Genomic DNA, 57,671 nt, shown 5'->3' on the forward strand with positions numbered 1-57,671 from the left:
GAAACCGGTGTTGCCGTTCCTCACGTCAACGGCTCTGTCGGCGTCAACAAAACCGATAACGCTTCTTCTACCGCCACAGGCGCGAATGTAGCGGCCGGCAACGATATTAAAATCAATGCCAACAACGGCGACGTCAACCTGCACGGTACCAACTTGGTATCCAACAACTCCGTTGAAGTAGAAGGCAACAAAGTCAATACTTCCGGCGCGATCAGCAGCGTTAACGAAAAAAATCTGACCGTCAATGTCAACGGCAGCTACGCTTCAGGCAAACCAAACGGCGGCATCAACGCCAAAGGTAAAAACGACGCCAACGTAACCAATACGGCAAATGTCATCCAAAGCGACAATGTCGTTATTACTACCGGCTCTCCAACCGGTTTGAGCGTCAACAATACGGCCATCAACGGTAATAATGTTGTGCACTACTATGACAACACTAAAGCTTCTGCGGCGAACCGTTATACCTATCGTCCTCGCCAACCAAGCTACGCCAAACGCCGTTTGCGTTACTAAGATGCGCTATTGAAGTCATTTGAATAGCCATTAAGACATGCCGTCTGAAAACAGAAAGTTTTCAGACGGCATTTTTATCATTGATGCAAAACCACACACTATCTCTGTTATGATAATGCCTCGCTAATATTATTCCGTTCCAACCATGTCTTCCGCCCTTCCTTTTGACGCGCTCACCCTTTCCATCGACGGCACCAACCTCATCGAAGCCTCCGCCGGTACGGGTAAAACCTACGGCATTGCCGCGCTCTTTACCCGACTGATTGTTTTAGAAAAAAAAGACATCGAGAAAATTCTGGTCGTTACCTTTACCAAAGCGGCAACGGCAGAACTGAAAACCCGTTTGCGCGCGCGTTTGGACGAAGTGTTGCAGGTTTTGAACGAAATCCAAACCTTGGACGGCAAGCCGGAACATATTTCAGACGGCCTGAACAAATATTACGAAAAAGAGAAAAAATCCCCCGATGACTTTCTCAATCGCTTGATTCCTTTGGCTTTAGGCGAGCAAGACGGACAGGAAAGCTGCCATCGCCTGATTCTCCGCCTCAAAGCAGCACTGAGCCAGTTTGACAACGCCTCGATTTACACCATCCACGGCTTCTGTCAGCGCGTCTTGCGCGATTACGCGTTTTTGTGCGGCGCGCCTTTGGATGTCGAGCTGTCGGACGACTCGCGCGAGAGGCTGCTGATTCCTGCGCAAGACTTTTGGCGGCAGAAAGTGGCAACCGATGCCACATTGGCACAATTGGTTTTTGACCGGAAATGCACGCCCGAAGAAATGCTTGCCGAAATTAAAAGCTACACCGGCCGCCCCTATCTGAAATTCAGACGGCCTGAAGGCGATTTGCAAGAAGCTCAAGCCAAGCTTCAAGAAACATGGCAAAAAATTTGCGTCCAGTTGGAAGACTTGGAAAAAGCGTTTTGGGCAATTTTTCCCAAACTGAACGGCCAGACCTACAAAAGAAATACCTTTGAAAATGTTTTTGCCGATTTAAAAACAAACGCCGAATCCAACCGTCTGCCCCGCCTGAACAAAAAAACGCTGGAAAAATTAAACCATTTCAGTGTCGACACACTCAACAGCAAACTGAAAAAAGAATATAAAGCCGATGCCGATGCTCCGGAAATTATTCAGCTGCAAGCCTTGGCCAATCTCGGTCGTGATTTGCAGGCAATGGAAAGCGCGGAAGAAGCGGTCTTTATCTGCCTGCAACTCGACCTCCTTTCCTACATCAACCAATCTATTGCCGAACAAAAAAAATCACGCCGCGAGCGCGTGTTTGACGATTTGCTACTGGACGTCCATCAGGCATTGACCACCAATGAACACGGCAACGCATTGGCAAAAGCGGCGGCGGCAAACTGGGAAATCGCGCTGATTGACGAATTCCAAGATACCGACCCATTGCAGTACGAAATTTTCCGCCAAATTTTTATCGAACAAGGCTGCCCGCTGTTTCTCGTTGGCGACCCCAAACAGGCGATTTACAGCTTTCGCGGTGCGGACATTTACGCCTATCTGCAAGCCGCGCAAGATGCGGACAGGCATTACACCCTCGCCGTCAACTACCGCAGCCATGCCAAGCTGATCAACGGCATCAGCGCCTTGTTCAAACAAAAAAAACACCCCTTCGTGTTGGAAAACATCGATTACAGCGAGGTCTCCGCCAGCCGCGCCGAAAGCCGGCTGTCGCCACACCGCCCCGCCATCCAAGTGCGCTGGCTCAATACGGACGATCAAACCGGCAAAGAGATTTTGCGCAGCCGAGCCGCCGAATATTGCGCCGATGAAATTGCCTTTGCGCTCAATGAAGCAGCCGAAGGCCGTCTGAATTTCAAAGGCCGCGCGTTGGAATCCGGCGACATTGCCGTCTTGGTGCGTACCAACAACGAAGCGGCGATGATTGCCGGTAAACTGAAACAGCGCCGTATCCAAAGCGTGTTGCTGTCGCGCCAGTCCGTTTTCGATTCCGCCGAGGCAGACTCGCTGTCCGCGCTGATCGGCTTTTGGCTCAACCCAAGGCAGACCGACTGGCTGCGCTTTGTCTTGACCGGCGTTTTGTTCGGCTATACCGCCAAAGAGATTTACGAACTCAACCACAACGAACATCAGCTGCTGAAATGGCTGGAGTCGTCAGCCGAGGCCATGGAAAAATGGCGGAAAGGCGGCATTTTTGCCGCCGTGCATCAGTTTGCCGCCCGACATGACATCGAAACACGCCTGCTCAAGGGCGGCAACGAACGCAGCCTGACCAACTACTACCAAATTTTGGAGCTTTTGGCCGAAGAAGACAGCCAAAGCCGCAACCCTGCCGCCCTGCATAAATGGTTAAACGAACAAATCAGCCGCGCGCGCAGCGGCCATTTCCCGTCAGACGCGCAAACCATCCGTCTTGAAAGCGACGAAAAATTGGTCAAAATCGTTACCATGCACGCGTCGAAAGGTTTGCAATACCCTTTGGTTTACTGCCCCTTCGCGTGGGATACCAAAGACAATTCCAAAGAAAACTGGAAAATCCTACATACGGACAACCACGAAACCGAGCTGCTGGCCAAATCGCAAACCTCGGAAGCGGAACTAAGCCATCTGGCCGACGAAAAGACAGCGGAAGATTTACGCCTGCTTTATGTCGCCCTTACCCGCGCCGAAGAACAGCTCAACATCTACGCTGCCGCCAACAAAAACTGTACGCCGAACAATCCTTTTGCCTATCTGCTCGAAGGTTTGCCAGAGGCCGGCCGCGAAAGCGTCAGCCAAAGCTATCAAAGCGCGACAGATGTTGTAGAAATGCTCAAAACCAACTGGCAACGCTTTATCAAAAATGCACCCGAAAATACGGAATTCACCTTTACGGAAGAAGCCCCGCCAGAAACCATCTATCAATACAGCCGCCAACAAGACCAAGCTTTGAATGCACAGAGCATTAAACGCCGCAATTTTGACTTTATCCGCCACACCAGCTTTACCGGTTTGAGCCGGCACACCAAGTCAAGCGACGAGCAACACGAGCCTTTGCAACCTGCCATCGACCCGGCAGAAAGTGCAGACCGTGCCATGCCGTCTGAAAACCTGCCGTCCCCGCTTTCAGACGGCCTCGATATCCATCATTTCCCCCGCGGCACCAATGCCGGCGTATGTTTGCATGAAATGCTGGAAAAACTCGACTTCGCCGCCTCTGCCGAGAGCCAATCCGAAATGATTGCCGAAGTTTTACAACGCCACAGCTTTGAAGACAAATGGCTGCCGACGGTAAGTACCATGCTCGACACCTGCCGCCTGACGCCTTTAATCGGCGAGAGCCTGTCGCAGATTCCGCCGAGCCGACGCCTGCCCGAAATGGGGTTCACCCTGTACATGGACGATTTCAAACTGGACGACTTACGCCGTTGGTTTGCCTCAAGCGAAGCAAACCTGCCACCCGAATGCGTCCAAGCCGCGCAACTGCTTGATTTCCATGATTTACAAGGCTATTTGAACGGCTTTATCGATATGGTTTGCCAAGATTCAGACGGCCATGTCGTTTTAATCGACTACAAATCCAACCATTTGGGCAACGATGCAAGCGCGTACACGCAACAGGCGATGAACGAAGCCGTGGCACATCATCACTACTACCTGCAAGCCCTGATCTACGCCGTTGCCATCGCGCGCTACTATGCCCTGCGCGGCAAGCCCTTGCCCAAAATCACCATCCGCTACCTCTTCCTGCGCGGCATGGACGGCTCGGATCGAGGCATTTGGAAATGGGACATCGATACCGCCCTGCTTTCCACTTTTGTCGAGCGAAAAACAAATGCTTGATAAATCAGCTTGTTAAGCCGTCAAAAAGGCCGTCTGAAACGTTTTCAGACGGCCTTTGATTATTTGTGCAAACCGCATTCCTTACTGTCTTTGCTTTCCCACCACCATCGTCCGGCGCGGATATTTTCGCCCAGCTTGACCGGACGCGTGCAGGGTTCGCACCCGATGCTGGGATAGCCCTGATGATACAGCGCATTGAGCGGAACTTGGTGCTCGTGCGCATATGCCCAAACATCCTGCTCTTCCCAATCGAAAATAGGATTGAATTTGGCGATGTTGCGGCCTGTATCCTGCTCTTCAAAATTCAATTCGCTGCGCGTTTCGGACTGGCTGCGGCGTTGTCCGGTCAGCCATGCGGGGGCGTTGTGCAAAGCGCGGTTGAGCGGTTCGATTTTGCGGATATGGCAGCAACGGCGGCGCAACTCGACGCTGTCGTACATGGCGGTCGTGCCGAATTCAGCTTCAAATTCATCGGCGGTTTGCCGGTTGGGATAAAACACTTCCAATTCGGTTTGATAACGCGCATTGGTTTCGGCAATCAGCGCGGCGGTTTCGGGATTGAGTTTGCCCGTATTGAGCGTAATGATGCGGATGGGCAGTTTAAGACGGCAAACGGCATCGGTAATAACCATATCTTCAACCGCAAGGCTGGATGCGAACACGGCTTGCGGATAGCGCGCGGCAATGTCTTGCAAACGGCGCTCCAAAGCAGCCACCAACTCAGGCAGGCGGCGGCGTTCGGCATCATTGGTTTCGGGAATTTTCCAAAATTGAGGACGGAATAAAGACATGGCTGGTTGTTCCTAATAATTTTCAGACGGCCTGTTGAAACGGCTGTCGATATGGTTATGGAACGATATTGTCCTGCGCCCTATCTTCAAACGGAAAGAATGCTTTTCTATTTCTTTATAACCAAAGCGTCTGCTGCTGGTTTTTCGGCAGCAAATGACTCACGCCGATGCCGATCAGGCGGAAGGCGTCTTCGCGTTGCGGCGGTATGCGTTGCAGCAAAGTATGCGCCGCCTGAAGCAGCGAGGCACTGTCGGGAAGGACGGAAGAATACGTCAGCGAACGCGTGATAATGCGGAAATCGTGGGTTTTGAGTTTGAGGGTAACGCCTTTGGCTTCGACGTTTTTGCGTTCGATTTGTCGCCAGAGATCTTCGGCAAGGTGCGGCAAATGGCTTGAAGCCTGCGCCAGAGACAAATCTTCGGGCAAAGTGATTTCGGTTGAGATTTGCAGGCGTTCGCGTTCGGCTTTGACCGGCCGCTCGTCGATACCGCGTGCCAAATCATAAAGGCGGTAGCCGTAGCGGCCGAAATGGTTTAAAAGTTCGCCGCGCTCAAAACGGCGCAAATCGCCGGCAGTCTGCATACCGAGGGCGTTCATCTTTTTCAGCGTAACTTTGCCGACACCGGGAATCTTACCCAACGGCAGGCTCTCCAAAAACGCCATGATTTTGGGCGGCGGCAGCACAAACTGTCCGTTTGGCTTGCGCCAGTCGGACGCGATTTTAGCCAAAAACTTATTGGGCGCGATGCCTGCGGAAGCAGTCAAACCGGTTTCTTCAAAAATTTCGGCGCGAATGCGTTTGGCCACCTCGCTGGCGTACGGGATATTTTTAAAATTTTGAGTAACATCCAAATAAGCTTCGTCCAAAGACAAAGGCTCGATCAAATCGGTATAACGCCGAAACACGGCATGAATCTGCGCCGACACTTGGCGGTACAAATCGAAATGCGGCGGTACAAACACCGCCTGCGGACACAGCCTTTTCGCCGTCGCTACCGACATGGCCGAGTGCAAACCGAATTTGCGCGCTTCATAAGAAGCGGCACAAATGACCGACCGCGTACCGTCCCACGCCACAACGACGGGCAGCCCTTTCAAGTGCGGCTGCTCGCGCAGTTCTACCGAGGCGTAGAATGCGTCCATATCGATATGGATGATTTTGCGTTGGGACATGGGAAAAGGTGGATAAGGAAAAGGCTTATTGTAACAAAAGGCCGTCTGAAATTTCAGACGGCCTCTATGTTCAAACCTTATTTTTTACCGGAAAGCTGATCAAACAATCCGCCGTCGGCAAAGAATTTTTTCATGATGTCCGACCAAGCGCCGAACTTCTCATTCGGATTAAAGGTTTCAATATCGGGGAAATCGGCTTTGTGTTTCGCCAATACTTCGGCATTGCGCGGACGCAGGTAAAGATTGGCGGCCAACTCTTGAGCCGGTTCACTCCAGAGGTTTTGCAGATAGGCTTCGGCAGCGGCTCGTGTGCCTTTTTTGTCGACCACACTGTCCACGACGGCAACCGGCGCTTCGGAAAGAATGGTGTAGCTTGGATAGACGATTTCAAATTGGTCTTGGGTCAGCTTTTTGCTGACGTAGTTGGCCTCATTTTCAAAGGTAACCAAGACATCTCCGATATGGCGTTGGCTGAAGGTCGTCGTTGCCGCGCGGCCGCCGTTTTCAAACACAGGCGTGTTTTTCAACAATGCGGCCACAAAGTCTTTGGTTTTGCCTTCATCGCCGTTGTTGACTTTCAAGCCGTAGCCGTACGCACCTAAAAAGGCGTAGCGGCCGTTACCAGTGGTTTTCGGATTGGCCAAAACGATTTGCACGCCGTCTTTAGCCAAATCGCCCCAGTCTTGGATGTGTTTCGGATTACCTTTGCGTACCAAGAAAACGACGTTGCTGGTATAAGGCACGGCATTGTCCGGCAGGCGCGTGTTCCAATCGTCTTTAATCAGGCCTTTTTTCACCAAAAGCTCGATATCGGAAGTCTGGTTCATGGTCACTACATCAGCAGCCAAACCGTTGGCGACAGCCAAAGCCTGCTTGCTGGAGCCGCCGTGCGACTGTTGGACTTCAACCGTCTGTCCGCCGTTTTTTGCGGCAAACTCTTTGACAAATAACGGATTGTATTCTTTATAAAAATCGCGGGCGACATCGTAGGAAACATTCAGCAATTTGACTTCGCCCCCCTTACCTCCGGCAGCTTGAGAAGCATTGTCGGCGGATTGTTCGGCTTTTGGCGAGCACGCGCTCAAAGCCAGCGCGGCGGTCAATGCGGCAAAAGAAAGCGTACGGATATTCATGGTCGGCTCCTGTTAAAAATATGGGAGCACTTTATCGGGATTGGATGCAAACTGGAAATAATGTTTGCTTTCACGTTTATCAGTTTTGGTTATATACAATCCGGGCGGAAATCGGGAAAAAATGCCCACCCAGATAAACATCACAATAAACTATATATAAATTAATTAGATAAAGATTAAAGTTGCTATTTATACAGGATAAACATACGTTGCAAACAGCATTACCCAATACGTCAGGCCGTCTGAAAACCCAATATAAATAATTATTTATAATTAAAAAATATAGTTCTTATTATTTACAAAAAATGCAAATAAGAGTAATGTTTCTACTCGCCAAAATACAAGGCCTTTCATTCAACAACAAAATGGAGTGTAGAAACTATGAAACAGTGGATGCTTTTAGGATTGCTGGGATTGGGCGCAGCGGCGCAGGCGCACGATGTTTGGGTGGCCGCACCGGCACATCAGCCTGCCGGTAAAATCCTGCATGCGGATTTGGGTTACAGCCACGACTTCCCCAATGTCGAAAAAATCGCCGACGACCGCGTGCATATTTTCAAACCGCTGCAATTGACCGACAGCTCAAAGAAAACCGTTGATTTGGTGAATAAGGGCGAAAACTATCAATACGTTTCCAAAGCCGCCCTGCCCGCAGGCTCCTACTGGGTCAGCGCAACCTACAAACCGACTTTCTGGTCGAAAAACCAAGACGGCTGGAAACAGCAAACCTTGAAACAGCTGGCCGGTGCCACCTATTGCGAACAATCGCAAATGTTCGGCAAGAGTTTCGTCCACGTGGGCAACGGCGCAGTCGATGAAGCGGTATTGACCCGCCCTATCGGCCAAGAGCTGGAACTGGTTCCGCTGAAAAATCCGAACGCAGTCAAAGCCGGCGGTATTTTGCCGGTCAAAGTCCTGTACAAAGGCGAGCCTTTGGTTAAAGCCACTGTTACCGCCAGCTCCGACACTTTGGCCGAAATGGACTTGGAATCAACCCATGACCACCGCGAGCCTCAAGGCTTCTCCGGCAAAACCGATAAAAACGGCGTGGTCAATGTGATTACGCTGATTGACGGTTTGTGGAAAATCAAAGTGGTGAACGAGACCGATTACAGCGATAAAAGCGTATGTCAGAAAGACAATACTTACGCAACGCTGATTGTGCCTGTCGGTACCAAACGCGCGGCTGCACGCCATGCCCACCATCATCAACATTAACAACCATTAAAAAAAGGCCGTCTGAACTTTCAGACGGCCTTTATTTATTCTAATTCATAACCCAAATTTCTAAAAAAACGGGATAATGTTTCCAACTCATCACCATTTAATTGGGCAAAACGGACACGGTTGCAGCCGGTCAAAGCCACACTGCCCGTCCAGTGCGCCCCAAAGACGCGCTCTAAAGGGACATTCCTCATTCGATTGATAAACGGTACTTCTGAAGAAAATTGTGTCGCAATATTCGGAGGCGCGAATTTCAGACCCAAGTCCTGCAATCTATAACGGTGTTGCGCCGTCAAAAACATATCCTCGTGGTGCAGCCGCACCAGCCATTCCATACCGGCCATTTTCCCGTCTTTCGGCGGCAAAGGCGGCCGGATTTCTACATTTAGGCCCAGTTGCCGAGGCATGGTTAAAAGCCGCTTGCTGCGCAGGCTGAAACCGCCGTTCTGCGGCTCGTCCAAATTCGGGGAAGTCTGAATCAGATGCTGTTTGGCCAAATATTGGTCGGTCCCCTTCAGGAAAAACTGCCCGTCGGCTTCGGTTTCCAACAAAATCGGCAAAGGTGCGCCGATGTAGTCATATTCCCGATAGGCATCCTGCCAGTTTTGACCGTTCAACACCCAGCCGTCATTTTGAACAATCAAACAATAATCGGTTTCGATGTAATACATCAGTTGGTACAAAACAAACAGATTGTATTCCAGATAACCGAATGGCCGGCAAGGCTGATGCAGGATATTTTCCGGCAAACCTTGCGGACGGCTCGGGCTGATCAGCAATCCGCTGCTTCCGGGCAATTCGGCGCAACTGCGGGCAACGGCGTACATCGTGCCCTCGGTATAAGAATCTGCGCCGGTAATACCCACCACGGTAATGTCAGCAAAACTCATTATATGTTTCCCCTGTTTCAGACGGCCTTTGCCTTGTTTACGACACCTTGTTGCAGATTTCTTTCAAACGGTACAAGGCATCCAAGGCTTCGCGCGGCGTGAGGTTGTCGGGCTGGATTTGCGCCAACGCTTCGGCCAATTCATTGGTCTGCAAATTATCAATAGGCTCAACTTCTTGTGCTTTCCCTTCCTCATCTTCCCTATTTTCAGACGGCATGGCGCTGAAAATATCCAACTGCGGACGGTTGGCGGCGGCTTGGTTTTCCAAATCGTTTAAATGCTTTTGAGCCGCTTTCAAAGCACGGTTGGGCAGGCCGGCGAGTTTGGCGACGGCGATACCGTAGCTTTTGCTGGCGGGGCCGGGTTCGATGTGGTGGAGGAAGACGATGTCTTGTCCTTGTTCGAGCGCGGAGAGGTGCATATTGACTGCCGTTGCGTGGGCTTCAGGCAGGCGGGTCAGCTCGAAATAGTGGGTGGCAAAGAGGCTGAAGGATTTGTTTTTTTGCAGCAGGTGTTCGGCGATGGCGTGCGCAAGGGCGAGGCCGTCAAAGGTGGAGGTGCCGCGACCGACTTCGTCCATGAGGACGAGGGATTGGTCGGTGGCGTGGTGGAGGATGTAGGCGGTTTCGCTCATTTCGACCATGAAGGTAGAGCGGTTGGAGGCGAGGTCGTCGGAGGCGCCGATACGGGTGAAGATTTGGTCGATGGGGCCGATTTGAGCTGAATCGGCAGGGACGAAGCTGCCGGTGTGCGCCATGAGGACGATGTGGGCGACTTGGCGCATGTAGGTGGATTTGCCGCCCATGTTGGGGCCGGTCAGGAGCATGAGGCGGTGTTTGTGGTCGAGGCGGGTGTGGTTGGCGGTGAAGTGGCGCACTTGTTGCTCGACGACGGGATGGCGGCCGTTTTCGATATGGATAATGGGGTAGTCGGCGAACTCAGGACAAACGAAGCCGCGTTCGGCGGCGGTGGCGGCGAAGGTGGAGAGTACGTCCAGCGCAGCGGCGGCTTTTGCTGCTTTTTGAAGCTGTGGAAGGGTCGTCTGAATGTCTTTGAGCAGGGCTTCAAACAGGCGTTTCTCCAATGCCAATGCCTGCTCTTGCGCGGTCAGGACTTTGTCTTCGAAGGTTTTGAGTTCGGGGGTGATGAAGCGTTCGGCGTTTTTGAGGGTCTGGCGGCGTTGGTAGTCGGCGGGGGCTTGTTCGGCCTGGACTTTGGATAGCTCGATGTAGAAGCCGTGGACGCGGTTGAACTCGACTTTGAGGGTGGAAAGGCCGGTGAGTTCGCGTTCGCGCGCTTCGAGGTCGAGCAGGAATTCGTCGCCGTGGTTTTGGATGTGGCGTAACTCGTCGAGTTCTGCGCAATAGCCTTGGTTGATGACGCCGCCGTCTTTGAGCCAGACGGCGGGTTCGGGCATCACGGCGGCTTTGAGGGTTTCGGCGACGGGCAGGGTTTCGGGGAAAACGGCTTTGAGGGTTTCTAAGAGACTGTTGCCCTCGGCGGACAGTTCGATTTCGGACAGGGCAAACAGGCTGTCGCGCAGGGCGGCGAGGTCGCGCGGGCGGGCGTTGCCGACGGCGATGCGGGCGGCGATGCGTTCGATGTCCGCGATGTTTTTCAGACGGCCTTGCAGGGTTTCGTATTGCGAACCCAGCGCGGCAACGGCTTCTTGGCGGGCGCGGATGTGGGCGCGGCTGCGTAAGGGGTGGTGCAGCCAGAGTGCCAAGAGGCGGCTGCCCATGTGGGTGGCGCAGCCGTCGAGTATGGAAAACAGGGTCGGCGATTTTTTGCCGGAGAGGGTTTGCGTGATTTCGAGATTGCGGCGCGTGGCGGCGTCCATGCCGATATATTGGCTGTCGGTTTCGAGCGAAATGCCGTCGAGGTGTTGCGGCATCAGGTTTTGCGTCAGGCGGATGTAGTTCAACAACGCGCCCGCCGCGCCGACGGCGGCTTCGTGTTCTTTGCCGTCCAAACCGAAGCCGTGCAGGTCTTGGCAGCCGAAGTATTCGGTCAACAATTTCGCGCCGGCGTCGGCGGCAAACTGCCATGAGTTCAGGCGCGTGATGTTGGCAGAGGTTGCCTGAAAACCGTCAGGCAGGCTTTTGCCTTCGGGCAACAGGATTTCCGCCGCCTGCAAACGCGCCAGCTCGTCGGCGAGTTTGTCCGCCGTCGTCAGCTTGGTTTTGAATTCGCCGCTTTGCAAAGAAGCCCATGCAATGGCAACGTTTTTCTTGTCTGCATTTACCGCCACAATGCGGTTGGTTTCCTTGTCTTCCAAAAACGCCGCGTCGGTCAGCGTGCCGGGCGTTACGATGCGCACGACTTTGCGCTCCACCGGCCCTTTGCCCGCACCGACTTCGCCCACCTGCTCGCACACCGCCACGCTTTTGCCCATCTTTACCAGTCGCGCCAGATACTGCTCCGCCGCGTGAAACGGCACGCCCGCCATCTTAATCGGCACGCCGTCCATCTGCCCGCGCGTGGTCAGGGTGATGTCCAGCAGCTTCGCCGCTTCCACCGCATCATCCAAAAACAACTCGTAGAAGTCGCCCATACGGTAAAACACCAGCTTGTCGGCGTGTTGCGATTTGATGGCGAGATACTGCTGCATCATCGGGGAAACGGTGGGTTTGGACATGGAAAAGCCTTAGAAATGCAAAAGCGTTATTGTAACAAAAGGCCGTCTGAAAAACAGGTTTCAGACGGCCTTTAACAGCAGCTTGGTTTTAAGCCAAAGCCACTTCCAAATTATCAATCAGGCGCGTGGTACCCAAACGGGCGGCGGCAAGCACCACCAATTCTTTATCGCCGACATGAGCTACTGCCAAGCTGTGTGCATGGCGGATTTCAACGTAATCAACCACCCAGCCGGCGTCGGTCAAACGGCGGATACATTCGGCCTCGAGTTGGGCGTAATCCAGATTGCCGTTTTTCAAGGCGGTGGCAATGTTTTGCAACTCTTGATAGAGGCGGGGCGCTTCTGCACGCTCTGCTTCGCTCAAATATTGGTTGCGGCTGGAAAGTGCCAGGCCGTCTGAAGCGCGGCCGGTATCGACCGGGACGATTTCGATATTGAAATTCAAGTCTTCGACAAAGCCTTTGATAATCGCCAGCTGCTGATAGTCTTTTTTGCCGAAACAGGCGGTATCGGGTTGAACAATGTTGAACAACTTGGTCACAACGGTCGCAACGCCGCGGAAATGGCCCGGACGGAATTTGCCGCACAATTCATTTTGCAGGTGCGGAGGCTCGACATTGAAACGCTGTTCCACATTCGGATACAGCTCTTTTTCATCAGGCGCAAACACGACGGCAACGCCCTCGCCTGCCAATTTGTCGGCATCTTGCTGCAAAGTACGCGGATATTTGTCGAAATCCTCGCCTTGTCCGAATTGCAGGCGGTTGACAAAAATACTGACCACAACGTTATCGGCACGTTTTTTCGCTTCGCGCACCAGCGCAAGATGGCCTTCGTGCAGATTGCCCATGGTCGGTACAAATGCCACTTTTCCGGCAGTTTTGCGCCACTCGCGCAATTCTTTAATCGTATGAATAATTTGCATGGTTTGAAAAATCCTTTATCTTTTCCGCCGTTTCATCAACGGAAATCACGCGCCGATTATACGCTTTTATTCATCAAAAAGGCCGTCTGAAATAAGTTTCAGACGGCCTGGAGTTTATTTTATCCGGCAAACGTATGTTCGACAGATGGGAACGTTTTTGCTTTGACTTCATTCACATAGGCTTTGACCGCAGCTTGAACGCTGTCTTTGCCCTGCATAAAGTTTTTCACGAATTTTGCGGTTTTACCGGGGAAAATGCCGAGCATATCGTGCATCACCAAAACCTGACCGTCGCAATCCACGCCTGCGCCAATACCGATGGTCGGGCAAGAAACTGTCTCGGTTACTTTTTTCGCCAACTCTGCAGGAACGCATTCCATCAATACGATTGCCGCACCTGCCGCATCATGCGCTTTAGCGTCGTTGAGCAACGCTTCCGCCTTGTCGCCTCGGCCTTGAACTTTATAGCCGCCGAATGCAAACACGGATTGCGGGGTCAGGCCGATGTGGGCGCAAACAGGAATACCGCGCATTTGCAGAAATTCAGTGGTCTCCGCCATCCAGACACCGCCTTCGAGCTTGACCATATGCGCACCGGCCGCCATCAACTCTGCCGCTGCTGCAAATGCCTGCTCTTTGCTCTGCTGATACGCGCCAAACGGCAAGTCGCTGACAATCATGGCATTTTTAGTGCCGCGAGCCACACATTCAGTGTGGTAGCACATATCCTGCAAGCTCACCGGCAAAGTGGACTGACGACCTTGCACCGCCATACCCAAAGAATCGCCGACCAGCAATACATCCACGCCGGCATTGTCCATCAGCGCGGCAAAGCTGGATTCATAAGCGGTCAGCATAGCGATTTTCTCGCCCTCTGCTTTCATTTTTTGCAAAGTGTTTACGGTAATCATGGTGTTTTGTGTGTTCCGCCCGACGGGCAGCCCTTTGTTGTAATGGAAACGCGGTATTATAAGGTCTGCTTTTAAAATATCAAAGCATAAGCAAAAAGCCCGACTGCTTTCACAATCGGGCTTTTAATTGGTGCCGGCACCAAGAGTCGAACTCGGGACCCCCTGATTACAAGTCAGGTGCTCTACCAACTGAGCTATACCGGCTTACTGAAATGCCTTGCAGCACCATCAGTCTTTAACTGGTGCCGGCACCAAGAGTCGAACTCGGGACCCCCTGATTACAAGTCAGGTGCTCTACCAACTGAGCTATACCGGCAAGGAAGTCGGCATTATGCCGATAAGTTCCCATCTTGGCAAGCATTTTCAAACAAAGTTACTCACGAAATTATAAAAACCAATGATTTTAAAGAAAATTAAATACACACCTTATCTTTCCATCCAACACGCAAAAAGGCCGTCTGAAAACCGCCCCAGCGCAAAACATCATGGTTTCTGTTAAAATAACGCCTTCTACATCTTTCCATCTTTGCCCATGCCGCCCCGCCATCCTTACCGCCGCCTGCGCCCTGCCAAATCCCATCTGCCCGAAGTCGGCATTTCCGAAGAAGGCAATATCCGTTCCCTGCACTTGGGCAGCGACACCATCCAAAGCTCCATGAATGTCGATCATCCGTCCGAGCTGGTGTTGTCGTACAGCCGCGCCATGATGGGTTGGCTGCTGTTTGCAGAAACCCCGCCCAAACACATCACCCAAATCGGCTTGGGCGGCGGCTCGTTTGCCCGTTGGATAGACAGCTACCTGCCCGATACCAAGCAAACCGCCATTGACATCAATCCGCAAGTCATCGCCGTGGCGCGCAGCCTGTTTGAATTGCCGCACGAAGGTGAAAATTTTGAAATTATCGAGGCAGATGGCGCAGAATATATTAAAGTGTTCCGCCACAATACCGATGTAATTTTGGTAGATGGTTTTGACGGCGAACAGATTATCGATGCTTTGGTGGAAGAGCCCTTCTTCCAAGACTGCCGCAATGCCCTCTCCCCCGACGGCGTATTTGTCACCAACTGGTGGAGCGGTGACCAGCGTTATCAACGCTTTGTCGAACGCCTGCTCAACTCCTTTGACGGCCGCGTGCTCGAGCTGCCTGCCGAAAGCCACGGCAACGTTGCAGTCATGGCGTTCCAAAGTAACCCTAAAGAACAAAATCTCGACAACCTGAAAAAACGCGCCGAAAAATTAAGCGAAAAATACGGCTTGGACTTCAAACGGATGCTTGCCAATTTGAAAGCCAACAATCAAAACAACGGCAAGAATTTTTATCTATAAACCGTTTCAGGCCGTCTAAAAAAACAAACAAGGACACACTCATGCTCAAACCCGACATCATTCAAATCCCCGGTCCGGCCGGTTTGCTGGAAACCATCTACCTGCCAAGCACACAAGAATCCGCCCGCGGCGTTGCCGTCATCAACCACCCCAATCCCCTGCAAGGCGGCACCAACACCAACAAAGTCATCCAAACCGCCGCCAAAGCCCTCAGCCAACTCGGCTTCCATTGCTACCTGCCCAATTTGCGCGGCGTAGGCAATAGCGAAGGCGAGCACGACTACGGCCGCGGCGAAACGCAAGACTGCATTGCCGTTATAGACTACGCCCGTGCGCAACATCCTGACGCGCCGCAATTCGTCCTAGCCGGTTTCTCATTCGGCGGCTACGTTTCCACCTTTGCCGCACAAGCGCGCACGCCTGATTTACTGTTGCTGATGGGCGCCGCCGTCCATCACTACACCGACCGCCCGGAACCATCCAACGTTCCCGATGTCGCCAAAACATTGATGATTCATGGCGCAGAAGACGAAGTCGTCGAAATCAACAAAGCCCTGACATGGGCAGAACCACAAGGCCTGCCTGTTGTAACCATTGCCGGTTCGTCCCACTTCTTCCACGGCAAACTCATCGTTTTGCGCGATACGATTACACGGTTTGCACCGGCTTTATTAGGTTAAAATCCGGCTGCAAAATAAAACAAGGCCGTCTGAAAGCTTTTTCAGACGGCCTTGTTTGTATGAAACCTTATTATCTAAATATCAGGCTCAAGTATTCAGAAATCCATCAAGGATTTTCTGCTTAACATATCAATTCTGAGTCAACCAATACTGCAAACCAATCAAAGTCTTACCATCTTTGATTTCATCGTTTGCCAATGCATTGCGCACCTCTTCCTTGCTCATCAGGACGGTTTCTGTAATTTCATCCTCATCGTTGCTTAACTCGCTGCCCAAACGCACGCCTTGCGCTTGGTAGAGATACATTTTTTCATCGCAAAAACCGACTGCGGTGTAAAAGGTGTACAACAGTTTGACACTGTCGGCGACATATGGCGTTTCTTCCGCCAACTCACGCAAAGCGCATTCGGCAGGATCTTCATCCGCCACATCCAATTTACCCGCCGGCAATTCCAACGTCGCCTGATCGGCGGCATAACGCCATTGGCGCACCAAAACAACTTTACCGTCTTCCGTTTCCGCCAATACACACGCAGCACCCGGATGACGGATCACAACCCGTTGGCTTTCGTTGCCGTTAGGCAGGCGCACCCGATCGCGGCTGATGGTAACAAAAGAACCTTCGTAGATTGGCTCGCTGCTTAATTTAGTTTCTTTCAAATCCATTTTTTACCTCATTTCCAAATTATTAAATATCAAAGGCCGTCTGAAATTTTACAGAAATAAACTCAGAGGATGCCTTTTCTAATAGTTACCGCTGATGTCGTTGTTGCAAACGCTCCGTATGTGTTCGCAGCTTTTCACTATTTGCTTGGTAGTCACTTGAAGACAATACAGCAACTATTGCCTCTACCTCATGAGGAAGCAATAAGGCCGTCTGAAAATTCTTAATATAAGCCGCCGCCTGCCTAATACGGCAAACATTTGGTGGCATTTTCGATTTCAACTCACAATCACCTAAGAAAACTACCATTGAATGAAACTTCTCATCAGGAAATTGCAATAGTTCTGACAATGCTTTGATATGAGCATAATTCTGACGCAACGGGTTTTGGAAATAATGTTTCTGTTTATAGATGATTTGCGTCCATTTAGATTGCTTTTCACTACCAAAAATCCAACCTGTGTAATTTTTAGTTTCTATCACAAATATCCCAAAAATTGAGACATAAATATGATCAATTTGTGTCGTACCATCTCGAGATGGAATAATTAAATCGTGAAACTCAAAATAAGTTTTCTCATCTAAATTTTTTCCAATTACAGAACGAACTGCTATTTCCCCCATGCTTCCCTTTATTTTAGGATTTCTCAACAGTGCTTTGAATAAAAGCAAAGGAATAATGATTAGAAAAATCCAAAATAAACCTGACATACTTCCCAATATTTGTTCAATCATGACGTTTTCTTTTTTATTTAAAACTAAAAATTTATATATTTATGGTTTATTCCCGAGTGCGTTCAATTTCAATACCGACCTGCGCTACATCGGGCAAGATACCCGGTTTCACAATACGGACGCGCACTTTGGCCGCACCAAAATCATTTAAAATCAATTGGGCGATATGTTCCACCAAAGTTTCCAGCAGTAAAAAATCCTGTTCGGCAAGGCTGCGGCGTACAACTTCGCATACTTCGCCATAATGAATGGTGTCTCCGATATCGTCGCTCGTGCCGGTACGCTCGGGAACGCTGATTTCCAAATCCAAAATCAAAGTCTGTTTACGCTCGCGCTCCCAATCATATACGCCGATTAAAGTATCGGCCTTCATGCCGTACAAAAAGATTTTATCCATTTACCTGTCCGTTTTTTTGATAGAATAACCGTTCCCATTTTAAGTAAAGCACCCAAAATGTTCAATGTACTCGCCATTATTGCCGCCTATCTTATCGGCTCCCTGTCTTTTGCCGTCATCGTATCAAAATATTACGGCATGGACGATCCGCGCACTTACGGCTCCGGCAATCCCGGTGCCACCAACGTCTTGCGCAGCGGTAAGAAAAAAGCGGCCGCACTGACCCTGCTCGGCGATGCAGTAAAAGGCTTGGTTGCCGTCATCTTGGCGCGCTGCCTGCAAAATGCTTTAGAATTGTCTGATGCAACAATAGCCCTGGTCGCCATTGCAGCATTGGTCGGTCATATGTGGCCAATATTTTTCAATTTTAAAGGCGGCAAAGGCGTAGCCACCGCATTGGGCGTCTTGCTCGCCCTCTCCCCCGCAACCGCCCTGCTCTGCGCCTTGATTTGGCTGGTCATGGCGTTCGGTTTCAAAGTTTCCTCCCTCGCCGCACTGGTTGCCACCGTCTGCGCACCCATCTTCGCCTTCTTCATGATGCCGCACGCCTCTTGGGCATGGGCAACCGTATTCATTGCCGCATTGGTGTTGTACCGCCATAAAAGCAATATTCAAAACCTGATTCAAGGCAAAGAAAGCAAAATCGGGGATAAAGCCGGTAAATCTTAAAAGCGTAGCTACCATGCATAAAAGGCCGTCTGAAGTCTATTTTTCAGACGGCCTTTTGTAGTTTCATTCGCATTATTCACGCGTAATCAGTCAATCTTAATATACTCCACCGACAAAATCTCTATAACCTCCTGTCCTTCCGGCGTATTCAAGACAACTTCGTCGCCTTCGCGCGCTTTAATCAGGCTGCGTGCCAAAGGGGAAATCCATGAGATTTTGTTTTTAGCGGTATCGATTTCATCTACGCCGACGATTTTGACGGTTTGTTCTCGACCGTCTCCGCGCAGTAAGCCAACGGTTGCACCGAAGAAAATCTGGTCCGTGGCTTCGCGCGCTTCTGGATCGACGACGACGGCGGCTTCCAAGCGTTTGGTTAGGAAGCGGATACGGCGGTCGATTTCGCGCATGCGGCGTTTGCCGTAAAGATAGTCGCCGTTTTCGCTACGGTCGCCATTGCTTGCCGCCCAGTTAACGATTTGGACGATTTCCGGGCGTTCTTTGTTGACCAGGTGATAAAGTTCGTCTTTCAATGCCTGCCAGCCGGTAGGCGTGATGTAATTTTTGGTTTCGGTACTCATGATGTGTTTAAAACATAATTAAAGGCCGTCTGAACGTTAATTTTCAGACGGCCTTTATTGTAAGTCAATTTACTTTATTCTTCATCATCGCTATCGCTGATACTGATGCTGTGTTCCATTTTGCTTGGATGTACTTTTAAGCCGCCGCAACCTGATTTTTCGGCGGAGAGGCGGTTTAGATATGCTTCATCGATATCGCCGGTTTGATAAACACCGTTGAAGCATGAAGAATCAAAGGATTCGATTTTGGGATTGAGCGCTTTGACTACTGCTTCCAAGTCTTCTAAATTTTGGAAGACGATACCGTCCGCGCCAATTTCGGCTGCGATTTCTGCCGCGCTGCGGCCGTTTGCAATCAGTTCTTCACGGGTCGGCATATCGATGCCGTACACATTCGGATAGCGTACTTCGGGAGCGGCAGAAGCGATATAGACTTTGCGTGCGCCTGCCGCGCGTACCATTTCAACGATTTCACGGCTGGTCGTACCGCGTACGATGGAATCATCCACCAATAAAACGCTCTTGCCGTTAAACTCGGTTTCCATCGGGCTGAGTTTTTGGCGTACTGATTTTTTGCGTGTTGCCTGGCCGGGCATAATAAAGGTGCGGCCGATGTAGCGGTTTTTAATCAGACCTTCGCGGTAAGGTTTTTCGAGATGGACGGCAAGCTCCATCGCGCTGGGTCGGCTGGTATCGGGAATAGGCATAACAACATCTATATCGTCGACAGGCAGCTCGCGTTTGATTTTTTCTGCCAAAGATACGCCCATATCCATACGGGACTGATAAACGGAAACGCCATCGATGACGGAGTCCGGGCGGGCAAAATAAACATATTCGAAAAGACAAGGGCTTAATTTGGCTTTATCGCTGCATTGACGGGAAATAATCGTGCCGTCAAAACCAATAAATACGGCTTCGCCCGGCTGGATATCGCGTTCCAAATCATAGGCAAGCGCATTGAAGGCAACGGATTCGGAGGCAACGGCATAAGATTTTTTACCGGATTCGTCAATTTGCGAACCCAAAACCAACGGACGGATGCCGAAAGGATCTCGGAAAGCCAGCATACCGTATCCTGCAATCATGGCTACTACGCCGTATGCGCCGCGCACCAAACGGTGCACCTCGGAAACGGCGTTGAAAATATTGTCGATGGTGAGTTGGTAAGGAACTGTATTTTTAGAGACTTCGCGGCGCAATTCATGCGCGAATACATTGAGTAATACTTCGGAATCGGAGCTGGTATTAACATGGCGCAGGTGTTTGTTGCACACATTCTCATACAGCTCTTCGGTATTGGTCAGATTACCATTATGTGCCAAAACAATGCCAAACGGAGAGCTGACATAGAAAGGCTGGGCCTCTGCACTGCTGCCTGCATTGCCGGCAGTCGGGTAGCGGACATGTGCGATGCCGGCATTACCTACCAAGTCGCGCATGTTTCGGGTACGGAACACTTCACGTACCATGCCTTTGCCTTTGTGCATATGAAACGTGCTGCCCTCTGCAGTCACAATGCCTGCCGCATCCTGACCACGATGCTGCAGCATCTGCAGACCGTCATACAGCAGCTGATTGACCGGCTCATGACTGACCAAACCTAATACACCACACATATCGACACTCTCCGAGTTTTAGGGTTAAATGGGTAAGGCGTCATTATAAAATAATTTAGAGGAGTTTGCCCAAATTGTTGACAATATAATGCTACCTTCAGACAAATAAAAAACGGTTTCAAACGACCTTCAGGCCGTCTGAAACCGTTAACATTAATCATCCGCTTCCTCATGCATATCTTCTTTTCTCGGCAGATACGGCATTGCGGCATCGGCAAGCGATTCAAAATACGGAATCGTATGGGAACTTTGCCACTCTTCCGTCTTCGGCAAATCGGTATGCGAAAAAACCATCACAGCCAGTGTTACCAAAATCACACCTTTCACTGCACCGAATACGCCGCCAAGCAAACGGTTGATGCTTCCCAGACCAACGGCAGACACCAAACTGCTTAACAGCGACCGTGCCAGTTTTTGCAACAGCCACGCCAGAAAAAACACAGCGGCAAAACCCATGGCAACCGCCAAAGCATGCGGCTCAACCGATTTAAAAACCACATCGGCAAACGGCACGGCAAGCATTCTGGCTGCAATAAACGATCCCACCCATGCCACCATCGCCCCTGCTTCGGCAATAATCCCCCGTGTCAGCGAGATAATGATGCAGATGACGATGACGGCGGCAGCCAACAAATCGGCAACAGGCAAATTACTCACTGGTTACCTGACCGGCAATGCCATGTACTCGCAATTTGTTCAAATCACGCTCGGCATCGCGTGCATTTTTATAACTGGCTGATTTCACGCGATACACCTTACCTTTATCGGTCATGACTTCAGTAATGGTCGAATCGATGCCTGCCGCTTTCATTTTACGTTGCAGACTTTGTGCGCGTTCTTTTTCAGCATAACCAGCCTGAATAGCGGCTTTTTTCGCAGGCTTGGCTTCTGCTGTTTCTTTTTCAGCTTTAGGCTTAGCTTTTTCAGACGGCTTCTCGGCAGTTTTTACCTTATCTGCTTTTTCAGCTTTGGCAGTTTCCGGTTTAGCCTTTTCATTTTTTGGTTTTTCAACTTTGGCTTCTGCTTTCTTAGCAGGTTCGGCCTTGTCTTTTACGCTGTCTTTGCTGTTTTTGGAAGATTTACGCTCGGCAATGGCTTTCTCTGCCTTTTCCAATTGAGCTAATTTATTACGCTCAGCAGCGGCTTCACGCTCTGCTTTTTCAGCACGCGCTTGAAGTGCGCGTTTTTTAGCGGCCAATGCGTTTTCTTTTTCATCCGCTTCCTGTTGGGCTTGTGCCTTGCGTGCCGCAGCACGTTGTTCTGCCTGGCGTTGGCGGCGTTCTTCGGCTCGGCGTTCAGCAGCTTCGCGTTTGGCAGCCTCGGCGCGTTGAATACGCTCGGACTCTTCCAAACCTTTAATATTGCCGTCATCCAAAGTATCGTTGATCAAAACCAACGGCTCGCCGACATCTTCGGGAGCGGATTCACGGCTCGGCTTCAGCACTTCGACCGGCGCATTATCTTCTTCATCGCCGGCATTTTGAGGTTTGCTTTGCGCTTCGGCATCCGCATGGCGGGCTGCTTCTTCAGCCATCGCAACATCCTCTTTATTCGGCTCTAGGACAACAGCCTTGCTGGGCTCATCAGCCGTTTTGACTTGAGTCTGACCGACAGGGGCTTCTTTAAACGGTGAATTTTTATCGTCGCCGGAAGTCAGTGCCAGACCGAACAGCATACCCGATGCCACCACCAAGCCGGAAGCCAAGACCAAGCGACGGCGGTTACGACGTTTGAGTTGTTCGTAACCGTCTAAATCGTATCCGTTTGGAGTTTCTTTTTGTTTATTGTCGGACATGATAATTTCCTCGTTAGTGTTCTTTCAAAACAGCCATTACATCGGCAACAGTATGGAATGAGCCGAAAACAACGATTCTATCATTTTCGGTTGCTTTCGCCAAAGCAGCGCGGTAGGCTGCAGCGACGGTTTCAAAAACATTTACATTGTCGATGCCGTGTTCTGCCAATTTGGCCTGCAAAGCCTCCACCGTCATGCCGCGCGGTACATCTAAAGGCGCGATATTCCACTCGTCAAACTGGTCTTTAACGATTTCCAGCACGCCGTCAATATCTTTGTCAGACAACATACTGAATACGGCGGTCCGTTTTTGGGCAAAGGCAAGGTTAATCAGGCTGCGGCGCAAAGCACGGGCTGCGTGCGGATTGTGGCCGACATCCAAAACCACCAGCGGACGGCCGGGCAAGACTTGGAAACGTCCAGGATTCTCAACCAACAGCAAACCGCGTTTAATCGCGCCGATGTCAACGGGCAGCTGATTGTTCAGACACTCTAAAACAGTCAGTGCACACGCGGCATTGGACAACTGATAGGCACCACGCAAAGCAGGAAACGGCAAGGAATTGCGGTTACGGCTTTGGCCGTCTGAAAATTGCGGATGAAAGCGGTAGTTCCACTGTACACTTTCCATTGACGCAAAATCAAAATCTCGCTGAACCATCAACAGTTTTGCGCCAATTTCTTCTGCGTGTTTGACCAATGATTCAGGCGCAGGGTTTTGACCGCACACGGCCGGTTTTCCGCTACGGAACACCCCGGCTTTTTCAAAACCGACCTGCTCGACGGTATCGCCCAAAAATGCCTGATGATCCAAATCCACGCTGGTAACGACCGAACAGTCTCCATCGAATACATTCACAGCATCCAACCGTCCGCCCAAACCGACTTCCAAAATCATGACATCCACATTTTCACGCATGAAAATATCGACGGCAGCCAAAGCATTAAACTCAAAATACGTCAGCGAAATTTCACCGCGTGCCGCTTCGATACGCTCAAATGAGGAAACAATCAGGTCGTCTGAAACCGGCTGAGTGTTGATGGCGATTCGTTCGTTGTAACGCAGAAGGTGCGGACTGGTCAGCGTGCCGACTTTGAAACCGGCTTCTTTATAAATATGCGACAAATAAGCGCATACGGAACCTTTGCCATTGGTACCCGCCACCACGACAACAGGACACTGCGGCACCAAATTCATGCGTTTTTTCACTTCTCCCACACGCTCCAAACCCATATCAATCAGGCCGGAACTATGGGCAGTCTCCAAATGAGAAAGCCAGTCTTGTAATGTTTTCATTGTATTGATCGCTTCAAAAGGCCGTCTGAAACGGCCGTTTAATCCATATCTGCCGCAAGTTCTGCTTTGTCTTCTTTTTCCCGACACCAGCGCGCCCATACTTTCAGACGGCGGTAGGCATCACGGTCGGCCATATCGGGCAAGATGCAGTGTTTGACCATTTTTTCGTCAACATTCCATTGCAAAAACAAAGCATAAACCGTCAACATACTGCTGTCTTGCAAAACCGCGCTTCTTCCCTCTTCCTCGCCATTCAAGTAAACCGTCGCACGGTATTGGCGGTCTATAATGATTTTTCTGACCGCATTTCGAGTCTGAAAATTAACGCTGCGCCAAGCATAGGCAAAACTGCCGGCCAACGCCGCCAAACCCAGCCACATCATCCAGCCGTAAAACTCGGCAAGGCATAAGGCCAACGCCGAAAGGTGTAAGAAGACAATCAGAATTTTCAAAGAACGCGAGGGCTTTAAGGCCGTCTGAAAACTTCGCACGGCTTTACATCATATTGTCGAAAACAGGCGTAATGTTCAATTCCGCCTCTTCCATATCCAAAACCATATCGTGGATTTCGGTATCGAAAAATTCCCAAAAAGCCTTCAGGCTCATGTCTTGCGGCCATTTGCTTTTATCGATGTCCCAGCCGGCCAATTCGGCTTCAAAAATCTGCTGGTAGCGTTCGTCAAAATAAGAAATGACGGATTCGGGTTCGTCAAATTGCGGCACCAGGAATACGGAGCAGTTGGTGCGCAATTGCTCGACGGTCAGGTCAGGCATATTTTCATCGGCGGATTTCAGCCATTCCAAAAAACGGGCGGTCGGCTTCAGCACAACAGCAGTACGGTCAACAAAATACATTATTTTCAACTTTCAAAATCATTCAAACCGATCATGCCGTCTGAAATTTCAGACGGCCTAAGTTTAATGTGTCATCACCTGTTGCAGGAACTGTTTGGCACGCTCGTGTTTCGGATTGGTAAAAAACTCTTCCGGCGTTTCGTCTTCCAGAATCTGGCCTTTATCGACAAAAATCACACGATCGGCGACTTCGCGTGCAAAACCCATTTCATGGGTTACACACATCATCGTCATGCCGCTTTCCGCCAAGTCTTTCATCACTTTTAATACTTCGCCGACCATTTCAGGGTCAAGCGCGGAAGTCGGCTCGTCAAACAACATCACGCGCGGCTCCATCGCCAAACCGCGTGCAATCGCCACACGCTGCTGCTGACCGCCGGAAAGCTGGCCGGGCAGCGCGTCTTTTTTATGCGCCAAGCCGACGCGTTCCAAAAGCTCCATTGCTTTCTTTTCCGCCTCTTCACGGCTTTGGTTTTTTACTTTCATCGGAGAAAGAATAATGTTCTCCAAGACAGTCAAATGCGGATACAGATTGAACCCTTGGAACACAAAACCTACTTCTTCACGCACTTTGTTCAAATCGGTTTTCGGATCAGCAACATTGATGCCGTCCACCCAAATCTCGCCGCTTTCAATGCGCTCAAGTTGGTTTACCGTACGAATCAGCGTCGATTTGCCACTGCCTGAAGGGCCGCATACAACGACCACTTCGCCTTGTTTGACTTCCAGATTCACGCCGTTGATAACGTGCAAATCTTTAAAATGTTTGTGTACATTTTTGAATTTAATCATTATTTCTTTCCAAACTGCCAAAATTTTCGGGGCCTGAGTTGCGCTTGTCGCTGCCAAAGTAAAGGAATGGCCGTTTCCAGCCAAAAGCGGCAACTGACTATGCCGCCTGAGATTTCGCCTTGATTGTACCGATTGACTTTAAATTGCTCTTCTCTATCGAGACGATGCCCGGTCAATACCCAAACTGCGCCGATAATTGCCGCTTCAAAACGGTGCCGCTCAGGCGGCATATTCTTACCTGAAAAATACTGCGCCAACTCGCACCACAAATATGAATCACCCAGAACCCCCCCATTGAATAGGAGGTTGCTTAAAAATTGCCATCACTGTTTCAGACGGCCTTTTGAACCAGATAATTGCTCAATTCCACATATTTCTCAGCGGCAATGTGTTCTGCCCTGTCCTGCGGATTGATACCGACTGCCTGCAAATCATCATCGTCGGCAAGTTCCTTCAAATTATTGCGTATGGTTTTGCGGCGCTGATGGAAAGCCAGTTTCACCAGTTTGGCGAAGTGTTCAAAATCTTCCGCTTTACCGATGCGGTGTTTCACCGGAATCATGCGCACAACGGCCGAATCTACTTTCGGCGCAGGATCAAAGGACTCGGGCGGTACTTCAATCAACATTTCCATATCGAAGAAATATTGCAGCATCACGCCCAGACGACCATAGTCGTTGGTTTTCGGCTGCGCCACCATGCGTTCGACCACTTCTTTTTGCAGCATAAAGTGCATATCGATCACATCGTCCGCCACTTCGCTTAATCGGAACAAAAGCGGCGTGGAAATATTGTACGGCAGGTTGCCGACAATTTTTTTCTTGCCTTCAATGCTGTTGAAATCAAACTGCAATACATCGCCTTCGTGTATCACCAATTTATCTGCAAACGGCAAGGTTTTCAGACGGCGTACGATGTCGCGGTCGATTTCGCAGACATGCAGGCAGTTGAGTTTTTTCGCCAAAGGCTCGGTAATGGCTGCCAAGCCCGGGCCGATTTCAATCACGATATCATCGGGCTGCGGTCTGACCGCGTTGACAATATCGCTAATAATCCGCGTATCCTGCAAAAAATTCTGCCCGAAGCGTTTCCGGGCCTTATGTTCTTTCATATCTTTCTTCAAGCAAGCTGTTTAAGGCAGTATTGTAACTGAAACAAGCGTTTTTGTCGGCACGCTTTCAGACGGCATTTGCCTAATTTTAAGCAAACGGCGGCGCTTCCAAACCCAAAGATTTCAGTAGTTGCGCGGTCTCATAAACCGGCAACCCCATCACGCCGGTGAAACTGCCCTGCAAATGCTCGACAAATACGCCGCCCAAGCCCTGAATCCCATACGCACCGGCTTTGTCCATCGGCTCGCCGCTGGCAACATAGGCTGCGACTTCCTCAGCCGTCAACGTTTTAAATCGCACTTCGCTCGTCTGCACCACATCATGACACACGCCTTGCCAGTAAACGCATACAGCCGTCAGCACCTGATGCGTCCGTCCGGACAAGCGTTCCAGCATATCGACCGCATCCGCCTCGGATTCCGGCTTACCCAAAATAGCCGCACCATCCGCCACCGTCGTATCCGCCGTCAATACAGCAAACTCAGGCTCTTCGTCATGAGCTGCAAACCATTGCGCCACCGCCGCCTGATTTTTCTCGCAGGCCATACGGCGCACATACTCTACCGCGGCTTCGCCTTCTTTAGGGGTTTCATCAATATCCGCAGGAAGGCGGTGTACCGTGAAACCCAAATTCTCCAAAATCTCACGACGGCGCGGGCTGCCCGAAGCCAGATAAATTGCGTTCATTGGATTGGTTTTCCTTATTTTGAAATTTTATGCTGACCAGACAGGCGGACATAATGTGCAGCCGAATACGTCAAAAATGCCTTTTCCTCATCCGTCAGCGGACGCACTTGTCTCACAGGCGAGCCGACGTATAAAAAACCGCTTTCCAATCGCTTGCGCGGCGGCACCAAACTGCCCGCGCCTATCATCACATCATCTTCGACAACCGTATCGTCCAAAATAATCGACCCCATGCCCACCAACACACGATTCCCAATTCGGCAGCCATGCAGCATGACCTTATGCCCAATCGTCACATCATCGCCGATAATCAAAGGCGAACCGTCAGGCTTCGCCGCATTCTTATGCGACACGTGCAAAACACTGCCGTCCTGCACATTGCTGCGCTTGCCGATAGAAATGCTGTTCACATCGCCACGCAATACGGCATAAGGCCAAACGGATACATCTTCCGCCAGCGACACTTCGCCAATCACAACCGAAGTCTCATCTATAAAACAAGACTTATCAACCGACGGCACATAATCCAGAAACGCACGAATAGGGTTTGCCATTTCCAATATCCTTTTCTCAAAACCAAAACTGATCAGGCCGTCTGAAACACGGCGTAAAACGATTTTATACTACAACCATACTAAATCAAGCCAAAAAATCATCAAAAGGCCGTCTGAAACAGCTTTCAGACGGCCTTTCATCATAAACCCTTTATCTTGGCCCACCACTATTTATCATTAGCGCCTCATCCATCTTTTATGGAATAATCGTCTTCATTTGATTGATGGAGAAGCCGATGGAGACACGTTCGGGAAATTATGCAGCGCCCCTATTGGTCGTCGGCTGCGTCGTCTTCGGCTTGGGCAGTTTGATCGTCAAATTTGTCGATGTCGGCTCTTACGCCATCGCATTCTGGCGTTTGCTGATTGCCGCCCCCATATTCTTCCTGCTCGGGCGTTTTTTCAGACAAAAAATACCCACGAAAAGAAAAACGGTTGGCTACGCAATCTTATCCGGCGTTTTCCTCGCATTCGACCTCGCCCTTTGGCACGAAAGCATTCACGCCGTAGGCCCCGGCATTTCCACCTTGCTCAACAGCCTGCAGATTTTCTTTTTAGCCGCCATCGGCTTCTTCTTTTATTCAGAACGTCTAAGCACCTTACAAATTTTAAGTTTGATATTAGCCACCATAGGCGTAGCCTTAATCGGCAGCCCAGAGTTCGGTCATAACGACAACGCCGCATGGGGATTTGTCAGCGGCGTAGTATCCGGCGCCATGCTGGCCCTGTCTATGGTCTTCGTACGCAAAACCCATGAGCAGGAAAAAGTAGGTTTGTTTCCGCTGATGATGATTTTAAGCTTCGGTGGCGCAATGGCGCTGGTCATCCCATCGCTGCTATTCGATGCCACCCATCTTTACCCCAAAACTTTAAACGATGCGATTCTAGTCTCCATCTACGGCATCGTTATGCAATGCTTCGCTTGGGCATTGATTGCTTACGCCATCCCGCTTTTATCCTTGTCACTGACCGGCCTACTACTGCTCTCCGAACCAGTCGCCGCCATGTTGATCGATTATTTCTGGTTGGATAAACCGATTAATATCGTCCAATGGGGTGGCACCACTTTGACTTTATTGGCAATTTATTTAGGTTCGTTAAAAGACAAAAAATAGATACAAAAAAGGCCGTCTGAAAAATTTCAGACGGCCTTTTAGTCTGTTTATTGCTTATTGGATACTGGTACCGATACGGCTGAGTTCGCCCAAATTCATCCAAACAAAGAAGGCTTTACCGACAATCAACTTGTCATCGACAAATCCCCAGTAACGAGAATCGGCACTGTTGTCGCGGTTGTCACCCATCGCGAAATAACGGCCTTCTGGGACTTTACAGATAAAGCCATTGCCGTCTTCTGCGTATTCGCAATTTTCCAAACCACTTTTTTCAAGCGAGTAATTGCTTTCAGGCATCACTTCGGAGGTGTATTTGTTCAATACGGCAATAGATACGGAAGGCTGACCGGCCTCCTTGACCACGTCAAAATTTTTGCCGTTCAAGGCCGTCTGAAAACGCTCAAGCGTATGAATCATAGACGGATCGGTATCATCTGCGTATTGATAATTACCATTTGGTTTTTCGGAAATAATTTCACCGTTAACAGTCAAAACCTTATCACGGTATTCCACAACGTCGCCCGGAATACCGACGATACGTTTGATGTAATTCATCTCAGGCTGGAGCGGGTAATTGAACACCACGACATCGCCTCGGGCAATGTTGCCGACTGGAATAACGACCTTATTCAAAATCGGCAGGCGGATACCGTAAGAAAATTTGTTCACCAAGATAAAATCGCCTTTGACCAAGCCAGGACGCATGGAACTGGACGGAATTTGGAATGGCTCGGCAATAAAGCTGCGCAACACAAAGATAACCAAGATGATGGGGAAAAAGCCGCCCATGTAGTCGGTAAAATGCGCATTGTCTTCGCCGGTCTCGCTTTTTTTCAGACGGCCTTTATGGATTGCCCAAACAATACCGGTAAACACGACAAACACCAGCAATACGGCGGTAAAGCTCATAAATTCGGACAAAATACCAAATACGCCGACCATGCACAGGAGATAACTCCATTGCAGGCCGGAGCTCCATTCGCCGTTTTCCTGACGCTCTTTGCTGCTTTTGAAGTTAAGGAACAAGCCGGCCAACAGCACAACGATTGCGCCTAAAGTCAGATTTATACTCATTATTTATCACTCACTTGCAGAATCGCCAAGAATGCGCTTTGCGGAATTTCCACGTTGCCCACTTGTTTCATGCGGCGCTTACCTGCTTTTTGTTTTTCGAGAAGTTTTTTCTTACGCGTAATATCGCCGCCGTAACATTTCGCCAAAACGTTTTTACGCAGGGCTTTGACGTTTTCGCGGGCGATAATCTGGCTGCCAATGGCGGCTTGGACGGCGATATCGAACATTTGGCGCGGAATCAGTTCGCGCATTTTTGATGCCAGTTCGCGGCCTCGGTGAACCGCGCTTTGACGGTGCACAATCAGGCTCAAGGCATCGACTTTTTCGCCGTTGACCATGATGTCGAGCTTAATCAAATCAGACGGCTGGAACTCTTTGAAATGGTAGTCCAACGAGGCATAGCCGCGCGAAGTGGATTTGAGTTTGTCGAAAAAGTCCATCACGACTTCGTTCATCGGCAAATCATAAGTCAGCATGACTTGACGGCCCATGTACTGCATATTGACCTGCACGCCGCGCTTTTGGTTACACAAAGTCATGACGTTGCCGACATACTCCTGCGGCACAAGAATGGTCGCGGTAATAATCGGCTCGAGAATGGTTTCGATGCTGCCGATGTCGGGCAGTTTGGAAGGGTTTTCAACTTCGATTTTTTCGCCGCTTTTCAACACGACTTCGTAAACCACCGTCGGCGCGGTGGTAATCAAATCCATGTCAAACTCGCGCTCCAAGCGTTCCTGCACGATTTCCAAGTGCAGCAGGCCCAAGAAACCGCAGCGGAAGCCGAAACCCAATGCCTGAGAAACTTCAGGCTCGAATTTCAATGAAGCATCGTTCAGCTGCAATTTTTCCAAAGCATCGCGCAAGGCTTCGTAGTCGTGACTTTCCACAGGATAGAGACCCGCGAATACTTGGCTTTGTACTTCTTGGAAACCGGGCAGCGGCTCAGAGGCAGGGTTGGCAACCAAAGTAACCGTATCGCCGACTTTCGCCTGTCCCAATTCTTTCACGCCGGTAATCAAAAAGCCCACTTCGCCGGCTTTGAGTTCTTGTTTTTGAACCGATTTCGGTGTGAATACGCCCAACTGCTCGACCTGAGTTTCCGCCTTGGTGCTCATAAAGCGTACTTTGTCTTTCAGCTTGATGGTGCCGTTTTTCACACGGATCAGCATGACCACGCCGACGTAGTTGTCAAACCATGAATCGACAATAACCGCTTGCAACGGCGCATTTTCATCACCGGTCGGCGCAGGGATTTTGGCAACGATTTCTTCCAAAACGTCTTCCACGCCGATGCCGCTTTTGGCAGAACATTGCACCGCGCCGACGGCATCGATGCCGATGATGTCTTCGATTTCCTGTTCCACGCGTTCGGGGTCGGCGGCGGGCAGGTCGATTTTGTTCAAAACGGGCACGACTTCCACGCCCAAATCAATCGCGGTATAGCAGTTCGCCACGGTTTGCGCTTCTACGCCTTGAGACGCGTCAACGACCAAAAGCGCACCTTCGCAGGCAGACAGCGAACGGGAGACTTCGTAAGAGAAGTCGACGTGTCCCGGAGTATCAATCAGATTGAGCTGATACACCTGCCCGTCGCGTGCTTTATAGTTGAGCGCGGCGGTTTGCGCTTTAATGGTAATGCCGCGCTCTTTTTCGATGTCCATGGAGTCGAGCACCTGCGTACTCATTTCGCGCAAATCCAAACCGCCGCAGTATTGGATAAAACGGTCAGCAAGCGTCGATTTGCCGTGGTCGATGTGGGCAATGATGGAGAAATTCCGTATGTTTTTCATATTGTTATTAAGATAAATGCAATTAAAGGCTGAAAGGCCGTCTGAAAAAACAGGGATTCGGTTTTCAGACGGCCTTAGAATAAGGTTGAATCGTTCCGTATTCTAACGGAAATTCAACGCTTCTGCATGATTTTATAGCGATTTGACAATCTCGGTCACCATCTTCGCCGAGCTGACGGCCGCCGTTTTCAAAAACTCTTCAAAGCTGATGTCCGCTTTCTCATCTGCCGAATCGGATACCGCGCGAATAATCACAAAAGGCACTTCCAACTGGTGACAGGTCTGCGCAATTGCCGCAGCTTCCATTTCCACTGCTTTGACTTCTGGGAAATGACTGCGGATTTCCGCAACACCTTCGCTGCTGTGTACAAAACGGTCGCCACTGACAATTAAACCTTGCGTTACGGCCGCACCTTCAAACACTTGCGCCGCCTTTTCTGCTTGGCGAATCAAGTTTGCATCCGATGCGAACACGGCAGGAAGTTGCGGCACTTGCCCCCGAACATAACCAAAAGCCGTTACGTCAACATCATGATGCGCCACAGTTTCGCCAATAACCACATCGCCAACCTTCAGGCCCTTACCCAAACCGCCTGCGCTGCCGGTATTGATGACGCAATCCGGGGTAAACTGATGAATGACCCAAGACGTCGAAACCGCCGCATTGACCTTACCGATACCGCTCAAAACCAAAACCGTGCGTTTTCCGGCCAATTCGCCTTCATAAGCCGAAAATTTACCGAAGGACACATGCTTGACATTGTTCATGCTTTCACGCAAAAGCTCGATTTCCTGTTCCATTGCGCCGACCACGGCAATTGTTTGTACTGACATCTCATTACCTTTCCGTTCACTAATCGGGCAACATTATAACAGCAGAATTTAAAATCACAGGGATGCCGAAAAATCTGCTATATTCCCAGCACGACACTCAATTTAAAACAGATAGCCGCTCTAGCGGCAAAACAGCAAATAATGATTGCTTCTGTTATAATTATTTTCAATAAAATAACTTAACATTAACTATCTAAATTCTTATGTTTGACGAAAATACTCCGGGCGCAAAAGAAGAATTGTTCACTTGGCTACGCCACATGAACAAATACAAAGGCTCCGACCTTTTCATTACCACCAATTTCCCGCCGGCCATGAAAGTGGACGGCAAAATCATGCGGCTGACCGATGAGCCGTTAAGCGCTGAAAAATGTATGGAAATCGCTTTTTCGATTATGTCTTCCAAACAAATCGAAGAATTTTCCTCTACCAACGAATGCAACTTTGCCATCAGCCTGCCCGATACCAGCCGCTTCCGTGTCAATGCCATGGTTCAACGCGGCGCAACTGCTTTGGTATTCCGCTCCATTACCAGCAATATCCCTAAATTTGAAACGCTCAATCTGCCGCCGATTCTGAAAGACATCGCCCTCAGAAAACGCGGTCTGGTTATTTTTGTCGGCGGTACAGGTTCGGGCAAGTCCACTTCCCTCGCCTCCCTTATCGACTATCGAAACGAAAACAGCTTTGACCACATTATCACCATCGAAGATCCGATTGAATTTATCCACCAACATAAAAACTGCATTATCACCCAACGCGAAATCGGCGTGGATACCGAAAATTGGCCGATTGCGCTGAAAAATACCCTGCGCCAAGCACCGGATGTCATTCTGATTGGCGAAATCCGCGACCGCGAGACCATGGACTACGCCATTTCCTTCGCGGAAACCGGCCATTTGTGTATGGCGACACTGCATGCCAACAGCACCAACCAAGCGCTCGACCGCATCATCAACTTCTTCCCCGAAGAGCGCCGTAACCAATTGCTAACCGATTTATCGCTCAACCTGCAAGCCTTTATTTCACAACGCCTGATTCCCCGCGAAGGCGGACGGGGACGCGTAGCGGCTGTCGAGGTTTTGCTCAATTCGCCCATTATTGCCGACTTGATTCGAAAAGGCGAAGTCCACAACATCAAAGAAATGATGAAAAAATCAACCGGCATGGGCATGATTACTTTTGACCAGGCCTTGTATGATTTGTATGAAAACGGCGATATCAGCTATCAAGACGCTATTAAAAATGCCGACTCCGCACACGATTTGCGCCTAGACATTCAATTACGAAGTCGCCGTGCACAAAATGCCGGCCCGGATTTGGAATTGATTTAAAAGTAAAAGCTTCAAAGCATAAAAAAAGGCCGTCTGAAACCTCATTGCGGGTTTCAGACGGCCTTTATTTCATCAAATAATCAAGCCTGTTTCAGTTTTGCATCGGCATCACGCAATGCAGTACGCAAACCTTCCTCGATAACTGGATGGTAGAACGGCATATCCAACATTTGCGGAATCGTCATTTTCATTTGATGCGCCCAAGCCATCAAGTGTGCCAAATGTTCGGCAGCAGGGCCGACAACTTCCGCACCAATGAAACGGCCGGTTGCTTTTTCGGCATACAAACGCATATGGCCTTTGTTTACCAACATAACGCGACTGCGGCCTTGGTTTCGGAAGGAAACTTCGCCGATTACAAACTCGTCAGGTTGATATTTCGCCGCAACTTGCGCGTATTTCAAGCCGACAGAGGCAATTTGCGGATTGGTGAACACCACGCCGATTACACTGCGGCGTAAACCACCGCCGATATTCGGATAGCGGCCCGCATTATTGCCGGCAATTTTGCCTTGGTCGGCGGCTTCATGCAGCAGAGGCAATTGATTGGACGCATCACCTGCGATAAAAATATGCGGAATGCTGGTTTGCATGGTCAGCGGATCGGCAACAGGTACGCCGCGCGCATCTTTCTCGATAGTCAGGTTTTCCAAACCGATATTATCCACATTCGGACGACGGCCTACGGCTGCCAGCATATATTCGGCAACGAACACACCTTTTTCGCCGTCTTGTTCCCAATGAACTTCAACATTGCCTTCCGCATCCAGTTTGACTTCGGTTTTAGCGTCCAAATGCAAAGCCAACTCTTTGCCAAACACAGCTTTGGCTTCTTCAGCGACAACAGGGTCGGAAATGCCGCCGATGGCTCCGCCTACGCCGAAAATCTCAACTTTCACGCCCAAACGGTGCAAAGCCTGACCCAGCTCTAAGCCGATAACACCGGGGCCGAACACGGCCACGCTTTTAGGCAAAGTATCCCAAGAGAAAACATCATCGTTTACAACCAAGCGATCGCCCAAAGCTTCCCACTGAGGGAAAATCACAGGACGCGAACCGGTGGCAATCACAAAACTTTTTGCCGTGATTTGGGTATGGTCGTCGATTTGGACAGTATGTTCGTCAACAAATTTTGCCGTACCCATAATACGCTTATCGGCAGGCCACTCTTCTACATCGCTAACTACAAAACCGACAAAACGGTCACGTTCGGATTTGACGCGTTGCATGACTTCTTCGCCGTTGACGACGATGCTGTCTTTGTCCAAATGCACGCCAAACGGATCGGTATGCAAAGCATGATGGCGCGCTTCTGCGGCGGCAATCAAGAGTTTGGAAGGCATGCAACCGACACGCGCACAGGTCGTGCCGAACACGTTATTTTCAATCAGGTAAACATTGTCTGTATGAAGGCGAGCATTGCGAAATGCGCCCATACCGGCTGTACCGCCGCCCAGTACCACCACATCTGCTTGAATCTTTTTCATATTTTATCCTTACTGTCTATATCCAAACCGATATTACCATCAGGTTATCTGTTTTCAGACGGCAGAATTTTTATAAACTATCAAAGAATGAATATTAATAGTAAATTCTTAAATATCGATTTAAAACAATAATCTCAAATTCTACTTGCGAATATAGAGTTATTCAGAACGCCGAATTGTAAACGCCGTCTGAATAACTCTATATTTTATTTTTCAGACGGCCTATTCAAACCGTCTCAAGCATACAGGTAATTAGTTTTTAGCCAAGTAAGCTTCCAAGTCTTCGCTGCCGCCGATGTATTTGCCGCCGATGAATACTTGAGGAGCAGTCATCTTGCCGGTAATAGCGCGAACGGAAGTAACAGTTGCATCTTTGCCCAATACGATTTCTTCGTAAGACAAGCCTTTGTCTTGCAAAGCTTTTTTAGCTTTAGCACAGAATTGGCAACCAGGTTTGGTGAAGATGGCAACAGACTCTTGAGCTTTCCAGTCAGGAGCAATGTATTTCAACATAGTGTCAGCGTCAGACACTTTGAAAGGATCGCCTGGTTCTTCAGGTTCGATAAACATTTTTTCAACCACGCCGTCGTTAACCAGCATGGAGTAACGCCAAGAGCGTTTGCCGAAGCCCAAGTCTTCTTTGCCAACCAACATGCCCATGCCTTCAGTGAATTCACCGTTGCCATCAGGGATCATGTAAATGTTGTCAGCTTCTTCTTCAGCAGCCCAAGCGTTCATTACGAAAGTGTCGTTTACAGATACGCAGTAGATAGCGTCAACACCGTTTTCTTTGAACGCGCCAAACAATTCGTTGTAGCGTGGCAGGTGTGAAGAAGAACAAGTCGGAGTAAATGCGCCAGGCAGAGAGAACACGACTACTTTTTTGCCTTTGAACAAATCATCAGTAGAAACATCTTTCCAAGTGTCGCCGACACGAGTGCGGAATACTACGGAAGGTACTTTTTGACCGGTACGATCTTGCAAAGCCATTTTTAAGCTCCTTTTAAAAATTCGGGTTAGAGAAATGAATCAATGCTTGTATTGTAATGCAGGCCTATCGATTTGTATAATTTATAGTTCAAATAATATTAATTATATTAAACTATCAATTTAATCCAACCGAAAACAGCTAAATCATTAAATAAAGGCTATCTGAAAGAAAACAAGTACCTGACCGAAATTATTTTTTAGGTAAAGGTTGAACGGGGGAATCCGAAGCCACAATCTCGCCGATGGATTTTTCCGCAATATCTTTCAAAGCATAGCGGTCTTTATCCGGCATATCTGTCGGTTTGTACTGAGGCGAGAAATCCAAACGGATACGGATTTTCTTCATAGAAACAATACGCCACAAAGACTGAAACAGGTTTACCTCTGCATAAGACGGCAAGTCCGTCCGTTGTCCGTCATCATCATAATAGCGCAAAGTTACTGCCTGAATCGGCGCTTTCGCATCAATTGCCGATTGAAACAGGGCTGCTTTAAACGGCAAAATACCCAAGCCGGAAGAAGTGCGCGCCTCAGGGAAAAAGCTGACATTCTGTCCTGCTTTCAATGCCGCGCAAATCGCCTGATTAATCGGCTCAATATCTCGGCGGGAATTGCGGTTGATAAACACCGTGCCGGCATTTTTACCCATTTTTCCCAAAACCGGCCAACCGCTGATTTCCTGTTTGGCAATAAAACTGCTCGGATAAACGGCGCTCATGGCAAAAATATCCAACCAAGATACATGATTGGCCACCACCAAAGTACCGCTCACATTTCCTTGAGGCGGTACGCCGATTTCCAATTCGATATCCAAAGCATCCAATGCGCCTTTTCCCAAAACAACCACAGCGTGATTGCGTTCCTCTGCATTGTTGCCATCAATGGCACGCAAATCCCGGCCGGTTCTGAATAACCAAGCCGCCAAACGGCAAAGCCTGCCCAGTCGTTTAAAAAAAGGAGCTTTTTGTTTAGACATAAAATTTCTTCTGTATGGTATTTATTATTTTCAGACGGCCTCTAGCATTAAGGCCGTCTGAAACTATTTCTGGCAATTTGGACAATAAAATGTTCCACGCTGCCCCAAAGTTTCTTTAAAAATCAACCCGCCACATTGGACACAAGGCTCATTGTGGCGACCATAGACCGTATATTCCTGCTGGAAATAGCCGCTTTTGCCATCGCTATTGACAAAGTCCCGCAGCGTACTGCCGCCCGTTTCAATCGCCCTCAGCAGAATCGCTTTAATGGTTTCCACCAATAATGCACATTCTTTCTTGGTCAGCTTATTCGCCGGACGCAATGGCGAAATACCTGCCTTAAACAGACTTTCATTCGCATAAATATTGCCAACGCCAACCACCACCGCATTATCCATCAGCGCCAATTTGACTGCACGCTTCTGCGTTTTCAATTTCTGATACAGGTAATTTGCATCAAACGCCTCCGAGAGCGGCTCCGGCCCCAGTTTTTCCAACAGCGGATGATGTTCGGCAATACCCTCATACCACAATACCGCACCAAATTTACGCGGGTCGTGATAACGCAATACGGTACCATCATCAAATACGAAATCCAAATGATCGTGTTTATCCGGCGTAGCAATACGTTCATCATCGGCAGTAAAAATCCGCAAACTGCCGGACATGCCCAAATGAATAAGTAAAATACCCGTTTCAAAAGTAATAATCAAATACTTCGCACGCCGGTTGCATGCCAAAACTTTGCGGCCGGCCAAAATTTGCGCCAAATCTGGATGAACAGGCCATCTCAATTTAAACTGGCGGATAGTGACTTTTGCTATCTTTTTGCCATCAATATGCGGCTCTATCCCGCGTAAAGTCGTTTCCACTTCAGGTAATTCAGGCATCGTTATTCTCCAAATTCATCATTAATATACAGGCCGTCTGAAAACTATTCGGCCAAACGTGCCGTACTTAAAGCAACCGTATTGCCATCGAATGCAGGTTCCAATTCAGGCAAAGGATGGACACCAATCAAATGTTTCGTTAACACCATCCCATAAACCGCCGCACACTGCGGCCACCACCTATCTCCCGCCTTTTCCATAAACCGCCAAAACTTCAAAGCAGAAAGCGAATTCACAGCAGGCAGATAATCCATAAACTGCCCATATTCCATTTCAAAACCAACATCCGCAATTTTTCGTTTCAACTTAGCCAGAGCCAAGCAGTGAGATTTCAAAGGCAGCTTTTCCCCATCAAACCAAGAGCTCAATCCCCACAAAGATTTAGGGTTGAACCCCGTCAAAATCAACCTGCCCTCAGGTTTTAATATCCTAAATGCCTCTTGCAACACCAAATCCGCAGATGAAACTTCCAAAAGATGAGGCATCAATAACACATCCACAGAATGCGTTTCAAATGCCAACATTTCAGCATCCATCCGCACATCGCGGGGCACTACAATCATGTTTTCAGACGGCCTAGTCCATACACCGCCCAATTGAACCGCCACCTGCCTATTCAAATACTGCAAATGCCGTCTGAAAAAATCCGCCTCTTTTTGAGCAAGATATTGCCCCATTGGCGTTTGCATAAAAAAAACTTCCATTCAAGGCTCCCCTATGCATCCCGACTTGTGTGACAGAATTTTAACACCACGGCCACATCACACAAGCAAATTCCCTGCCCGACTTGACGTTTAAATGCTGAAACGATACTATCAAAAAGACGAAATTTTATTATATATTTGATAACTTTATTTACTATGGCAAAACTAAAAACCATCGCTCTGACCGTTTCAAGCCTGTCGGCGGTTTCCGCCACAGCCTACGCACAAAACGCTACACCCAACCAAGTCGGCATGGCCATGATGCGCCTCAACTCCGCCCTGCTCGACCAAGCCAAAGCACAAACCTTTGGCTCCGGCAGCTTATGGGCATCGTTGCGTAAAGACTTCCGTATCAACGAAGTCAACACAGAACTGGTTCGCCGCCATGAAAACAAATTTGCTGCAAACAGCGCATATTTCGACCGCACCATCTCCCGCAGCAAACCTTATATGTACCATATTGCCAATGAAGTTAAAAAACGCAATATGCCCGCCGAAATCGCTTTGCTGCCTTTCATTGAAAGCGCATTCGTAACCAAAGCCAAATCACACGTCGGCGCATCCGGCCTGTGGCAATTTATGCCGGCTACCGGCCGCCACTTCGGCTTGGAAAAAACACCTTTGTATGACGGCCGCCACGATATTTACGCCGCTACCGATGCCGCATTGAACTACCTGCAATACCTGCACGGTATGTTCGGTGACTGGTCTTTGGCGCTTGCCGCTTACAACTGGGGCGAAGGTAATGTCGGTCGCGCTGTCAACCGCGCCCGCGCGCAAGGTTTGGAGCCGACATACGAAAACCTGCGTATGCCGAACGAAACACGCAATTACGTTCCCAAACTTTTGGCCGTCCGCAATATCGTTGCCAATCCGCAGACCTTCGGCATGAATATCAGCGAAATCAGCAACCAGCCGTATTTCAAATCTATCAGCATCGACAAACCTATTGATAACAGCACAATCGCCCGCTTTGCAAACATCAGCGAAAGCGAATTGTTGGCACTCAACCCGGGTTTCAATGCGCCTGTATTCATCCCTAAAAACAACCGTCGTCTGTTGTTGCCGGTTGCTGCGGTTTCCACATTTGAAAAGAACTACCGCAATGCTAACCCGGATACTCTGATGTCTTGGGATATTTATACTTCTTTGGGCAACAAAAAACTGAATGCCATTGCCAACGATACCGGTATGAGCGTAGCCGAACTCAAACGCCTCAATGGCCTGAGCGGTAGCGCCGTTTCTGAAGGCCGTAGCATTTTGGTGGCTAAAAATTCAGCAAGCCAAAGCCAGGACATCATTAACTTCATCGATAAAGACAATACGCCGGATACTTACCAATCCAATATGCCGGCCATGTCTCCGATTATTGCTTCTAACGCAGTAGAACCGGTTAAAGTTGCCCAAACCAAGGTTACCGATATTGTTGCACCTGTTGTTCCACAATCCAGCAAACCGGTTGACTTTATTGCACGCAGCAAAGCTGAAAACGTTACTTCCGTAGTGGTAACAGAAACCAAAGCCCAACCTCAAGTTGCAAATGCGGAAGTGGCTGCCCCAGTTACAGCCATGACCCATGCGACTACCGAGACCGTTGCTAAAAATGTTGCAGAAGCGCCCAAATCAGCCATCCCTGCAGACTTGACCGTACCAACTGTTGCCGCAAACGATGCAGCCACTACTCCAGCAGTTGAATCTGTTGCCGCTGAGCCGGCGCAAGAAGAGCATGACGACCTGATGGCTTTGGTACAAAGCCGACCTGTAGAGGAATCTGCAGCGACTGTTGCTGAAGCGACTCCTGAAAATAAACAAGTTCAAACTGTTGTTACTGCCGAAAGCGCACGCACGGCACGCATCGCAGCCAATATGGCTAAACAACAACGCCGTATCAATGCACGTCTTGCCCGTGTAAACGGTCAACAAAACACACAAACAGCAGCACTTGCAGCGGGTACCCACCGTGTGGCAGATGGTGATACGTTGTTTAACATCTCCAAACGCTATAACCTGAGCGTAGCCGATTTGATTATTGCCAACAATATCAAAGGCAACAATATCAAAAAAGGCCAAATCCTCCGTGTTACAGCTGCTCCGGCAAAAGTCCGCAGCAACCCGGTCCAAAACGTTTCCTACACTGTACGCAAAGGCGATACCCTGAACACCATCGCCAGCCGTTTCAATGTTGATATTAACGATATCCGCCGTTGGAACCGCAATACCCGTACCGTATCTCCCGGTCAACGTTTGAAACTGATTGGTAGCTAATATTAGCTTTAAAACAAAGGCCGTCTGAAAGATTCAGACGGCCTTTTTCTTGATGATAGATAATCAAGTTAATGTTTGATGACAAACAGAATAGCCTTCTCTTTAAAATAAAAATATTTTTTGAAAATTACTGTATAAAAAAAGAGTGTTTAAAAACACGCTCTTTCTCAAACAGATTGCTGTCAGACTCTACTCTTAAATCCATATTCAAACATATGAATTCCGTAAAATATATTCCTATGCCGGTGAAAAAGCATCATAGAAAAAGGCATCTTCCGGTAAAGCACATTTTTGAGTCAGTAAACCATGTGCACTTTCGGTCATCTCTGGTGATCCGCAAGCATAAACTTCATATTGGCCCAAATCAGGATAATTTTGCGCAGCAACATCTTGCACATAGCCATTCTCCCCTTTCCACTCAGAATCAGGCTTAGAAAGAACCGGCGAAAATTTCGCATTTTTCAGACGGCCTATTAATGCTTCGACTTCTTCTAATGCGTACAGATCCGCCTGTTGACGTGCCCCCCAGTAAAAATGAACCTGACGCTCGCTATTCTGACGAATCAAATCAAGCAAAATACTGCGAATAGGGGCATAACCTGTACCCGTTGCCAACAAAATCATCGGTTTATTGCTGTCTTGTTGCAAAGTGAATGCACCCAATGGCCCTTTGACACGGACAATGCCTTTTTCTTTGATTTTAGGCTCTGCACCAAAAATCATTTCTGAGCATACGCCGTTTTCACGTTTGCGGATATGCAGTTCCAAAATGCCTTCTTGATCAGGAGAATTGGCGATTGAATAGCTGCGGCTGATATTACCGGGAAGCAGCAAATCAATATATTGCCCGGCATAAAATGCAAATGGCGGCGCTTTAGGCAAAGCCAGTTTGAGCAAAGCAACATCGTGTTTGATTTCAATGTTTTCAATACGTGCCGGCAATGTGCGTACCGGCAAAGCATTTTGATTAAAACCCGGCACATTGATTTTGAGGTCGCTCTTCGCAGTGGTACAGCACAATAACACTTTGCCCTGCGCTTTTTCTTCTTCACTGATGGCTTTATCAATATGCTTGCCCATTTCAAATTCGCCACTAATCAACTCGGCCTTACACTGCCCGCAGGCACCGCTTTTGCAAGAATGAGGCAAATTTAAATTCTGACGGGTTGCGGCAGCAAGAACAGTTTCGTCCTCATTCGCCGTAAATGTAGTTTGATCTGGTAAGGTAATGGTATGTGTCATGGTATTTAGAATAAATTTATTATCAAAAACAAAGGCCGTCTGAAAATAAAACCTGTTTTCAGACGGCCTGTCCTATCTATCAAGCCAATTTGGCTTTAATCAACTCTTGAACCTGAGCCGGATTGGCCTTGCCTTTACTTGCTTTCATCACCTGTCCGACAATCGCATTTAAGGCTTTTTCATTACCGGAACGGAATTGCTCAATGGCTTTCGCATTGTTTGCCAACACTTCATCCACCATCGCTTCAATTGCGCCAGTGTCAGTAATCTGTTGCAAACCATGTTTTTCGATGATTTCGGCAATACCTGCTTCAGGCTCAGCCCACATCGCTTCAAAAGCTTTTTTCGCCAGTTTGCTGCTCAATGTTCCATCCGCAACTTTGGCAACCAACTCGGCAAGACGTGAAGCCGTAATCGGGCTTTCAGCCAATTCCAAACCTTCTTTGTTCAAGGTGGCGGCAAGCTCGCTGTTCATCCAGTTCGCCGTTAATTTACCTTGGCCGCAGGCTTTGGCAGCTTCTTCAAAATAGGCAGCTTGAGCACGGCTCGCAGTCAACAGGCGCGCATCATAGTCGGACACGCCGTAATCGGCAACAAAACGCGCCGCCATTTCATGCGGCAACTCAGGCATTTGCTCTTTGGCCTTTTGCAATTGGCCGTCTGAAATAATGACCGGCAGCAAATCCGGATCCGGGAAATAGCGGTAATCGTGCGCATCTTCTTTCAAACGCATCACACGGGTTTCGCCTTTTTCAGGGTCAAACAGCATGGTTGCCTGCTGTACTTTACCGCCGTCTTCCAAAATTTCGATTTGTGCTTCCACTTCATAATTGATGGCTTGTTCCAAGAAGCGGAAAGAATTGAGGTTTTTGATTTCACGGCGCGTACCGAATTCGGCCTGGCCTTTTGGACGTACAGAAACGTTGGCATCGACGCGGAACGAGCCTTCCGCCATATTGCCGTCGCAAATATCCAGCCAAGTTACCAAACCGTGCAACGCTTTAGCATATGCCACGGCTTCGGCAGCAGAGCGCATTTCAGGCTCGGAGACAACTTCTAACAAAGGCGTACCGGCACGGTTCAAGTCGATACCGGTTGCACCGTTCAAACCTTCATGTACGGATTTACCCGCATCTTCTTCCATGTGCGCACGGGTAACATTGATGGTTTTAACCTCGTCGCCCACTACGATTTCCAATTTGCCATGCTCAACAATCGGCAAATCCAACTGGCTGATTTGATAGCCTTTTGGCAAATCAGGATAAAAATAGTTTTTACGGTCGAACACGTTTTTCTGATTGATTTTCGCATCCAAAGCCAAACCGAGTTTGATGGCTTTTTCGACGACTTCGCGGTTCATTACCGGCAATACGCCCGGCAACGCACACTCAACCACGCTGGCATGGGCATTAGGTTCGGCACCGAATGCAGTGGATGCGCCGCTGAAGATTTTGGATTGGGTGTTGAGTTGGACGTGGATTTCCAGTCCGATTACGGTTTCCCAAGTCATAAGGGTCTTTCTGTCGAAAAAAAGTTAATCGGTTAAATGAATGATTCGTTTTTCAGGCGGCCTGAATAAAAAACATAACAGGACGTCTGCAAGATAAGTTTATTTCCTGCGGCGTTGGAAACCGGGCAGTTGCCAATGGAAACGGTATGCAGTCAGGCGAAACAACAATCCGCCGGCAAAGAGCAGGTTTAACGTAAAAATATTAATCCAGCCCAAACGCCCGAACAGATAAATCAGCCCGCCAATCAAAATGGCCACGCTGCCGTAAAGGTCGGTACGCAAAATCATCGGCACGTCATTGACCAAAATATCGCGTGCAATACCGCCGCCAACGGCAGTCACAAAAGCCAAAGAAATAACGCCGAACAGATTAAGCTGCAAAGCCATACCGATTTGTGCGCCGGTAATACTGAACGCAGCCAGACCGACGGCATCGGCAATAATAAAGGCAGCGGCCAAGTAGGTGCTGCGATAGCGTTGCACCCTTACCAACCATGCAATGGCCAGTGTGGCAAACACAACAATCAGCGCATCGGTTTGCAAAAACACCTGCGGAATCCGGCCGACCAAGCCGTCGCGTATCATGCCGCCGCCGACAGCCGTCAGTAACGCGGTAATGACGACACCGAGTACATCCAATCGCTTGTTGTAGCCGACCAAATAGCCGGAAATAGCAAATGCGGCTGTCCCAATGATTTGGATGAAGTCGGTGGCTGTCATGTTTTTAAATATCTACAATATGCAGCACCTCAATACATTCAGGCGCTTTTATATGGTTTATTTTCAGACGGCCTTGAATCATCAAGGCCCTAAAACATTATTCCGGTGCTTTAGTATGCCAATCGCTGTTCAGTTGAACTTGATGTGCGGCGCCCAGAATTTTGGCTTCAGAGAAATAGTTACCGATAAATTGCACACCAATCGGCAGACCGTTTGCGCTGAAACCGGCAGGCAGGGTCAGCGCAGGCAAACCGGCAAGGTTCACGGCGATGGTGTAAATATCGGACAAGTACATTTGCACAGGGTCGTGGATGTCGCTGCCAAGTTTCGGCGCGGCAGTCGGTGCGGTCGGTGCCAAAATGAAATCACATTGACCAAAGGCCGTCTGAAAATCATTGGCAACCAGACGGCGCAATTTTTGCGCTTTCAGATAATAAGCATCGTAGTAACCATGGCTCAATACATAAGTACCGATCATGATACGGCGTTTGACCTCGCTGCCGAAACCTTTGGCACGGGTGTTGCTGTACATTTCTTCCAAATCGCCGAATTGTGCTGCACGATGGCCATAACGTACGCCGTCAAAACGGGACAAGTTGGTACTTGCTTCAGCGGAAGCGAGAACATAATAAGCGGGAATCGACAATGAAGTTTGCGGCAACGAAACTTCAACAGTCTCAGCGCCTTGGGCTTTAAGCAAATCAATCACGTTTTGCAAGGCCGTCTGAACATCGGCATCCGCGCCTTCGCCGAAATATTCTTTAGGCAAACCGATTTTCAACCCTTTGAGCGGCTTGTCCAAATCACGGGTGTAATCTTCTTTGTCGCGTTCCAAACTGGTGGAATCACGCTCGTCAAAGCTGGCCATGGCGTTCAACAAAATCGCACAGTCTTCGGCCGTTTGCGCCATAGGGCCGGCTTGGTCGAAGCTGGAAGCATAGGCAACCATACCGAAGCGTGAAACCGTACCGTATGTCGGCTTAATACCGGTAATACCGCAATGCGATGCAGGCTGACGGATGGAACCGCCGGTATCCGAACCCAATGCAGCCGGTGCCAAACGCGCCGCAATCACGGCAGCCGAACCGCCCGACGAACCGCCGGGAACATGTTCAAGATTCCATGGGTTTTTGGTTGCACCGTAGAACGAAGTCTCATTGGTTGAGCCCATGGCAAATTCGTCCATATTGGTACGGCCGAGAGTAACCATGCCGGCATCCAACAGGTTTTGCACCACAGTGGCAGTATAAGGAGACACAAAGTTATCCAACATTTTGGAACTGCATGCACTGCGCCAACCTGTTTGGCAGAAAATATCTTTGTAAGCAACCGGCACACCGGTCAAAGCGGTCGCATTACCGGCCGCGATACGCGCATCGGCTGCTTTGGCTTCAGCAAGGGTCTTATCTTGATCGATGGTAACGTAGCCGTTGATGGCGGGGTTTTTCGCAGCAATAGCGGCCAAATATTCGGTCGCCAATTCGACTGCGGAAATTTGTTTGGATTGCAGCAGGCTGCTGGCTTGTTTGAGCGTGTAAGCGGTCATTGTGCCGTACTTTCTATAAAACAGTTTTCGCTTTCAAAACAGATATTGAAAACATCCGTTTAAATCAATAAATCGGGCCGTCTGAACAAAGTATCCTTTCAGACGGCCTTGCAATAGGGGCTTGCCGATAAGCAAAGGCCGTCTGAAACCTTATTCTTCAATTACTTGAGGAACGATATACAGGCGGTTGCGCACTTCGGGGGCAACAGCTTGATATTCCGCAGCATGATCGGTTTCAGTTACTTTATCTTCGCGCAGGCGCAAAGCGGCTTCGTGCGGATGCGCCATGGGTTCGATGCCGTCGGTATTGACGCTTTGCATGTTTTCAACCATGGCGAAAATGTCGTTCAACTCGGCAAGCGTTTTGTTTTTTTCTTCGTCCGTTAAAGTGAGGCGCGAGAGTTTTGCGATTTTTTCCACATCATTTAAGCTTAAAGCCATAAAAAATCCTTGTCTGATAGCAATGCACCTTGGGTTGGGGTATCATTGCATTTCGTCTTCTATGAAGCGAAGAATTATAACCGAAAACCAAACAGGTTGGCATGGTGTTTTGATTCAGACGGCCTTTTCAGGGTGCATTTATCCGTCTTAAACCGTGTACCTGTTTTTCTTATTTTAAATAACGCTAAACACATCCGGGCTGGGCCGGAATTTCAGGTATCCTATGTTTCGTCTTTTATCTCGTTTCCTCTCTAATGATATTGCCATCGACTTGGGCACGGCCAACACGCTGATTTTTGTACGCGGCAAAGGGATTGTTTTGGATGAGCCGTCCATGGTTGCGATTCAATCCGGCGCAGGCAATAAAAGTAAAATCATGGCCGTGGGTACGGAAGCTAAAAAAATGCAGGGCCGTGCGCCGCGCAATATTGAAATCGTCCGTCCGATGAAAGACGGCGTGATTGCCGATTTTGTGATTACCGAGCGTATGCTGGGTATGTTGATTAAAAAAGCCACCGAAGGACGGTCTTTGGTTCCGCCCCGTGTGGTTATCTGTGTTCCGGGCGGCTCTACCCAAGTGGAACGTAAAGCGATTTTGGATTCTGCATTTGCCGCCGGCGCGGCAAGCGTGCATTTGATTGAAGAACCGATGGCCGCCGCTTTGGGCGCAGGTTTGCCGATTGAAGATGCGGCAGGTTCGATGATTGTCGATATTGGCGGCGGTACGACTGAAATCGGTATCCTTTCACTGGGCGGTATGGCCTATTCTGCTTCTGTCCGCGCAGCCGGCGACGAGTTCGACAAAAGCATCATCCATTACCTGCGCCGCCATCGCGGCGTCTTGATCGGCGAAGCGACGGCAGAGGAATTGAAGAAACAAATCGGCTCGGCCTCTGGTTTTGAAACCGAAACAGCCATGCGCATTAAAGGCCGCGACCTGGCCGAAGGTACGCCTAAATCCTTGGCGGTTACGTCGAATGAAATCCGTGAAGCATTGAGTGAAACGGTAAATCAAATCATTCGCGCCGTCCGTCTGGCTTTGGAACAAGCTCCGCCCGAACTGGCCGGCGACATCGCCGACCGCGGCATTATGCTGACCGGCGGCGGTGCGCTTCTGCACGGTATCGATACCGTCTTGGCCGATGCAACCGGCCTGCCCGTCGGCATCGCCGACCAGCCTCTGAACTGCGTCGCCTATGGTGCCGGTAAGGCTTTGGACTATATCGGCAAATGGGATACCGTGTTTACGGAAAACCCATAAGGTAGATGGCTATGGAACGCTCTTCTTTGCGCTTTGACGAGGCAAAAGGCCCTAAGCTGTTGCCTCGTTTTGTCGTTTATATCGCCCTGGCGGCCGGCCTGATGGTGGCAGATTATCGCTTTTCATTGATGCAGCCTGTGCGCGCGGCAGTAATGCCCATGCTCTATCCTGCTCAATGGCTGGCCAATCAACCTGTTCAACTTTATCAATATTTTGCCGACCTCTCCCAGTCCAAATCCGAGCTTTTGGAACAAAACCGCCAGCTTTTGGAAGAAAATGGCCGTCTGAAAATCGATTTGCAGCGGGATAAAGTCAATACCGATGAATTGCGCGAATTGAAAAAACTGTACGGTTTGCAACAAAAAGGCATCCACAATGTTATCGGCGCGGAAGTCATTTCCAATGGCAAAGATCCGCTTTCCGAAAGACTGATTATCGGCAAAGGCAGTCAAGACGGCTTGAAAGTTGGCGATGCGGTCATCGATCAAAGCGGTTTGATCGGCCTGTTGACACAAGTCCATACACAAAGCGCGGAAATTGAGCTGATCTCAAGCGGACAAAGCATTGTCCCCGTCGCCGTCAGCCGCACCGGTGAACGCAATTTGGCATACGGTAATGGCAGCAGTTTGGATTTACGCTATTTCCCAACCGGCTCAGACTTGAAACCCGGCGATGTCCTGCTGACTTCCGGTTTGGACGGTACTTATCCCGCGGGGATTCCCGTTGCAACCGTCAGCAAGGTTGTCCGCGCATCGGGAACGCCTTATTACGATACGCAACTGACGCCTTTGGCCGCTTTACGCAGCAGCCGTTTTGTCTTGGTACTTTCTTCCGCCCCTTCTTCCCCACGCTGATTTCATGAACGATTTTGACGATTCTTACCGTGCAGTACCGCTGCACATCATGGCGGCCAGTCTCATCGTGATGATGATACTGGACTTTATGCCGTTTTCCTTTGACGGATTCTTCTGGCTGCCTGAAATGACGGCACTGATGTTGCTGTATTGGACATTGCATCAACCGCAACGCGCAGGCATGGGACTAGCTTTTGCCATCGGTCTGATTGTCGATGCCGCAACCGCCGCGACTTTGGGTTTGCACGCCCTGTCTTACGTCGTGATGACTTATTTCATCTTAAACCGACGCCGCCAAATCATGCTGTACGGCCACATTATGCAATTGGCCGCTGTCTTGGCTGCGTTGTTGCTCAATCAGGCCGTTTTAACTGCTGCCCGTCTGTTCCTCAATCATCAGGTCATCACTTTGCAAGGCTTTGTTGCCCCATTTGTCGGCGCATTGCTTTGGCCGATACTCAGCCAGCTGATGCTGATTGTGACCCGTATTTACCGCGCGCACTGAAAAGATGAAACCGATTCTTCCACGCCGTCTTTCCGGTGGTCAACATACCAAAAAACCTTCCGCTCAGGCAGCACAAGCCGACGCCCTATTGCGCCTGCTCGTTGCTTTTATCCTGATTGTCATCTTCTTTTCCATCTTGCTGACGCGGTTCTTTTACTTACAAGTAACCCAACACAATGAGTTTTCCGGTCAGGCATCGAGCAACCGCATCACCCTGATTCCAACGCCGCCCGTACGCGGCGAAATCGTCGATATCAACGGCGTTCCTTTGGCCAAAAACTATCCTGTCTTTTCGCTTGAAGTTATTCCCAGCCGCATCGAAGGCAAGATGGAAGATGTCATTGAAGCATTGAGAAAATACGTCGATATTACGCCGACAGATTTAAAACGCTTCAAAAAATACCGCGAAAGCTATAGAAAATTTGAAAATATCCCACTCAAACTCAGACTGACCGATGAAGAGGCTGCGCGTTTGTCCGTGCATCTGCGCGAATTCAAAGGCGTAGAGGTCAACTCACGCACATTCCGCGAATATCCTTACGGTAAGCTGACCTCCCATTTCTTAGGCTATATCGGCCGTATAAGCGATAAAGACAAAGAAATGCTGGAAGAAGAAGGCCTGACCGCCCTCTATCGCGGCAGTACGCATATCGGCAAATCCGGCTTGGAAAAATATTACGAACACCAGCTTCATGGCATTCCAGGCTATCAAGAAGTCGAAAAAGACGCTTATGGCAACATCGTCCGTGTATTGAAAAATGTCCCGTCCAAAATGGGGCAAACCTTACGCCTAGGGATGGATATCCGTATGCAGCAGGAAGCCGACCGAATCTTGGGCGACCGCCGTGGCGCATTGGTGGCTATCAATCCGCAAGACGGTACTGTTTTGGCATTTGTTTCCAAACCTTCCTTCGATCCCAACCTCTTTATTGATGGCATCGACAGCGACACTTGGAAAATGCTGAATGACGATTGGAAAAAGCCTTTGATCAACCGCGTTACCCAAGGCCTTTATCCTCCAGGTTCTACATTCAAACCCTTTATGGGCATGGCCTTGTTGGAAAGCGGCAAAATCACTCAAAACACCATCGTCCCCGCTCCCGGCGCATGGAGCATACCCGGCAGCCGCCATATCTTCCGCGACTCCGTCCGCAGCGGTCACGGCTCGGCCAACTTGAGCAAAGCCATTCAAGTATCCTCAGATACCTTCTTCTACCGTTTGGGTTACGAAATGGGTATCGATAAAGCCTCTCCGTATCTGGCGCAATTCGGTTTCGGCCAAAAAACCGGTATTGACCTGCCTAGCGAATACACAGGCGTTTTGCCCAGCCGCGAATGGAAAGCCAAACGCTTTGCCAAATCTTCCGACCCGACTGCCAAAGAATGGCGCGCCGGCGAGATGGTTTCCGTCAGTATCGGCCAAGGCTACAATGCCTACACGCCTTTGCAAATGGCACATGCGACAGCATCTCTGGCCAACAACGGTGTTGTCCATCAGCCGCATTTGGTCAAAGAAATATTGGATTTCGGTGCGCGTAAAATTACCCGCATCAATCCTAATCCCGAACGTCAAATTCCGTTTAAAGCCGACAACTTCGAATACGTCAAACGCGCCATGGAGAAGGTATTAAAACCGGGCGGTACGGCACACCGTATCGGCGGCGGACTTGCTTACACAATGGGCGGAAAAACCGGTACGGCCCAGGTCGTACAAATCAAACAGGGTGGCCGCTACAATGCCGCAGCCCTACGCGAACAACACCGCGACCACGCATGGTTTATCTCGTTTGCGCCATTGGAAAAACCTGAAATCGCCATTGCCGTTATTTTGGAAAACGGCGGCTGGGGTGCGTATGCCGCGCCATTGGCCCGTGAAATGACTGATTTTTATATGCTTCACGTCAAGCCGCAACAGTTTTCAGACGGCCTCGAAACAGATTCGGCCAAAACTGAAAAAACTGATAAACATCAGCCTATCACCAGCATTTTCCAATCCGCCTACGGACTGACCCCGACAAGCCCTGCCCCACAGCCGGAGGTTCATCATGAATAACACATCAGCGTGGAAAACGTTCAAATCCACCATCGCAGCCCCGATTGACCCGTGGCTGTTTTTTGCCATGCTCGCCATCTACATCATGAGCCTGTTTTTGCTCTATTCTGCAGACGGGCAAGAGTTCGGCCAATTGGAAAACAAAACCATCCATACCGTTTTGGGCTTTGCCCTGTTATGGATTATCGCCGTATTCAAGCCGCAAACGGCCGCCAAAGTTGCCCTGCCTGTTTATATCGTCGGCGTATTACTGCTGATTGGCGTCGAAGTTGCCGGCGTTACCGTCAACGGTTCGACCCGTTGGCTGAGCCTAGGTTTTACCCGTATCCAACCTTCCGAAATCATGAAAATCGGTATTCCCATGACTGTCGCGTGGTATTTCCAACGCTATGAAGGCCGTCTGAAATGGATACATTATATTGTCGCCCTCGTGCTGATTCTTGTTCCTGTTGCCCTGATTTTGAAACAGCCCGACCTCGGTACAGCCGCGCTGATTATGGCTTCGGGCATTTTTGTCATCTTTTTTGCCGGATTGCCCTGGAAAGCCATTTTTGCCGCTATTATTGCCTTTGTGGCCGCCCTGCCGCTCTTGTGGAACTACGGCATGCATGACTACCAGAAAACCCGCGTCCTTACCTTGCTCAACCCAACCAAAGACCCGTTAGGCGCGGGCTACCACATCATCCAATCCATGATTGCCATTGGCTCGGGCGGCGTATGGGGTAAGGGCTGGCTCAACGGCACGCAAACCCATTTGGACTATATTCCCGAATCAACGACTGACTTTATTTTCGCAGTATTCGGCGAAGAGTTCGGCCTGATCGGCAATATCCTTTTGCTGCTGGTTTACCTTATCATTTTGGCACGCGGATTGTGGATTGCCGCACAAGCGCAATCCCTTTACAGCCGTACTTTGGCAGGCGCATTGACCATGACCTTCTTCTGCTACGCCTTTGTAAACATGGGCATGGTCAGCGGTATTTTGCCCGTTGTCGGCGTCCCCCTTCCCCTGGTCAGCTACGGCGGTACGGCTACGCTTTCCATCATGGTGGTGCTGGCCCTGTTGATGGGTATCGCCAACGAACATAAAAACCTCCGCCGTCGCAATATGGACAACGACGATCTGACTGAAAGCAAGGAATAATATGGAATTAGGTGTAGAAATCGGCAAACTTCTCGTTGCACTTCTTGTACTGATCAACCCCTTCAGCGCACTCTCGATTTATCTTGACCTGACGCAAGACCACAGCACCAAAGAAAAACGCAGAATTGCGCGTACTGCCGCACTGGCCGTTTTCATCGTGATTGTCGTCTTTGCACTGAGCGGCGGTATCTTATTGAAAGTACTCGGCATCAGCGTGGGCTCTTTCCAAGTCGGCGGCGGCATTTTGGTTTTACTGATTGCCATCTCCTTAATGAACGGCAACGATAATCCTGCCAAACCAAAAATTGATCCCCATTCAGAAGAACATCAAAGTGTGCAACAAGTCCGCCGCAATGAAAAAGCCATTGCCGTCGTCCCCATTGCCATTCCGATTACCATCGGCCCCGGCGGTATTTCTACCGTCATCATTTACTCCTCTGCCGCCAAAAATTACAGCGATATTGCCCTGATTATCATCTCCGGCTTTCTGGTCAGCCTGATTTGCTATCTCATCCTGATCGTTGCCGGACGCATCAGCAAACGCTTGGGCACGACCGGCCTGACCATCCTCAACCGCATTATGGGCATGATGCTTGCCGCCATTTCCGTAGAGATTATTGTTGCCGGATTAAAATCTATTTTTCCCCAACTGGTCGCTTGAAGTACAATTATCACAATAAAAGGCCGTCTGAAACATTTTCAGACGGCCTCATAAAAACATAAAAACAAAGGAGCCCAACCATGTTTCACAGCACCCATGTCTTTACCGGAGAAACTATTTACCGACGACCGGCACAAAGCTACACCGAATTTACCGACGAATTAAACCGCCTCCAAACCCTTCAGCAAACCTTCGCACAATCAAGCATTATCGAGCGCACCGCCCTCTTACAGCAATTTGCCGACAGCCTCACCCAAAACCAAGAACGCCTCGCCGAAATGGTTTGCGAAGAAGTTGGCCGCTGCCTGCATGAATGCCGCGCCGAAATCAGCAAATCCATCGAGCTTATCCGCTACTACGTCCGCCTCGCGCCCGAACTGCTCTCCCATAAAACCATCGCCACCCAAGCCAGCCTCAGCCAAGTCCGCTTCGAGCCTTTGGGCGTTGTTTTGGCAGTCATGCCGTGGAACTATCCTGTTTGGCAGATTTTACGATTTGCCATCCCTGCCCTGTGCGCCGGCAATGCCTGCGCGGTCAAACCTGCGCCCAGTGTTGCCCGCGTCAGCGAAACCCTCTTCAGCCTCGTCCCCAAAGGTTTGCCGCTTATCGGCGCATGGTTAAGTCATGAAGACACGCTTAAAGCCATCGAAGATACCGATGCCATGGCATTCACCGGTTCGACCCATACCGGCCGCCTGCTGGCCGCACATGCAGGCAAACATCTGAAAAAAACCGTCCTTGAACTGGGCGGCAGCAATCCGTTTATCATCCTGCCCGATGCCGATCTCCAACGCGCAGCCATCGACGCCTGCTATTCACGCTTCCGCGATGCCGGACAATCCTGCAACGCCGCCAAACGCATCATTGTTACCCAAAATATTGCCGAACAATTTATCCCGCTCTTCCTTGCCGAGTGCGCCAAACTGCAAACCGGCAATCCTAAAGACCCAAACACCACCCTTGCCCCGCTTCACCGCCAAGACCTGCGCCAAAACGTGCACGAACAGGTTCAAGATGCGGTTGCACACGGCGCGCAATGCTTGAGCGGCGGCTATATTCCTGATGGAAAAAGCTGGTTTTACCCGGCTACCGTCTTGGATCAAGTCAATCCAAACTGCCGCGTTTGGCATGAAGAAGTCTTCGGCCCGGTTGCCATGATCTTACGCGCCGACAATCCGGAGCACGCCGTCGCGCTTGCCAATGACACACCTTTCGGCCTCGGCGCCTGTATCTACACAGCCGACACGGCAAATGCATGGAAATACGCCGAAAAAATCCAAGCAGGCTCTGTCTTTATCAACCGCCACACCAGCAGCGACTTGCGCCTCCCCTTTGGCGGCGTCAAAGCTTCAGGCTACGGACGGGAGCTATCCGAATTCGGACTGTACGAATTCGTCAACGTCAAAACCTATTGGCAAAAATAAACTGTTTCATTCACTCAGGCCGTATGAAAACCCAATTTCAGACGGCCTGATGTTTTTTTAAAGACTGGCAAAAATGTTGTATTTAAAACCCATACCAATTCTGCAAAATCAAAGCAGCTCAAAAATAAGCAACCTATCTTAGAAAGCAATTCATATTTCCATGCCCATTTTGAATCGGCAGCTTACCATGTTCATCATTCCAACCGTTTCATTAAGCTCTTTATAAAATACCCAATAAACAAAAATGCCGTCTGAAATACAACTTTCAGACGGCATTTTCAATCAAATACTACTTATCGGATTACAATTTCAAACCGGCCAGTTTAGCAGCATACGCATCCAAATCGGCGATTGGACGGGTAGCCACGCCGCTTTCCATCGCTGCTTTAGCAGTAGCCGTAGCAACGCGAGGCAACAGGCGGGAATCGAATGGGGTAGGAATCAGGTATTCCGCACCGAATTCAAATTTCTTACCGTAAGCGGCAACCACTTCTTCAGTTACCTCTTCCATCGCCAAATCAGCCAAAGCATACACGCAGGCGCGTTTCATTTCTTCGTTGATGGTGGTCGCGCCGACATCCAATGCGCCACGGAAGATGAATGGGAAGCACAATACGTTGTTCACTTGGTTCGGGAAGTCTGAACGGCCGGTACCGATGACCACATCCGGACGGGTTTCTTTTGCCAATGGAGGCAGGATTTCCGGATTCGGGTTTGCCATGGCGAACACGATTGGTTTTTCATTCATGGTGTTCAGCATTTCAGGCGTCAGCAGGTTTGCGCCGGACAGACCCAAGAAGATGTCTTTACCTTTAACGGCATCGGCCAATACGCGTTGGCCGTTGTCTTCAATGGCGTAGAACTGTTTGGACTCGTCCATACGGTCTTTGTCTTCGCGGGTTTTGTAAATCACGCCTTTGGAGTCGCAAACGGTCACGTTTTCGCGTTTCAAACCCAAATCCAGCAATTGGTTCAAGCAGGCAATCGCGGCCGCACCTGCGCCGGAACACACCAAAGTCGCTTCTTCGATTTTACGGCCGGTATAACGCAAAGCGTTCAACACAGCGGCGGCGGTGATGATGGCGGTACCGTGTTGGTCGTCGTGGAATACGGGGATTTTGCAGCGTTTGCGCAATTCGCGTTCGATGTAGAAGCACTCGGGCGCTTTAATGTCTTCAAGGTTGATACCGCCGAAAGTCGGTTCCAAAGAAGCGATGATGTCCACCAGTTTTTGCGGGTCTTTTTCATCGATTTCGATGTCAAACACGTCAACGCCGGCGAATTTTTTGAACAATACGCCTTTGCCTTCCATAACAGGTTTGCCGGCCAATGCACCGATGTTGCCCAAACCCAACACTGCGGTACCGTTGGAAATCACGGCAACCAAATTGCCTTTGGCGGTGTATTTGTAGGCATTTTGCGGATCGGCATGGATTTCCATACAAGGAGCGGCTACGCCCGGAGAGTACGCCAACGCCAAGTCTTTAGAAGTAGCCAGAGATTTGGTTGGGGTAACGGAGATTTTGCCCGGCACGGGGAATTCGTGGAACTGCAGGGCGGCTTCTTTTAATGAATTTTCCATTTGTCGATCCTGTTTGCGAGAGAGAGATTTTACAGCGAACAAGTCTGAAACGGGCTGCTCCAGACATTTAAACTTCTAAAGTCGGTTTGTTAACAGTCCGGCTTTGTAAGAGGCCGTAATTTTATCATGTTCTTTTGGTGGCGCATACCGATATTTATTACATTTGTTTTGATGTTTCATTTTATTTGGTTTTATGTCTGAAAACTTCTGTAATAATATTTCTTCGATACATCAGTCTTCTTTCAGACGGCATTTTATTTAAACTTAAACATTCAATCCGAAATGGCTGTCCAGTGCGGTTTCAATCTGGGTTTTGACTGCGTCCAAACTTTGGCCGCTGTCGATGACGGCGTATCGTTCCGGCTGTTTGGCAGCACGTTGCAAATACACTTCCCGCACCCGATTAAAAAACTCGGCTGCCTCTTGCTCGAAGCGGTCTTTCTCGCGCGTTTGGTTGATGCGCGCCATCGATACTTCCAAAGGCACATCCAACAGCAAGGTCAAATCGGGACGGAAATCACCCTGCACCCAATGCTCGAGCGTGGCAATATCCTGCAAGGGAACGCCGCGCCCGCCGCCTTGATAGGCAAACGTTGCATCGGTAAAGCGGTCGGAAACGACATGCGTGCCGTTTTTCAGGGCAGGCAGAATGACGGTTTCCAAGTGTTGCTGTCTGGCGGCAAACATCAACAGGGTTTCGGTGCGCAGGCTGACTTGGGTGGCAGGGTTGAGCAGGATTTCGCGCAATGCTTCTCCGGCAGGCGTGCCTCCCGGTTCGCGCGTAAACAATACGGGCAGTTTGTGTTTCTCAAACCATGCTTTCATTACGGCGAGGTTGGTGGATTTGCCTGCGCCGTCTATGCCGTCAAGGGTAATAAATCTGGGTTTCATATGGATATCGTTAATCTAAAGGCCGTCTGAAACTGGGATTATAAATGTTTCAGACGGCCTATTCGGTTTATTTCTTCAAAATATATTTGCGTACGGCGGCGTTGTGTTCAGAAAGATTGTGGCTGAACTCGCTCAGGCCCGTACCATCCATTTTTGAGACGAAATACAGATATTTTTCATTAGACGGATGACCCGCCGCCTCAAGCGCGGCCTTGCCGGGAAGCGCAATCGGCGTCGGCGTCAAACCGCTGCGCGTATAAGTATTGTAAGGCGTATCGCGTTGCAGGTCGGCTTTGCGGATTCTGCCTTTATACGCATCGCCCATGCCATAGATGACAGTCGGGTCGGTTTGCAGGCGCATGCCGATATTCAGGCGGTTGACGAATACGGCGGCCACATGGGCGCGGTCGTCTTCGTGCGCGGTTTCTTTTTCAATCAGACTCGCCATAATCAGCATTTCGTACGGATTTTTATAAGGCAGGCCGCTTTGACGGTCGTCCCATGCTTCTTGCAGGTTTTCCCGCATTTTGCGGTAGGCGATTTTATAAATTTGAAGATCGCTGCCGCCGGCATCAATTTCGTAACTATCCGGGAAAAACTGTCCTTCGG

The 57,671-nt window shown here is 49.6% G+C and carries 54 protein-coding genes and 2 tRNA genes (2 of these 56 only partly in view); 16 read left to right on the forward strand and 40 right to left on the reverse strand.

Annotated elements, in window-relative coordinates; translation table 11 throughout:
* Positions 1-516: the 3' portion of a two-partner secretion domain-containing protein gene (locus tag HMPREF2711_RS02050; RefSeq protein WP_003747182.1), read on the forward strand. It extends 3,243 nt beyond the left edge of the window; 516 of the gene's 3,759 nt are visible here — the last part of the coding sequence; its start codon lies beyond the left edge, outside the window; the stop codon is at positions 514-516.
* 145 nt (positions 517-661) lie between these two features.
* Complete coding sequence (gene recB / locus HMPREF2711_RS10990; RefSeq protein ID WP_070615357.1) at positions 662-4,318, forward strand: exodeoxyribonuclease V subunit beta; 3,657 nt, start codon at positions 662-664, stop codon at positions 4,316-4,318.
* A 59-nt stretch (positions 4,319-4,377) separates the two neighbouring features.
* On the opposite strand, the gene HMPREF2711_RS02060 is transcribed toward recB, so the two are convergent.
* The 3 genes from HMPREF2711_RS02060 to HMPREF2711_RS02070 all read right to left on the reverse strand — a co-directional run bounded on the left by HMPREF2711_RS02060 (position 4,378) and on the right by HMPREF2711_RS02070 (position 7,410).
* Positions 4,378-5,109, reverse strand: coding sequence for a phosphoadenylyl-sulfate reductase (locus HMPREF2711_RS02060; protein WP_003747188.1), 732 nt, complete (start codon positions 5,107-5,109; stop codon positions 4,378-4,380).
* Between the two features lie 115 nt (positions 5,110-5,224).
* Positions 5,225-6,283, reverse strand: a complete 1,059-nt coding sequence (gene dinB, locus HMPREF2711_RS02065; RefSeq protein WP_003747190.1) for a DNA polymerase IV — start codon at positions 6,281-6,283, stop codon at positions 5,225-5,227.
* A 77-nt stretch (positions 6,284-6,360) separates the two neighbouring features.
* Positions 6,361-7,410 carry a sulfate ABC transporter substrate-binding protein gene (locus tag HMPREF2711_RS02070; RefSeq protein WP_172884833.1) on the reverse strand — a complete coding sequence of 350 codons (1,050 nt, stop codon included), beginning with the start codon at positions 7,408-7,410 and terminating at the stop codon, positions 6,361-6,363.
* A gap of 387 nt (positions 7,411-7,797) precedes the next feature.
* Between HMPREF2711_RS02070 and HMPREF2711_RS02075 the strand changes: the two genes are divergently transcribed.
* Complete coding sequence (locus HMPREF2711_RS02075) at positions 7,798-8,634, forward strand: DUF4198 domain-containing protein (protein WP_003747194.1); 837 nt, start codon at positions 7,798-7,800, stop codon at positions 8,632-8,634.
* 44 nt (positions 8,635-8,678) lie between these two features.
* Here HMPREF2711_RS02075 and HMPREF2711_RS02080 read toward each other — a convergent pair whose 3' ends face one another.
* The 6 genes from HMPREF2711_RS02080 to HMPREF2711_RS02105 form a co-directional block, all read right to left on the reverse strand.
* Positions 8,679-9,530 carry a DUF5672 family protein gene (locus HMPREF2711_RS02080; protein ID WP_003747195.1) on the reverse strand — a complete coding sequence of 284 codons (852 nt, stop codon included), beginning with the start codon at positions 9,528-9,530 and terminating at the stop codon, positions 8,679-8,681.
* Between the two features lie 37 nt (positions 9,531-9,567).
* Positions 9,568-12,168, reverse strand: coding sequence for a DNA mismatch repair protein MutS (gene mutS, locus HMPREF2711_RS02085; RefSeq protein ID WP_003747197.1), 2,601 nt, complete (start codon positions 12,166-12,168; stop codon positions 9,568-9,570).
* A gap of 88 nt (positions 12,169-12,256) precedes the next feature.
* A complete protein-coding gene (panC, locus tag HMPREF2711_RS02090) occupies positions 12,257-13,093 on the reverse strand; it encodes a pantoate--beta-alanine ligase (protein WP_003747200.1) in 837 nt (278 codons plus the stop codon).
* 119 nt (positions 13,094-13,212) lie between these two features.
* Positions 13,213-14,004 (reverse strand): 3-methyl-2-oxobutanoate hydroxymethyltransferase, encoded by a 792-nt coding sequence (gene panB, locus HMPREF2711_RS02095; protein ID WP_003747202.1) that lies wholly within the window; start codon positions 14,002-14,004, stop codon positions 13,213-13,215.
* 128 nt (positions 14,005-14,132) lie between these two features.
* A tRNA-Thr gene (locus HMPREF2711_RS02100) sits at positions 14,133-14,208 on the reverse strand.
* A gap of 36 nt (positions 14,209-14,244) precedes the next feature.
* Positions 14,245-14,320, reverse strand: a tRNA-Thr gene (locus HMPREF2711_RS02105).
* Positions 14,321-14,536: 216 nt separating this feature from the next.
* On the opposite strand from HMPREF2711_RS02105, the gene HMPREF2711_RS02110 reads away from it, so the two are divergent.
* The gene (locus tag HMPREF2711_RS02110; RefSeq protein ID WP_003747205.1) at positions 14,537-15,331 is read left to right on the forward strand and encodes a polyamine aminopropyltransferase; all 795 of its coding nucleotides are present in this window, start codon (positions 14,537-14,539) and stop codon (positions 15,329-15,331) included.
* Between the two features lie 41 nt (positions 15,332-15,372).
* Positions 15,373-16,011, forward strand: a complete 639-nt coding sequence (locus HMPREF2711_RS02115) for an alpha/beta hydrolase (RefSeq protein WP_003747207.1) — start codon at positions 15,373-15,375, stop codon at positions 16,009-16,011.
* Between the two features lie 129 nt (positions 16,012-16,140).
* Here HMPREF2711_RS02115 and HMPREF2711_RS02120 read toward each other — a convergent pair whose 3' ends face one another.
* From HMPREF2711_RS02120 to folB, 3 genes are all read right to left on the reverse strand, one after another.
* Entirely contained in the window at positions 16,141-16,677 is a 537-nt protein-coding gene (locus tag HMPREF2711_RS02120; protein WP_003747210.1) for an NUDIX hydrolase, read from the reverse strand.
* A gap of 85 nt (positions 16,678-16,762) precedes the next feature.
* Positions 16,763-17,410, reverse strand: coding sequence for a nuclease-related domain-containing protein (locus tag HMPREF2711_RS02125; protein ID WP_003747212.1), 648 nt, complete (start codon positions 17,408-17,410; stop codon positions 16,763-16,765).
* A 46-nt stretch (positions 17,411-17,456) separates the two neighbouring features.
* Positions 17,457-17,807 carry a dihydroneopterin aldolase gene (gene folB / locus HMPREF2711_RS02130; protein WP_003747214.1) on the reverse strand — a complete coding sequence of 117 codons (351 nt, stop codon included), beginning with the start codon at positions 17,805-17,807 and terminating at the stop codon, positions 17,457-17,459.
* A 57-nt stretch (positions 17,808-17,864) separates the two neighbouring features.
* Between folB and plsY the strand changes: the two genes are divergently transcribed.
* Positions 17,865-18,476 (forward strand): glycerol-3-phosphate 1-O-acyltransferase PlsY, encoded by a 612-nt coding sequence (gene plsY / locus HMPREF2711_RS02135; RefSeq protein WP_003747215.1) that lies wholly within the window; start codon positions 17,865-17,867, stop codon positions 18,474-18,476.
* A gap of 86 nt (positions 18,477-18,562) precedes the next feature.
* Here plsY and greB read toward each other — a convergent pair whose 3' ends face one another.
* From greB to HMPREF2711_RS02195, 12 genes are all read right to left on the reverse strand, one after another.
* A complete protein-coding gene (gene greB, locus HMPREF2711_RS02140) occupies positions 18,563-19,054 on the reverse strand; it encodes a transcription elongation factor GreB (protein ID WP_003747216.1) in 492 nt (163 codons plus the stop codon).
* A 74-nt stretch (positions 19,055-19,128) separates the two neighbouring features.
* Positions 19,129-20,673: an amidophosphoribosyltransferase gene (gene purF, locus HMPREF2711_RS02145; protein WP_003747218.1), complete on the reverse strand. Its 1,545-nt coding sequence runs from the start codon at positions 20,671-20,673 to the stop codon at positions 19,129-19,131.
* 153 nt (positions 20,674-20,826) lie between these two features.
* The gene (locus tag HMPREF2711_RS02150; RefSeq protein WP_003747220.1) at positions 20,827-21,330 is read right to left on the reverse strand and encodes a CvpA family protein; all 504 of its coding nucleotides are present in this window, start codon (positions 21,328-21,330) and stop codon (positions 20,827-20,829) included.
* Complete coding sequence (gene ftsN, locus HMPREF2711_RS02155) at positions 21,323-22,468, reverse strand: cell division protein FtsN (protein WP_003747222.1); 1,146 nt, start codon at positions 22,466-22,468, stop codon at positions 21,323-21,325. Before ftsN ends, HMPREF2711_RS02150 begins: the two co-directional genes overlap by 8 nt.
* Positions 22,469-22,481: 13 nt before the next feature.
* Positions 22,482-23,765: a bifunctional tetrahydrofolate synthase/dihydrofolate synthase gene (gene folC / locus HMPREF2711_RS02160; protein ID WP_003747224.1), complete on the reverse strand. Its 1,284-nt coding sequence runs from the start codon at positions 23,763-23,765 to the stop codon at positions 22,482-22,484.
* Between the two features lie 38 nt (positions 23,766-23,803).
* Positions 23,804-24,256: a protein YgfX gene (locus tag HMPREF2711_RS02165; RefSeq protein WP_003747226.1), complete on the reverse strand. Its 453-nt coding sequence runs from the start codon at positions 24,254-24,256 to the stop codon at positions 23,804-23,806.
* 4 nt (positions 24,257-24,260) lie between these two features.
* On the reverse strand, positions 24,261-24,620 hold the full coding sequence (locus HMPREF2711_RS02170) for a hypothetical protein (protein WP_003747228.1): 360 nt from the start codon (positions 24,618-24,620) through the stop codon (positions 24,261-24,263).
* A gap of 63 nt (positions 24,621-24,683) precedes the next feature.
* Positions 24,684-25,412: an amino acid ABC transporter ATP-binding protein gene (locus tag HMPREF2711_RS02175; RefSeq protein WP_003747231.1), complete on the reverse strand. Its 729-nt coding sequence runs from the start codon at positions 25,410-25,412 to the stop codon at positions 24,684-24,686.
* The gene (locus HMPREF2711_RS02180; RefSeq protein WP_003747232.1) at positions 25,412-25,681 is read right to left on the reverse strand and encodes a hypothetical protein; all 270 of its coding nucleotides are present in this window, start codon (positions 25,679-25,681) and stop codon (positions 25,412-25,414) included. The genes HMPREF2711_RS02175 and HMPREF2711_RS02180 overlap by 1 nt, the downstream gene beginning before the upstream one ends.
* A 62-nt stretch (positions 25,682-25,743) precedes the next feature.
* Positions 25,744-26,523, reverse strand: a complete 780-nt coding sequence (gene rsmA / locus HMPREF2711_RS02185) for a 16S rRNA (adenine(1518)-N(6)/adenine(1519)-N(6))-dimethyltransferase RsmA (protein ID WP_003747234.1) — start codon at positions 26,521-26,523, stop codon at positions 25,744-25,746.
* Positions 26,524-26,611: 88 nt separating this feature from the next.
* Positions 26,612-27,211, reverse strand: a complete 600-nt coding sequence (locus tag HMPREF2711_RS02190; RefSeq protein WP_003747236.1) for a Maf family protein — start codon at positions 27,209-27,211, stop codon at positions 26,612-26,614.
* Positions 27,212-27,225: 14 nt separating this feature from the next.
* Positions 27,226-27,765, reverse strand: coding sequence for a gamma carbonic anhydrase family protein (locus tag HMPREF2711_RS02195; RefSeq protein WP_003747238.1), 540 nt, complete (start codon positions 27,763-27,765; stop codon positions 27,226-27,228).
* Between the two features lie 236 nt (positions 27,766-28,001).
* Between HMPREF2711_RS02195 and HMPREF2711_RS02200 the strand changes: the two genes are divergently transcribed.
* Positions 28,002-28,880, forward strand: coding sequence for a DMT family transporter (locus tag HMPREF2711_RS02200; RefSeq protein WP_141745643.1), 879 nt, complete (start codon positions 28,002-28,004; stop codon positions 28,878-28,880).
* A 54-nt stretch (positions 28,881-28,934) separates the two neighbouring features.
* On the opposite strand, the gene lepB is transcribed toward HMPREF2711_RS02200, so the two are convergent.
* From lepB to HMPREF2711_RS02215, 3 genes are all read right to left on the reverse strand, one after another.
* Positions 28,935-29,954: a signal peptidase I gene (gene lepB / locus HMPREF2711_RS02205; RefSeq protein ID WP_003747241.1), complete on the reverse strand. Its 1,020-nt coding sequence runs from the start codon at positions 29,952-29,954 to the stop codon at positions 28,935-28,937.
* Positions 29,954-31,747 (reverse strand): translation elongation factor 4, encoded by a 1,794-nt coding sequence (lepA, locus tag HMPREF2711_RS02210; RefSeq protein ID WP_002226499.1) that lies wholly within the window; start codon positions 31,745-31,747, stop codon positions 29,954-29,956. The genes lepB and lepA overlap by 1 nt, the downstream gene beginning before the upstream one ends.
* Before the next feature lie 132 nt (positions 31,748-31,879).
* The gene (locus HMPREF2711_RS02215) at positions 31,880-32,581 is read right to left on the reverse strand and encodes a 5'-methylthioadenosine/adenosylhomocysteine nucleosidase (protein ID WP_003747243.1); all 702 of its coding nucleotides are present in this window, start codon (positions 32,579-32,581) and stop codon (positions 31,880-31,882) included.
* A 203-nt stretch (positions 32,582-32,784) separates the two neighbouring features.
* On the opposite strand from HMPREF2711_RS02215, the gene HMPREF2711_RS02220 reads away from it, so the two are divergent.
* Positions 32,785-33,915 (forward strand): PilT/PilU family type 4a pilus ATPase, encoded by a 1,131-nt coding sequence (locus tag HMPREF2711_RS02220; protein WP_003747246.1) that lies wholly within the window; start codon positions 32,785-32,787, stop codon positions 33,913-33,915.
* A gap of 80 nt (positions 33,916-33,995) precedes the next feature.
* Here the strand turns inward: HMPREF2711_RS02220 and HMPREF2711_RS02225 are convergent, their stop codons facing one another.
* From HMPREF2711_RS02225 to HMPREF2711_RS02245, 5 genes are all read right to left on the reverse strand, one after another.
* Positions 33,996-35,402, reverse strand: coding sequence for a dihydrolipoyl dehydrogenase (locus HMPREF2711_RS02225; RefSeq protein WP_003747249.1), 1,407 nt, complete (start codon positions 35,400-35,402; stop codon positions 33,996-33,998).
* Positions 35,403-35,654: 252 nt separating this feature from the next.
* A complete protein-coding gene (locus HMPREF2711_RS02230; protein ID WP_003747251.1) occupies positions 35,655-36,392 on the reverse strand; it encodes a redoxin family protein in 738 nt (245 codons plus the stop codon).
* Between the two features lie 190 nt (positions 36,393-36,582).
* Complete coding sequence (locus HMPREF2711_RS02235; RefSeq protein ID WP_003747252.1) at positions 36,583-37,368, reverse strand: 1-acylglycerol-3-phosphate O-acyltransferase; 786 nt, start codon at positions 37,366-37,368, stop codon at positions 36,583-36,585.
* A 63-nt stretch (positions 37,369-37,431) separates the two neighbouring features.
* Positions 37,432-38,259 carry a DNA-formamidopyrimidine glycosylase gene (mutM, locus tag HMPREF2711_RS02240; RefSeq protein ID WP_003747256.1) on the reverse strand — a complete coding sequence of 276 codons (828 nt, stop codon included), beginning with the start codon at positions 38,257-38,259 and terminating at the stop codon, positions 37,432-37,434.
* 44 nt (positions 38,260-38,303) lie between these two features.
* Positions 38,304-38,963 (reverse strand): class I SAM-dependent methyltransferase, encoded by a 660-nt coding sequence (locus HMPREF2711_RS02245; protein WP_003747258.1) that lies wholly within the window; start codon positions 38,961-38,963, stop codon positions 38,304-38,306.
* Positions 38,964-39,119: 156 nt separating this feature from the next.
* On the opposite strand from HMPREF2711_RS02245, the gene HMPREF2711_RS02250 reads away from it, so the two are divergent.
* Positions 39,120-41,228, forward strand: a complete 2,109-nt coding sequence (locus HMPREF2711_RS02250) for a LysM peptidoglycan-binding domain-containing protein (RefSeq protein ID WP_003747260.1) — start codon at positions 39,120-39,122, stop codon at positions 41,226-41,228.
* Between the two features lie 237 nt (positions 41,229-41,465).
* On the opposite strand, the gene HMPREF2711_RS02255 is transcribed toward HMPREF2711_RS02250, so the two are convergent.
* The 5 genes from HMPREF2711_RS02255 to gatC form a co-directional block, all read right to left on the reverse strand.
* Entirely contained in the window at positions 41,466-42,470 is a 1,005-nt protein-coding gene (locus tag HMPREF2711_RS02255) for a 2Fe-2S iron-sulfur cluster-binding protein (RefSeq protein ID WP_003747262.1), read from the reverse strand.
* 79 nt (positions 42,471-42,549) lie between these two features.
* Entirely contained in the window at positions 42,550-43,980 is a 1,431-nt protein-coding gene (gene gatB / locus HMPREF2711_RS02260) for an Asp-tRNA(Asn)/Glu-tRNA(Gln) amidotransferase subunit GatB (protein WP_003747264.1), read from the reverse strand.
* A gap of 99 nt (positions 43,981-44,079) precedes the next feature.
* Positions 44,080-44,700: a trimeric intracellular cation channel family protein gene (locus HMPREF2711_RS02265; RefSeq protein WP_003747265.1), complete on the reverse strand. Its 621-nt coding sequence runs from the start codon at positions 44,698-44,700 to the stop codon at positions 44,080-44,082.
* Between the two features lie 97 nt (positions 44,701-44,797).
* Positions 44,798-46,246 (reverse strand): Asp-tRNA(Asn)/Glu-tRNA(Gln) amidotransferase subunit GatA, encoded by a 1,449-nt coding sequence (gene gatA, locus HMPREF2711_RS02270; RefSeq protein ID WP_003747267.1) that lies wholly within the window; start codon positions 46,244-46,246, stop codon positions 44,798-44,800.
* A 150-nt stretch (positions 46,247-46,396) separates the two neighbouring features.
* Positions 46,397-46,687, reverse strand: coding sequence for an Asp-tRNA(Asn)/Glu-tRNA(Gln) amidotransferase subunit GatC (gene gatC, locus HMPREF2711_RS02275; protein WP_003685110.1), 291 nt, complete (start codon positions 46,685-46,687; stop codon positions 46,397-46,399).
* Positions 46,688-46,910: 223 nt separating this feature from the next.
* On the opposite strand from gatC, the gene HMPREF2711_RS02280 reads away from it, so the two are divergent.
* The 7 genes from HMPREF2711_RS02280 to HMPREF2711_RS02310 all read left to right on the forward strand — a co-directional run bounded on the left by HMPREF2711_RS02280 (position 46,911) and on the right by HMPREF2711_RS02310 (position 54,589).
* On the forward strand, positions 46,911-47,948 hold the full coding sequence (locus tag HMPREF2711_RS02280) for a rod shape-determining protein (RefSeq protein WP_003747269.1): 1,038 nt from the start codon (positions 46,911-46,913) through the stop codon (positions 47,946-47,948).
* Positions 47,949-47,959: 11 nt separating this feature from the next.
* Positions 47,960-48,802, forward strand: a complete 843-nt coding sequence (gene mreC / locus HMPREF2711_RS02285) for a rod shape-determining protein MreC (protein ID WP_003747270.1) — start codon at positions 47,960-47,962, stop codon at positions 48,800-48,802.
* Between the two features lie 4 nt (positions 48,803-48,806).
* The gene (mreD, locus tag HMPREF2711_RS02290) at positions 48,807-49,307 is read left to right on the forward strand and encodes a rod shape-determining protein MreD (protein ID WP_003747271.1); all 501 of its coding nucleotides are present in this window, start codon (positions 48,807-48,809) and stop codon (positions 49,305-49,307) included.
* A gap of 4 nt (positions 49,308-49,311) precedes the next feature.
* The gene (gene mrdA, locus HMPREF2711_RS02295) at positions 49,312-51,360 is read left to right on the forward strand and encodes a penicillin-binding protein 2 (RefSeq protein ID WP_003747273.1); all 2,049 of its coding nucleotides are present in this window, start codon (positions 49,312-49,314) and stop codon (positions 51,358-51,360) included.
* A complete protein-coding gene (gene rodA / locus HMPREF2711_RS02300) occupies positions 51,353-52,504 on the forward strand; it encodes a rod shape-determining protein RodA (RefSeq protein WP_003747275.1) in 1,152 nt (383 codons plus the stop codon). Before mrdA ends, rodA begins: the two co-directional genes overlap by 8 nt.
* A 1-nt stretch (position 52,505) precedes the next feature.
* Positions 52,506-53,165 carry a MarC family protein gene (locus HMPREF2711_RS02305; protein WP_003747277.1) on the forward strand — a complete coding sequence of 220 codons (660 nt, stop codon included), beginning with the start codon at positions 52,506-52,508 and terminating at the stop codon, positions 53,163-53,165.
* An 80-nt stretch (positions 53,166-53,245) separates the two neighbouring features.
* Positions 53,246-54,589, forward strand: coding sequence for an aldehyde dehydrogenase family protein (locus HMPREF2711_RS02310; protein WP_003747279.1), 1,344 nt, complete (start codon positions 53,246-53,248; stop codon positions 54,587-54,589).
* A gap of 301 nt (positions 54,590-54,890) precedes the next feature.
* On the opposite strand, the gene HMPREF2711_RS02315 is transcribed toward HMPREF2711_RS02310, so the two are convergent.
* The 3 genes from HMPREF2711_RS02315 to mltG form a co-directional block, all read right to left on the reverse strand.
* A complete protein-coding gene (locus tag HMPREF2711_RS02315; protein ID WP_003747281.1) occupies positions 54,891-56,171 on the reverse strand; it encodes a malic enzyme-like NAD(P)-binding protein in 1,281 nt (426 codons plus the stop codon).
* 264 nt (positions 56,172-56,435) lie between these two features.
* On the reverse strand, positions 56,436-57,062 hold the full coding sequence (gene tmk / locus HMPREF2711_RS02320; protein WP_003747283.1) for a dTMP kinase: 627 nt from the start codon (positions 57,060-57,062) through the stop codon (positions 56,436-56,438).
* Positions 57,063-57,129: 67 nt separating this feature from the next.
* Positions 57,130-57,671, reverse strand: the 3' portion of a protein-coding gene (gene mltG, locus HMPREF2711_RS02325) for an endolytic transglycosylase MltG (RefSeq protein WP_003747285.1). 454 nt of this gene lie beyond the right edge of the window; only the last 542 of its 996 coding nucleotides appear in the window; its start codon lies beyond the right edge, outside the window; it ends in the stop codon at positions 57,130-57,132.

The organism is Neisseria sp. HMSC070A01, from assembly GCF_001810165.1.
In the GTDB taxonomy this organism is placed as follows: Bacteria; Pseudomonadota; Gammaproteobacteria; order Burkholderiales; family Neisseriaceae; genus Neisseria.

Coding starts and splice junctions, on each gene's coding strand:
- recB (WP_070615357.1), top strand. CDS start 662: ATGTCTTCCGCCCTTCCTTTTGACGCGCTCACCCTTTCCATCGACGGC.
- HMPREF2711_RS02060 (WP_003747188.1), bottom strand. CDS start 5,109: ATGTCTTTATTCCGTCCTCAATTTTGGAAAATTCCCGAAACCAATGAT.
- dinB (WP_003747190.1), bottom strand. CDS start 6,283: ATGTCCCAACGCAAAATCATCCATATCGATATGGACGCATTCTACGCC.
- HMPREF2711_RS02075 (WP_003747194.1), top strand. CDS start 7,798: ATGAAACAGTGGATGCTTTTAGGATTGCTGGGATTGGGCGCAGCGGCG.
- HMPREF2711_RS02080 (WP_003747195.1), bottom strand. CDS start 9,530: ATGAGTTTTGCTGACATTACCGTGGTGGGTATTACCGGCGCAGATTCT.
- mutS (WP_003747197.1), bottom strand. CDS start 12,168: ATGTCCAAACCCACCGTTTCCCCGATGATGCAGCAGTATCTCGCCATC.
- panC (WP_003747200.1), bottom strand. CDS start 13,093: ATGCAAATTATTCATACGATTAAAGAATTGCGCGAGTGGCGCAAAACT.
- panB (WP_003747202.1), bottom strand. CDS start 14,004: ATGATTACCGTAAACACTTTGCAAAAAATGAAAGCAGAGGGCGAGAAA.
- HMPREF2711_RS02110 (WP_003747205.1), top strand. CDS start 14,537: ATGCCGCCCCGCCATCCTTACCGCCGCCTGCGCCCTGCCAAATCCCAT.
- HMPREF2711_RS02115 (WP_003747207.1), top strand. CDS start 15,373: ATGCTCAAACCCGACATCATTCAAATCCCCGGTCCGGCCGGTTTGCTG.
- HMPREF2711_RS02120 (WP_003747210.1), bottom strand. CDS start 16,677: ATGGATTTGAAAGAAACTAAATTAAGCAGCGAGCCAATCTACGAAGGT.
- HMPREF2711_RS02125 (WP_003747212.1), bottom strand. CDS start 17,410: ATGATTGAACAAATATTGGGAAGTATGTCAGGTTTATTTTGGATTTTT.
- folB (WP_003747214.1), bottom strand. CDS start 17,807: ATGGATAAAATCTTTTTGTACGGCATGAAGGCCGATACTTTAATCGGC.
- plsY (WP_003747215.1), top strand. CDS start 17,865: ATGTTCAATGTACTCGCCATTATTGCCGCCTATCTTATCGGCTCCCTG.
- greB (WP_003747216.1), bottom strand. CDS start 19,054: ATGAGTACCGAAACCAAAAATTACATCACGCCTACCGGCTGGCAGGCA.
- purF (WP_003747218.1), bottom strand. CDS start 20,673: ATGTGTGGTGTATTAGGTTTGGTCAGTCATGAGCCGGTCAATCAGCTG.
- ftsN (WP_003747222.1), bottom strand. CDS start 22,468: ATGTCCGACAATAAACAAAAAGAAACTCCAAACGGATACGATTTAGAC.
- folC (WP_003747224.1), bottom strand. CDS start 23,765: ATGAAAACATTACAAGACTGGCTTTCTCATTTGGAGACTGCCCATAGT.
- HMPREF2711_RS02170 (WP_003747228.1), bottom strand. CDS start 24,620: ATGTATTTTGTTGACCGTACTGCTGTTGTGCTGAAGCCGACCGCCCGT.
- HMPREF2711_RS02175 (WP_003747231.1), bottom strand. CDS start 25,412: ATGATTAAATTCAAAAATGTACACAAACATTTTAAAGATTTGCACGTT.
- rsmA (WP_003747234.1), bottom strand. CDS start 26,523: ATGAAAGAACATAAGGCCCGGAAACGCTTCGGGCAGAATTTTTTGCAG.
- HMPREF2711_RS02190 (WP_003747236.1), bottom strand. CDS start 27,211: ATGAACGCAATTTATCTGGCTTCGGGCAGCCCGCGCCGTCGTGAGATT.
- HMPREF2711_RS02195 (WP_003747238.1), bottom strand. CDS start 27,765: ATGGCAAACCCTATTCGTGCGTTTCTGGATTATGTGCCGTCGGTTGAT.
- HMPREF2711_RS02200 (WP_141745643.1), top strand. CDS start 28,002: ATGGAGACACGTTCGGGAAATTATGCAGCGCCCCTATTGGTCGTCGGC.
- lepB (WP_003747241.1), bottom strand. CDS start 29,954: ATGAGTATAAATCTGACTTTAGGCGCAATCGTTGTGCTGTTGGCCGGC.
- lepA (WP_002226499.1), bottom strand. CDS start 31,747: ATGAAAAACATACGGAATTTCTCCATCATTGCCCACATCGACCACGGC.
- HMPREF2711_RS02215 (WP_003747243.1), bottom strand. CDS start 32,581: ATGTCAGTACAAACAATTGCCGTGGTCGGCGCAATGGAACAGGAAATC.
- HMPREF2711_RS02220 (WP_003747246.1), top strand. CDS start 32,785: ATGTTTGACGAAAATACTCCGGGCGCAAAAGAAGAATTGTTCACTTGG.
- HMPREF2711_RS02225 (WP_003747249.1), bottom strand. CDS start 35,402: ATGAAAAAGATTCAAGCAGATGTGGTGGTACTGGGCGGCGGTACAGCC.
- HMPREF2711_RS02230 (WP_003747251.1), bottom strand. CDS start 36,392: ATGGCTTTGCAAGATCGTACCGGTCAAAAAGTACCTTCCGTAGTATTC.
- HMPREF2711_RS02235 (WP_003747252.1), bottom strand. CDS start 37,368: ATGTCTAAACAAAAAGCTCCTTTTTTTAAACGACTGGGCAGGCTTTGC.
- mutM (WP_003747256.1), bottom strand. CDS start 38,259: ATGCCTGAATTACCTGAAGTGGAAACGACTTTACGCGGGATAGAGCCG.
- HMPREF2711_RS02245 (WP_003747258.1), bottom strand. CDS start 38,963: ATGGAAGTTTTTTTTATGCAAACGCCAATGGGGCAATATCTTGCTCAA.
- HMPREF2711_RS02250 (WP_003747260.1), top strand. CDS start 39,120: ATGGCAAAACTAAAAACCATCGCTCTGACCGTTTCAAGCCTGTCGGCG.
- HMPREF2711_RS02255 (WP_003747262.1), bottom strand. CDS start 42,470: ATGACACATACCATTACCTTACCAGATCAAACTACATTTACGGCGAAT.
- gatB (WP_003747264.1), bottom strand. CDS start 43,980: ATGACTTGGGAAACCGTAATCGGACTGGAAATCCACGTCCAACTCAAC.
- HMPREF2711_RS02265 (WP_003747265.1), bottom strand. CDS start 44,700: ATGACAGCCACCGACTTCATCCAAATCATTGGGACAGCCGCATTTGCT.
- gatA (WP_003747267.1), bottom strand. CDS start 46,246: ATGACCGCTTACACGCTCAAACAAGCCAGCAGCCTGCTGCAATCCAAA.
- gatC (WP_003685110.1), bottom strand. CDS start 46,687: ATGGCTTTAAGCTTAAATGATGTGGAAAAAATCGCAAAACTCTCGCGC.
- HMPREF2711_RS02280 (WP_003747269.1), top strand. CDS start 46,911: ATGTTTCGTCTTTTATCTCGTTTCCTCTCTAATGATATTGCCATCGAC.
- mreC (WP_003747270.1), top strand. CDS start 47,960: ATGGAACGCTCTTCTTTGCGCTTTGACGAGGCAAAAGGCCCTAAGCTG.
- mreD (WP_003747271.1), top strand. CDS start 48,807: ATGAACGATTTTGACGATTCTTACCGTGCAGTACCGCTGCACATCATG.
- mrdA (WP_003747273.1), top strand. CDS start 49,312: ATGAAACCGATTCTTCCACGCCGTCTTTCCGGTGGTCAACATACCAAA.
- rodA (WP_003747275.1), top strand. CDS start 51,353: ATGAATAACACATCAGCGTGGAAAACGTTCAAATCCACCATCGCAGCC.
- HMPREF2711_RS02305 (WP_003747277.1), top strand. CDS start 52,506: ATGGAATTAGGTGTAGAAATCGGCAAACTTCTCGTTGCACTTCTTGTA.
- HMPREF2711_RS02310 (WP_003747279.1), top strand. CDS start 53,246: ATGTTTCACAGCACCCATGTCTTTACCGGAGAAACTATTTACCGACGA.
- HMPREF2711_RS02315 (WP_003747281.1), bottom strand. CDS start 56,171: ATGGAAAATTCATTAAAAGAAGCCGCCCTGCAGTTCCACGAATTCCCC.
- tmk (WP_003747283.1), bottom strand. CDS start 57,062: ATGAAACCCAGATTTATTACCCTTGACGGCATAGACGGCGCAGGCAAA.